The following is a 49,050-nucleotide window of genomic DNA, read 5'->3' as shown; positions in this document are numbered from 1 at the left end:
CTGGGCTTCGATGACCTGAAGCAACTCGCTGTCGAAAACTGCGTAACTCATTGTTTACCAAGGAGTTTTCCGTTTCGACTGCGCCGGAAGTGGGGCGAATTATAGACTTCCAGAATCTGCCGTCAACCCTTAATTACGCTTTTCGTGCAGAAGGTGTTTTTTTGGCTATTAATCGTGGGATTCGCCGGGTTACAGGGGGTAGTCGCAACACTAATAGCAATGCACCTATAGAGGCGTAAACCGCCCACTCCTTTAGATCAGCACGCACGATCCACAACATATGGAGCAATCCAAGCCCGAGAACCACATAGGCAAGACGATGCAATTTCTTCCAGCGAGACCCCAAACGCCGCTGACTATAGCGATTTGAGGTCACCGCCAAGGCCAATAAACAGAGAAACCCCAGCGCCCCGACAATAATGTACGGCCGTTTGCGCAACTCGACACCCAACTGCGACCAATCAAAGCCGAGGATGAACGCCGTATACCCACTCAAATGCAAAACCACATAAGCGAAGCACCACAAACCCAGTTGCCGCCGGACAGCAACCCACCCCGCCCAACCGGTAAGCTTCTGCACAGGTGTCATGCTTAAAGTAATGAGTAGCAAGACAAGCGTCCCCAACCCCAACCGGTCAACCAGCACCTTGCCCGGATCAGGCCCCAGCACATCCTCCCAGGCCTGATACAACCAAAGCAGCGGCCAGACCGCCGCAGCGATAAAGACGCCAATTCGCCAAAACGGAAATCGCATCAGTAGTTCTTCCGCAAATCGAGCCCTGTATATAGAGAGGCGACTTCATCCGAGTAGCCATTGAACATCTGCGTATCCCGCACATTGGGCTTGAACAGCCCGCTCGGCAAACGCCGCTCACGCGCCTGAGTCCAACGTGGGTGGTCGACCGCAGGATTCACGTTCGCATAAAAACCATACTCATCCGAGGCAATGCTCTGCCAGGTGGTTTTCGGTTGCTCACTCACCAGACTGATCCGCACGATGGATTTGATACTCTTGAAGCCGTATTTCCACGGAACCACCAACCGCAGAGGCGCGCCGTTCTGATTCGGCAACTCCCGCCCGTACATACCCACGGCAAGAATCGCCAACGGGTTCATCGCCTCATCCAGGCGCAGCCCTTCTACATACGGCCAGTCAATCAAGGAAAAACCGGAACGCTGCCCGGGCATGCTCTTGGGATCTTCCAGGGTTTCGAAGCGAATGAATTTGGCTTTGGACGTCGGCTCGACTTCCTTGAGCAAGGCCGAGATGGGAAATCCGATCCATGGAATCACCATCGACCAGGCCTCTACACAGCGAAGACGGTAGATGCGCTCCTCCAACTGATAAGGCTTCATGAAGTCTTCCAGTGCGTACCGTCCCGGCTTGCCCACCTCCCCGTCCACCACCACACTCCAAGGTTCTGTTTTCAGCGCGCCGGCGTTGGCGGCTGGATCACCTTTATCGGTGCCGAACTCGTAGAAGTTGTTGTAATGGGTCGCATCCTTGAATGGCGTGATCGCCTCATCCTTGACGTTGACCGCCCCCCATTTGGTAGCAGGCAGTTTTTCGGCAAACCAGGAAGGCGCCTTGCCAGGCTCGACATCCGCATAACGCGCAGCATCGGCAGCACTGCCCCAACGCGGCAAGCTGCTCACGGCCAAGCCGGCGACAGCGGCACCGAGTACGTTGCGGCGAGATAGATAGAAGGATTCAGGCGTGACGTCCGACTCATGGCAGTCAGACGCTTTGGAGACTTTGATCAGCATGGCAACTCCGCAGCATTGGAGAACAGATGCACCAATAGACTGCGGAGTATGAGGGAAGCTAAGCCTTTTTGTGCCGACGAAGACGTAACAGATATTGAACCGGGCCAGAGGCTGCATAAGCGAGGAAAACCAGCAGCAGGATGCGCGGTGGATCACTGAACACTACGGCAAACACCAACACTACAGCGAGGATGGCTACGAAAGGTACACGCCCCTTCAGATCCAGCTCCTTGAAGCTGTTGTACTTGATGTTGCTGACCATCAACATGCCGGCGGCAGCGACCATCAGCGCAACCAGGAAGGACATCTTCGAGCCCTGAATGCCGTAATCACTGAACGCCCAGACAATGCCTGCAACCACACCGGCAGCAGCCGGACTGGCCAGACCGATGAAGTAGCGCTTGTCCGCAGTGCCGACCTGGGTATTGAAACGCGCCAGACGCAACGCTGCACCGGCCACATAAATGAAGGCAACCATCCAGCCGACCTTACCCATGTCGCCCAAGGCCCAACCGAATGCCAACAATGCCGGCGCAACACCAAAGGCGACCATGTCGGACAGCGAGTCGTACTCGGCACCGAAGGCGCTCTGGGTATTGGTCATACGGGCAACGCGACCATCGAGGCCGTCGAGCACCATCGCGACAAAAATCGCGATCGCTGCAAAAGCAAAATACTTGCTCGCACCAATCGAATCACCGGCACTCAGAGCGCTCTGGGCACTCATCGAGTTGATGATGGAATAAAACCCGGCGAACAGATTCGCAGTGGTAAACAGATTCGGCAGAAGATAGATACCACGATGCCGGACTTTACGACCTTCAGCGTCATGCCCTTCCTCGATGTGTTCATCGATGGGCAGCAGGCTTTCGGCGTCAGAAGCCTGGTTTGGCTCTTCGGGACGTTCGCTCATGGACATTACCTTGCAACGGGGTGGAAAGTTTGGACAGGTGTCTGGGACGACGGTTCGGCCGCAAACGATGCAGCTTTATACCAGAACCAGCCACCCAAACGAAAAAACGCGGCCTAGGCCGCGTTTTTCGTACAAGTGCGCGACTTAGTTTTTAGCTTTGTCGACGATCTTGTTGGCACCGATCCACGGCATCATGGAGCGCAGTTGCTCGCCGATGATTTCGATACCGTGAGCGGCGTTGTTACGACGCTTGGCGGTCATCGAAGGATAGCCGGTAGCGCCTTCGCTGATAAACATCTTGGCGTATTCGCCGTCCTGAATACGTTTCAGGGCGTTGCGCATGGCCTGACGGGATTCGGCGTTGATCACTTCCGGACCGGTCACGTACTCGCCGTATTCAGCGTTGTTGGAGATCGAGTAGTTCATGTTGGCGATACCGCCTTCGTACATGAGGTCAACGATCAGTTTCAGTTCATGCAGGCATTCGAAGTAGGCCATTTCCGGCGCGTAGCCAGCTTCAACCAGGGTTTCGAAACCGGCTTTAACCAGCTCAACGGTACCGCCGCACAGAACGGCTTGTTCGCCGAACAGGTCGGTTTCAGTTTCATCCTTGAAGGTGGTTTCGATGATGCCGGTACGACCGCCACCAACGCCAGCGGCGTAGGACAGTGCAACGTTTTTGGCGTTGCCGGAAGCATCCTGGTAGATAGCGATCAGGTCAGGAATACCGCCGCCTTTGACGAACTCGGAACGCACGGTGTGGCCCGGAGCTTTCGGCGCGATCATGATCACGTCGAGGTCAGCGCGCGGAACAACCTGGTTGTAGTGGATCGCGAAGCCGTGGGAGAAGGCCAGGGTGGCGCCTTTCTTGATGTTCGGCTCGATTTCGTTCTTGTACAGAGCAGACTGGAACTCGTCCGGGGTCAGGATCATGACCAGGTCGGCAGCCGCAACAGCGGAAGCAACGTCGGTCACTTTCAGGCCGTGAGCTTCGGCTTTGGCAACAGTCGCCGAACCTTTACGCAGGCCAACAGTAACGTCAACGCCGGAGTCTTTCAGGTTGCACGCTTGAGCGTGGCCCTGGGAACCGTAACCGATGATGGCAACTTTCTTGCCCTGGATGATCGACAGGTCGCAGTCTTTTTCGTAATAAACTTTCATGAAATTCCCCTATATATCCAGGCCGTTCAGGCCATTCGCTAATTTGGTTTAGATGCTGAGTACTTTGTCGCCGCGGGCAATACCGGTTACGCCGCTGCGGACGGTTTCCAGAATCGAGGCGGTGCCAATGGACTGAATGAAGCTGTCGAGCTTGTCGCTGGTACCGGTCAATTGAACGGTATACACGCTAGCGCTGACGTCAACGATCTGCCCACGATAAATATCGGTAGTGCGTTTGATCTCGGCGCGCTGGGCACCGGTGGCCTTGACCTTGACCAGCATCAGTTCGCGCTCGATGTGAGCACTCTCCGACAGGTCGACCAGCTTGACCACTTCGATCAGCTTGTTCAGGTTCTTGGTGATCTGCTCGATCACTTCATCGTGGCCAACCGTGGTCAGCGTCAGACGCGACAGGGTCGGGTCTTCGGTAGGTGCCACGGTCAGGCTTTCGATGTTGTAGTTGCGCTGCGAGAACAGGCCGACTACACGAGACAGAGCGCCCGGTTCGTTTTCCAGAAGCAAGGAAATAATGTGCCGCATGATTATGTACGCTCCGTCTTGCTCAGCCACATATCGCGCATGGAGCCGTCTTTGATCTGCATCGGGTAGACGTGCTCGCTGGTGTCGACCGAAATGTCCAACACCACCAAGCGATCCTTCATGGCGAACGCTTCCTCCATCTTCGACTTCAAATCTTTCGAGTCGGTGATGCGCACGCCTACGTGACCATAGGCCTCAGCCAGCTTGACGAAGTCAGGCAGCGATTCCATATAGGAGTGCGAGTGACGGCTTCCGTAACTCATGTCTTGCCACTGGCGAACCATACCCAAAACGCCGTTGTTCAGGATGACGATTTTCACCGGCAAGCCATATTGCAGACAGGTGGACAGTTCCTGAATGTTCATCTGGATACTGCCTTCGCCCGTCACGCAGACGACGTCGTCATCCGGGAAGCTCAGCTTGATGCCCATGGCCGCCGGAAAACCGAAGCCCATGGTGCCCAGGCCACCGGAGTTGATCCAGCGGTTCGGCTTGTTGAACGTGTAGTACTGCGCCGCAAACATTTGGTGCTGGCCCACGTCGGAGGCCACAAAGGCATCGCCCTTGGTGACTTCGCACAGGGTTTCGATCACGGTCTGCGGCTTGATGACGCTGCCGTCACCCTTGTCGTAAGGGAACAGGCCGCGGTCACCGCGCCACTCATCAACTTGCTTCCACCAGCTGGCAACGGACTCCTTGTTCGGGGTCTCGCCGATTTCCTTGAGGATCGCGACCATCTCGGTCAGGACACTCTCGACCGGACCGACGATAGGCACGTCTGCCTTGATGGTCTTGGAAATCGAAGCCGGGTCGATGTCGATGTGAATGATCTTGGCATTCGGGCAGAACTTGGCCGGGCCGTTGATCACGCGATCGTCGAAACGAGCGCCGACTGCAAGGATCACGTCGGCATGGTGCATCGCCAGGTTAGCGGTGTAGCTGCCATGCATGCCGAGCATGCCGATGAACTGACGGTCGGTGCCAGGGTAGGCACCCAGACCCATCAGGGTATTGGTCACTGGCAGGTTGAGCATCTTCGCCAATTCGGTCAGCGGCGCGGAGCCACCACCGAGAATCACGCCGCCGCCTGCGTACATCACAGGACGCTTGGCCGCCAGGAGCATTTCTGCCGCCTTGCGGATTTGCCCGGAGTGACCGCGAACGGCCGGGCTGTAGGAACGCAGCTTGGCTTTTTTCGGGAAGATGTATTCGAACTTCTCGGCAGGGTTGGTCATGTCTTTCGGGATATCGACAACGACCGGGCCCGGACGACCGGATTGCGCCAGGTAGAACGCTTTCTTCATGACTTCCGGGATTTCCGACGCGTGCTTGATCATGAAGCTGTGCTTCACGATCGGCCGGGAGATACCGATCATGTCGGTTTCCTGGAACGCATCGGTGCCTACCATGTTGCTAGGCACCTGGCCGGAAATGACCACCATCGGAATAGAGTCCATGTAGGCAGTGGCGATACCAGTGATGGCATTGGTTGCGCCAGGACCGGAAGTCACCAGTACCACGCCGGCTTTACCGGTGGCACGGGCATAGCCGTCAGCCATATGGGTAGCCGCTTGTTCGTGACGAACCAGGATGTGGGTCACTTCCGGTTCTTTGAACAGGGCATCGTAGACATGAAGAAGAGCACCACCCGGGTACCCGTAGATATATTTGACGCCTTCGTCACGCAAAAAGCGGACGAGCATCTCACCGCCAGATAAAAGCTCCACGTTGTTCACCTCTAAAACGCCAGAATACCGCCCACATAAAAGAGGACGGGTCTTAATAGGTTTACTTCTCAGCAGAGCATGAGCGACGGTGGTCGCCGACTACGTCAGCACTGACTGAGCAAGTATTGGGATCGTCCCAAGTGTTGCGGGCCTTTCCCACCCAGCGCGAGGTAACGCGTTGCGGGTGTAACAGGTCGGCGCGGATGTGCGCCTCATGATCTGCTGAGCGGGCCTGCTTCTGGCAGTCCCTCTACAGCGGACTTTGGATTCTTCTGTTTCGTCCTCTCCAAGTCAAGTCGTCTATGTGCTTTATTGAACTAAGCACATGAGAAAGCAAGAAAAAACCGCTAAACAGCAACTGTGTTAGCTTCAATTGCGCAACCCAATACAAGGAAATGGCATGCGAACGTTTTTCCTGACCGTCAGCCTGCTGATTGGCATCAGCCCTTTGTGCATGGCCGCTCAGATCTACAAATGGGTCGACGCCCAGGGCGTTACCCACTTCGACGCCCAGCCGCCGCAAGGCCAGGAAGCCACCACTGTGGTCACGCCCTCCTCGCCTGCCGGCAACCAGCCCCCGCCGCCACGCAGCGGTGCCATTGGCGATCAACAGGCCATCGACAATAAAGTGAAAAAGCAGGTCGCCGAACAGCAAGCCCAGCTGAAGGCATTTTGCGAGCAGGCGCGAACGAACCTGGCTCAACTGCAGAACAATCCGCGAATACGGGAGGATGTCGAAGGCGAGATGCGCCGTCTGACCGACCAGCAGCGTCAGGATCGCATCACCGAAGCACAGAAACAGATTGCGGATAACTGCCAGTAGACACCTGTAGGAGCCGAGCTTGCTCCGGGCGGCGCTCCGACGATTGCAGGCGCCGCGGTGTACCAGGTACACCGCGTCATCGTTCATCGCGAGCAAGCTCGGCTCCTACAAAGGATCGGCGTTAGCGGGAGGCGGTGATCAGTAGATCAAACTCTTTGAGCAGCACCTGCAACTGCCGGTCCTTGCCCTGAACATTACGGGCGGCGAAGACCATTTCGGCCATCTCCTGAATTCCCGAAGCGTTTGGCAAGGGCAGATCCTGCTCGAGGATCACCTTCATCCGCGGAAGGAAGATCCATTGCAGCCACTGCTCGAAATCCAGCGTATCAACCGAGAAGGGTTCGACACTGGATAGCGCTTCGGCGGAGGGCGAGACCTCGTCCCACCAACCCTGAATCCGCAGCTCGCGCTCGATCAATAGCAACTGTTCGGCAATCTTCGGAAAACGCGCGTCCATCACAGCGAAACCTTGGCCTTTTGACGGGCCAATGCGGCACCAGCAGAATCACCTTGTTTCTCACGCGCCTGAGCGATCAATTCCCACAGGCTGGCCTGAAGTGCCGGACGACCATTGGCGAAGGTCAGGCCACGACGAGCAAACTGCTCGGCTTGTGGCGCATCGCCTTGAGCCATGCGCACCTGAGCCAGACGATAAAGCACTTGCGGCTCACGCGGCGCAACACGCTGGGCGCGCTCGAGACTGGAAGAAGCACCGTTGAGGTCACCGCTCGCCTGTTGCTGCTGAGCGGTAGTCAGCAAGGCCAGAACCGGACCGTCCAATTGCTCGTCGGCAGACAAGCCGCCGGAGTTCGCCGAAGGAATCCCGCTCGGCGTCGACGGCATGCTGTAGCTGCCCTGATTGATCGGTGCCGACTGAACCGGTGAAGTATCGATCGGCCCCGGGGTGATCGGGCCTGGCGTGATCGGCGCAGTGCTGATCGGTGCCGACGTCACTGCGCCACCACCTGGCACCATCACGACGACGCCGGTATCACCTTGCGGGATTGCCTGGGTCTGGGCTTGTACAGGACGTTTAGTCGTCGTCTGACGGAAACCGCCATTCGCCGAAACCCGTTCACTGTTCGAAACGGCGCTACCGGAATCCACAACCGGAATCGAACCGCGTTGTACGGAGGAGCAACCGCTGAGCAAAGCCACGGCGGTAACCGCTGGAATCAACCACTTGTTCACTTGAAACCCTCTTTGCTTAATTCATCCAGCCCTTGACCCAATCCATCACCGTTTCGCCGGAAACAGGGCTTTCGCCACCGCAAGCGGCACCGGGAGGCGGTTCGCTGCCGCGAATATACGGCATCTGCACGGCACCTGGGCAGTTGGCATCAGAGCCTTGTCCGGTACGCGAATCGACCCAGGCCTGAACAATGTTGTCTGGCTGCGGCATGTCCAGCGGCAACGGATCGGCCTTGCGCATGAAACTGGTCCAGACCTGCAGCGCACCGGTGGCGCCGGTGAACGGAGTCTTGCCGTTGTCATCGCGCCCCAGCCAGACCACTGCCAGCAGGTCCTGACTGAAACCGGCAAACCAGCTGTCCCGCGAATCGTTACTGGTACCGGTCTTGCCGGCCAGGGTCAGGGTTTTCGGCAACACGTTGTAAACCGAACTACCGGTACCTTCACGCATGACCCGCTGCATGGCGCTCTGGATCAGGTAAATGGAGGCCGGATCGAAACGCTGCTGAATCTGGAACGGATAACGCTTGAGCGGTTCGCCTTCAGCGGTCAATACACTACGGATCCCGCGCATCGGCGTATTGAAACCACCGTTGGCCAGGGTCTGGTACATGGTCGCCACTTCGATCGGGGTCAGACCGCCAGCACCCAGCAGCATCGACGGGAACGCCGGGAATTCGCGACTCACACCGAGACGCGCCAGGGTCTTCAGGACATTCGGTACGCCCACGGCCAACCCGAGACGCGCGGTCGACAGGTTGTAGGAATGCGCCAGGCCCTGATACAGGAATACGGTGCCATGGGAACGGCGATCATAGTTCTGCGGTTTCCAGACTTGACCGTCCGCGCCTTTGACCGAGAAGTAATCGTCCGACAGCCAACTGGTCAAGGTGTACTGGCTCGGCTTCTCAAGGGCTGTCAGATAAACCGCCGGTTTGATCAAAGAACCGATCGGTCGCACAGCATCCAGCGCACGGTTGAAGCCGGCAAAACCTGCCTGACGACTGCCAATCATGGCCTGGACTTCACCGGTTTCCGGGTTGGTCACGACCATGGCAGCCTCAACCTCATCGGAACCCTTGCGCCCGGAGAGTCTCTTGAAGGTGTCGTTGACCGACGCCTCGGCTTTCATTTGCAGGATCGGGTCGAAACTGGTGAAGATCCGCAGACCTTCTTCGGTCAAGTCTTCGTCGCGATAGTCTTCGCGCAGCTGACGCTTGACCAGGTCGAGGAAGCCCGGGAACGAGCTGTCGGCCAGCTTGCCGCGAGTCGTCACACCCAGTGGCATTTTCTTCGCAGCAGCGACCTGATCGGCGGTGGCAACACCTTGTTGCTCAAGTACATCGAGCACGAGATTGCGCCGTTCAAGCGCCCGTTCAGGGTTGCGACGAGGGTTGTAATAGGACGGCCCCTTGACCATGCCCACCAGCATCGCGACTTGATGCAGCTTCAGTTCAGACAACGGCTGCCCGAAGAAAAACTGGCTTGCCAAGCCGAAACCGTGCACCGCGCGCTGCCCATCCTGACCTACGAACACTTCATTGAGGTAAGCCTCAAGAATTTCTCGTTTGTCGTAATGCAGCTCAAGCAACATCGCCATCATGGCTTCGGTGAGTTTACGGGTCAGGCTGCGTTCGCTGGTCAGGTAGAAGTTCTTGACCAATTGTTGCGTCAGCGTACTGCCGCCCTGGGTCATCTTACCGCCAGAGGTGTTGACATAGACGGCTCGGGCAATCGACTTGGGCGACACGCCCCAGTGGCTGTAGAAATCCCGGTCTTCCACAGCGACCAGAGTTTCCAGCAAATACGGCGGGACCTGATCAATTTTGATCAAAATGCGATCTTCGAGATTTTTCGGGTAAATCCCGCCAATCAGTAGCGGTTCCAACCGCACCACAGAGAGTTTCGACCCGTTGGTCGCCGAAAGTTCGGCCACGTAGTCGCCAGAGAAACGCACCCGTACTGGTTGCGCTTGCTCCATGCCTTCATAGAACTGGAAGCCACGGGTATTCAAGTCGACGGTATTGCCACTGACCGCCGCTGCTCCGGGTCCATTGCTCACGCTTTCGCGTCGATAACCCAAGGCATCGAGTTCGGTCAAAAAGTCGTCCTTGCTGAGCTTTTGTCCGACGAACAGCTCCAGCGGGCGCGCGTACACCTTGGCCGGAATGGTCCAGCGCTTGCCGGAGAACTTCTCCTGGACGATCGCGTCGAGGTAAACCGCGAACCCGGCCAGCACCACAAGGCCGACCAGACTGAGTTTAAGGGCCCAGCCCAGCCAGGGGCGCAGGCCCTTGGAAGGTGGTTTTTTGGGGGTGCGGGGGGATCGAGTACGAGTCATGGCGGCGGATTATACGCACTTTATTCATACTCAACAGGAGCCCTCCGAGGTTTGCGTCAGGCGGACTTGCGGCCATAATGGCGGCCGTGAATTTTCCCCAGACTCTGAAGGATCGCCTGTGAGCCAGTCCCTGATCGCTGCCCTGCAAAACCCGGCCCTCTACCCGCATCCCGTAGACGGGTTCCAGGTCATCGAAACCCATATTTCCTGGGTAATCCTTACCGGCCCCTTTGCTTATAAAGTGAAGAAGCCAGTGAATTTCGGCTTCCTGGATTTCACCAACCTCGACGCTCGCAAGCATTTTTGCGGGGAAGAGCTGCGTCTTAACCAGCGCCTGACCAATGATTTGTACCTCGAAGTGTTGCCAATCACCGGCAGCGCCGATGCACCACAACTGGGTGGCGAGGGTCCGGTCGTCGATTACGCACTGAAAATGCGTCAATTCCCACAGAGCCAGCTGCTCAGCACGCTGCAAGCCAACGGCGAATTGACTACCGCGCACATCGACGAGATGGCCGCGCAGATCGCCCAATTCCACCTCAGCGCACCGAAAGTGCCTGCCGAACACGAAGCCGGCACGCCGGACAGCGTGATGGCACCCGTACGCCAGAACTTCGAACAGATCCGCCCGTTCCTCAGCGACAAGGCCGATCTGCTGCAACTGGATGCGCTGCAAGCCTGGGCCGAAAGCAGCTTCGAACGCCTCAAGCCACTGTTCGCCCAGCGCAAGGCCGACGGTTTCATCCGCGAATGCCACGGTGACATCCACCTGGGCAACGCCACCGTGATCGACGGCAAGGTCGTGATCTTCGACTGCATCGAGTTCAACGAACCGTTCCGCTTCACCGACGTTTATGCTGACACCGGCTTCCTGGCGATGGACCTGGAAGACCGTGGCCTGAAGAGTCTGGCGCGCCGCTTCATCAGCCAGTACCTGGAACTGACCGGCGATTACCAGGGCCTTGAGTTGCTGAACTTCTATAAAGCCTACCGTGCACTGGTTCGCGCCAAGGTCAGCCTGTTCAGCATGCCGGCCGAGGCCGACCCGGTGCAACGAGCCACCACTCTGCGTCAGTACCGCAATTACGCCAACCTGGCGGAAAGCTACAGCACCATTCCTTCGCGCTTCATGGCCATCACCCACGGCGTTTCTGCCGTCGGCAAGAGCCACGTGGCCATGCGTCTGGTGGAAGCATTGGGCGCCATTCGCCTGCGTTCCGATGTAGAGCGCAAACGTCTGTTCGGCGAGCAAACCGTGCCAAACGACCCTCAGGCCGGCATCTATAGCGCCGACGCCAGCGCCGCCACTTACACCCGACTGCATGAAGTTGCCGCGGTGATCCTGCGTGCTGGCTTCCCGGTGGTGATCGATGCAACTTACCTCAAGCGCGACCAGCGTGACGGCGCAGCAAAAATCGCCGAAGCCACCGGCGCGCCATTCCTGATCCTCGATTGCAATGCGCCGCAAGCGGTGATCGAGAGCTGGCTGGCCCTGCGTCAGGCAGACAAAAAGGACCCGTCCGACGCCAACCTGGCCGTAATCGAAGCCCAGCAAGCCACTCGTGAGGCCCTGACGCCCGAAGAGATTCTCTGCAGCAAACGCGTTCAGACCAATGAAAGCGGAACCCTCGACACAGTCGTTGCACAGATTCGCCAGCGCCTGCCGGGTCTGTAAGAAACTATTTCAGCCGTGAAGCCTTCGCCAGCTTCACGGCTGCCAAATAGTGGCACTATACTGGCGTCATAAAACCAACAGGTGATGTGACATGAGCCAGCCGAAACTTCTCGACACCCCGCTTTATGCGTTACTACACAAAGACGACATCACAGGTTTCAACAACGAGCGCCCAAAAGACGGACCTATCGACATGGTCGGTGGCGATTTCCGGGGGCTGGACCTACGTGAACTGAACGCCGACGGCGTCGACTTTACCGATGCCTACTTCCGCTCCGCCGACTTGCGCGGCATCGACTTTCGCAACGCCTCCCTGGAAGGTGCAAGCCTTGCTCACGCACAGATCTCCGGCGCCTACTTCCCGCCAGAGCTGAGTGCTGACGAGATCCTGATGTCGATGAATTTCGGTACGCGCCTGCGTTATCGCACCCGCTAAATGCGACCTTTAGCTGAACCGTTCGGCGCCCCCGCTTTGCGCTGAACGCTGGGCATGGTTTGCCCGGAAACCTGATTCCACCGCCCTCTCTTCCTACCGCACTCGCAGACTTTCACACAGCTTCGGGACTTCGCCTCTTAGAAGCTTTTGCGTCGAAACCGACCAAACAATCACGCTTTTCCTACTGATGGCTACACTCCTGAGAAGCTCGCCCACGCACCGTTCGGCCGTCGCAAGGAGGCTTGATGAATGATGAACTGCAGCACCTGAAGAATCTTGGCAAGACGTCGGCGCAATGGCTGCATGCCGTGGGCATCCACAGCGCCTCGGACTTGCGTCGCCTGGGGGCGGTGGATGCTTATCGGGCCGTGCGCACGCGCGGGTTTCGGGCGTCCAAGGTGTTGTTGTATGCCATTGAAGGAGCCCTGATGGATGTGCACTGGAACGACATTCCCGCCGAGCGCAAGGACGCCTTGAACAAACAGCTGGAAGCTATCTCGTCACGTCACAAGAACTGAACGGACGCAGCAGCCATGTACCTACTTGGGGAACAACCGGCTTACGCCGACGCGCTGATCAACCGACTGCAACATATTCCCGTCCGGCTGCTGGAAGGTTTGATGCCCTGCGGACCGAGCCTGGAATTTTCAGCCGTCGATGATCTGGCCGTCCTGTTACCCGGCGATCAACTGTTTGTGCTGGACAATGGCCTGCTGCATGGATGCATCGACGATCGGGCATTGTTCTATCTGCACGAGGGAGATCTGATCGGCTTGCGCCAGGGCACGGAGCTGCCGCGTTGCCGCTTTCGCAGCGACAGCCCGCTGGCATTGACGCCGTATCTGCGCTCCGAGGTTTTTCAGCATATCTATGCCGACCCGGAGCGTTCAGAGCTGTTCCTTCAATACATGGCCGGTCAGTCCGCCCTGCTGTCCGACGCCGTCGCGCGTCTGAAACAACCCGAGTTTCGAAACACCAATGGCTTTCAGCGCGTGGCCAGTGGCGAAGTGTTGATCCGTCAGGGCGATGAACCGGATCAGGTATTCGTCATCATTGATGGCCACGCCGAAGCCTTTGTCGACGGGCATAAAGTCGGCGATATACCCAAGGACGAGATTTTTGGCGCCATGGCGGTGTTCACTGGCGAGAAGCGTAACGCCAGCGTGATCACCAGCGAGCCCAGCACTGTCATGCTGATCCCCAAGGACCAGTTTCTCAGCCTGACCCAAAGCAATCCGAAGATCGCCCATAGCCTGATTGCGAGCATGGCCCGACATATCGACCTGCTGAATAAGCAGATCATTCTGATGAGCTCGCTCAACCGCACAGGCTGAAACCCAATGATTACGGGCGCTTCCAGTGAACGGACAGCGCATTTCAAATAATTGAGAAATCAGCGGTTGACTTGGTAATGAGAATCGCTATGATTATCACAACTGGTCGCGAGACTGGTCGATATTTGAAAAGCCCTTGGTTCGGACTCTCAGATATCTCCTCATCAGGCTAATCACGGTTATTTGACCCGGCTCTTGCCGGGTCTTTTTTTGCCTGGAGAAAAGTCGTTCGATCACTTGCCAAATTGCTTACGCATTTGCGCGCAGTAATCCTGGGGCGGCGTGGCAGGTGTGTACCAGACGTAATCAGCTATGGCCGGTGTGACCTCGCTACCCTGCTCCGCCAGCATCAACACCATAGGCGCCTGGGGTTCTCCCAGATCAAGCACATGAATCGGCACGCCGACATCCTTTCGCGCATGGTAAGCGCCGGCAATTAGCAGTGAAGGCGCAGGCGCAGCCAGCAAGCGTTCGGCCATCCGTCGGTCGCGTTGCTGCTGAACCGCCAGCATCGCCGGCATCTGCGATTTCGGCAGCAGGCCACAGTGGGAGTCGCTGACTTGCTTCAGCAACTCGTCTTTGACTGAAGCAGCGTTGGAGCGCAAACCGCTTAATGTCGGGGGATTGGCGTAAACGGCACGGACTTCAAGCGTGTCCAGATTGGCTGCCAGCAGCGGGTATGGCTGGGTCAGGGCAAAACGAACGATCGGCCCGTACAGATTCCAGTCCCAACCAGACTGCCAGGCCAATGCACTGGGCAAATCCGCCGGTGGTGTCGAGGCGTGACGAACGTCATCGACACGCGGCTGTTGATCCGGCGTGAGCATTTCCAGCAGCAGACTGCCTTGAGCTCGCCGTTCACCCAGCGACTGCAATAACCACAACTGCAGTTCATGGTGATCGCGATTGTCATGTTGCTCGCCCACGATCAGCCGTGAAGTCGTCCCCAACTGCGCAACCAGTTCCTCTGCCGTGAGGGTCTGACCGCTGCGCAAGTCCCGAATCTCGCCGACAACCGGTGGCGGAGTCGAAACATGCTGACAGGCACTCAGCATCAGCAAGGCCAGCATCAAAATCCCACGCATGTTTTCACTCCATAAAAACTCAGCGGGCGATGATCAGCGGATGCCCACGCTCCGGGTGCTGCTGCACCAGCACTTCCAGCCCGAACACTGCCTTCAGTGGTTCCGGGCGCAACACCTGCTCCGGTGTATCGAGCGCCACAGGACGCCCGCCTTCGAGCAGTAACAGGCGATCACAATAGCGCGCTGCCAGGTTCAGATCATGCAGGATCACCAGCACCGCCGCGCCGCGATTGGCAAACTCACGTACGGCTTGCAACGTGGTGTGTTGATGAAGCGGGTCGAGCATCGACGTTGGCTCATCGAGCAGCAACGTTTGCCCTGCTTCGCCCGGCCAGAGCTGCGCCAGAACCCGAGCCAGATGCACCCGCTGACGTTCGCCACCGGACAAGGCCAGATAGCTGCGGCCACTCAAATGCCCGGCATCGGCAGCGTGCAATGCGGCGGCAACTATCTCGTCATCGCGAACCCGGCCGCTTTGATGCGGCAAGCGGCCCATGCCGACCACTTCTTCGACACGAAAGGCGAAGTCCAGGGTCGAGACCTGTGGCAATACCGCCAAGCGCTGCGCTCTCAGCGTCCCGGCCCATTGATTCATTTCACGGTCGTCAAGCCAGACACTGCCGTGATCGGCATGCAACTCACCGCACAAGGCGCCGAGCAAGGTACTTTTACCGGCCCCGTTAGGTCCCAGCACACCGAGGACTTCGCCCGGCTTGAGCTCAAGCGTGATGTCCGTGAGGACAATCTTTCGGCCTCGACGGATTTGCAGATTTTGCGTTCGCAACATCAGGCACGCCCTCTGAGCAATAAATACAGAAAGAACGGCGCACCGATGAAAGCCGTGACGATCCCGATCGGCAATTCGGCCGGCGCCAGGGCCAGTCGCGCCACCAGATCGGCAAACAACAAAAGACTGGCACCCGCCAATACTGACGCTGGCAACAGCACACGATGATCGGGGCCCGCCAGCAATCGCACCAGATGCGGCACCACCAGACCCACAAACCCGATCATCCCCGCCGCGGCCACCGCAGCACCGACACCCAACGCCGTGCAAAACACCAATTCGCGCTTGAGCCCTTCGACGTCGATACCCAGGTGACCGGCCTCCGACTCACCCAGCAACAACGCATTCAAGGCTTTGGCCCGGCGCGGCAGCCACAACGCCACGCCGGCACTGATCAGCAGCAACGGCCAGAGCCGCGAATAGCTGGCGCCATTGAGGCTGCCCAGGTTCCAGAACGTCAGGGTGCGCAGCGTCGCGTCATCCGCCAGATAGGTGAACAGCCCCACGGCGGAACCGGCCAGCGCAGTCAACGCAATACCGGCCAGCAGCATGGTCGCGACATTGGTCTGCCCGTTGCGCCGGCCCAGTCGATACACCAACGCGGTCACGCCCAACCCGCCGAGAAACGCGCACAGCGATAACAGATAAGGCCCGAAGGATTCGGGCAGTCCGCCGAATACCGAACCACCGACAATCGCGATCGCCGCGCCCAATGCCGCACCGCTGGAGACGCCGACCAGCCCCGGATCAGCCAGAGGATTTCGAAACAACCCCTGCATCGCCACGCCGGACAATGCCAACACCCCTCCCACGGCCAAACCCAACAAAGTTCGCGGTAAGCGAATCTGCCCGAGGATCAGCTCGGCCTGCTCCAGCCCGTCGGGCGCGATCGGTACACCCACCAGCCGCAGGGCTGCACGCAAGGTGTCGAACAACGGCAAGCTTACCGGCCCAAGCGCCAACGACAGCCAGATGGCCAGCAAACACAGCAGGATCAGACCAATGAACAAAGCGCGGGGTTTAACCAGGATGCTCATTGGCCGGCCGAACCGGGGTAGAAAGCGTCAGACAGGTTTTTCAAGGCATCGGGTAGCCGCGGCCCCAAGCCCCCTACCAACAAAGTAGGATCAAGCTCCATGACTCGCCCGTCCTTGGCTGCGCGGGTCGAGAACAGGATCGGGTTCTCCTTGAACAACGCCGCACGGGCCGCATCGCCGGTCAGGGCACGATCGGCAAACACCAGCACCTCGGGATCCAGGCTGACCAGGGATTCGACAGAAAAGGGTTTATAGCCGGTATGCGTGGCCAGATTGTGCCCGCCGGCCTGTTGCAGCAACCAATCGGCGGCGGTGTCCTTGCCGGCGATGAGCGGTTTGCCGCCTGCGTGGCCAAGCAACAACAGCACGCCCGGCGATTTTTCTTTCAACTGTGCCCGAGTGACCCGGATCTTTTGTTGATCGAGTTGCTGTTGATAAGTCTGAAACACCTGTGAGGCCTGATCGTCAGCGCCGAGCAACTTGCCCAGATGCTGCAAATTGCCCTGCAACGTCGGCAGATCCGGCTGGGCCGAGAACAGTTCGACCTGCACGCCCGCACTGCGAACCTGCGAAAGTACCGGTGGCGGTCCCATTTCCTCGGTGCCGACCAGTATCTGCGGGCGTAAGCTCAAGATGCCCTCCGCCGACAATTGCCGCTGATACCCGATGCTTGGCAATGCCTTGAGCGATTCCGGGTGCTGACTGGTGGTGTCGACACCGACCAGTTTCGATTCACCGTCCAGCGCGCTGATCCATTCCGATAAAGCTCCACCGGCACTGACCCAACGTTGTGGCAACTCGGCCGCTGCGGCGTGATGGCTGACGAGGAGTCCGACACAAAGCGCAGCAACGCGGGTACTCAGGCGCATAAACAGCTTCCTTTAAGGGTTTTCCCGGGCATCGAGATGACAGGCCAAGTATCCTCGGCATCTGGCACCTGAACCCGACAGGCAAGGCAGCCATTTGATAATTGTTTGCATTTGAACGTCAAGCTCGGACATATCCAGTCACGAGCCGCAGGACTTGAGGATAGACATGAAGTTTCTTTGTGCAGGCGTTGAGCTGGCCGATGCCAGCAGTCGCGGCTTCGACATCGACGGCCAGAAGCTCTTTGCCGTGCGCCGTGACGGTCAGGTTTACGTCTACATCAATCGCTGCCCGCACCGTGGCGTGGGACTGGAATGGAAGCCCGACCAGTTTCTTGACCCCAGCAACAGCCTGATCCAGTGCGCGACCCACGGCGCACTGTTTCTGATCGAGGACGGCGAGTGCGTCGCCGGCCCTTGTGCCGGGCAGTCATTGACCACCGTCGTTTGCCGCGAAGACGAGCGAGGGATCTGGGTCAGTCTTTAGCCGTTGAGCAACACGTCCAGACGCCGATCGACCAGCATTTCTTCGTGGGTCAAGTGCACGCCATAGGCCAGCACCTCAACCCCGCACGACACCGCCTCACGCAACGCGGCTGCGTAGGCCGAATCGATTTCTTCTGCAGGACGCACCGCGTCGATGCCGGTGAGATTGACGCAATACAACTGCACCGCACGAATTCCGTCCCGGGCCAAATGCGCCAATTCGCGCAAATGCTTGGCCCCCCGCTGGGTCACTGCATCGGGAAATGCCGCTACCAATGAGCCATCGAAGCCCAGGGTGACACTTTTGACTTCCACATAAGCCGACCCGCTCGGGTAATCGAGGCGAAAATCGATGCGGCTGTTTTCCTGACCGTAGGCCACTTCACGTTTCAGTTCGGTAAAGCCGTTCAGTTCGGTGATGACGCCGGCTCGCAGTGCCTCTTCGATCAAGCCGTTGGCCCGCCCGGTGTTCACACAAAACAAGCGTCCCTGCGGGGTTTCGCCGATTTCCCAAGTACCGGGCAACTTGCGCTTGGGGTCGTTGGAACGGCTGAACCAGACCTGCCCGCCTTCGACCTGGCAATTGAGCATCGAACCGGTGTTTGGGCAGTGAATGGTCAGCAACTCGCCGCTAACGGTTTCGATATCGGCGAGAAAACGCTTGTAACGACGAATCAAACGGCCTTCTTCGAGGGGAGGATGAAAACGCATCAGCCTTGCCAGCTCTTCAAGCCGCGTGCAATCCGCTCGACCGCTTCCTGTAGGCGCGGAAGACTTTGTGTGTAGGCAAACCGCACATGGTGGCCAGCCTGATAACGACCGAAGTCCAGACCCGGAGTAATCGCCACGTGTTCGGTTTCGAGGAAATGTCGGCAGAACGCGAAGGCATCGCCGCCGAACTTGCTGATATCGGCATACAAGTAGAACGCGCCTTCAGGCTCAACGGCGATACCAAAGCCCAACTCTCGCAGGGCTGGCAGCAGGAAATCCCGACGACGGCCAAACTCGGCGCGCCGTTCTTCCAGAATGCTGATCGTGGCCGGTTCGAAGCAGGCCAGAGCGGCGTGCTGAGCCATACTCGGGGCGCTGATGTAGAGGTTCTGCGCGAGTTTTTCCAGCTCACCGACCGCTGCTTCAGGCGCCACCAGCCAGCCAAGCCGCCATCCCGTCATGCCGAAATACTTGGAAAAACTATTCAGCACAAAGGCACTGTCATCGACTTCCAGCACGCTGGCCGCATCGGTGCCGTAAGTCAGACCGTGATAAATCTCGTCCACCACCAGATGACCGTGGCGCTCCTTGATCGCGGCAGACAGGCCCGCCAGCTCATCGCGGGTCAGGATCGTCCCGGTCGGGTTGGCTGGTGACGCCACCAATGCACCGACGCTGTCGTGATCCCAATGGCGGGCAATCAGGTCCGGCGTCAGTTGATAGCGCACGTCCGGACCTACAGGAACAAGCTGCGCCGCGCCTTCCACCAGCCGCAAAAAGTGCCGATTGCACGGGTATCCCGGGTCCGCCAGCAGCCAGTGCTTGCCCGGATCCACCAACAAGGCGCTGGCCAGCAGCAACGCACCCGAACCGCCAGGCGTGATGAGGATTCGCTGCGGGTCGATGTTCAAACCGTAACGTTGCTGATAGAAGCCGGAAATGGCCTCACGCAACTCGGGAATGCCACGCGCCGCGGTGTAACGGGTCTTCCCCGCCGTCAGGGCGGCCTGGCCGGCCTGAATGATCGGCTCGGCGGTGGTGAAGTCGGGTTCGCCGATTTCCAGGTGGATCACGTCGTGACCAGCGGCTTGCAGTTCATTGGCCCGCGCCAGCAGCGCCATGACATGGAAAGGTTCGATCGCGCGACTGCGGGCACTGTAGGACTGAGCCATTAGCCTTCCTTCAACGGGGAAAAAAACTGATTCTACCCAAGCGCAGGAACGAGCGAGAACCTAAAGCGGTCAGACCGTTATAACGCTGGTCTCAAACGACTCAAGCGAGTGTCTCAGGTTTGACTAAAATCAATAATTGATCAGGTCTCCAGCACCGCCAGACAAGGCTTTGCAATCATTTGCAAGCACTGCGGGCCACTACCTCGACATCCGGGAGTAGCGCGGTCCGATTTGATCTGGTAAGTTCGCCCGCTTGCAGCCGCAGGGCCGGCAGGTGTCGGTGATGGAGCAATCCTGCGCAATGGATTACAAGAGTAGAGGCGGTCCATTTCATGCCCACCCAAGCAAAGCAGCAAAATCAGTCGATCAGCGGTTTCGAACCCTACAAAGAAGTAAAGGGCGAGGAATACATGGGCAAACCCATGCGCGCTCACTTCACCAAGATCCTGAATAAGTGGAAACAGGACTTGATGCAGGAAGTCGACCGTACGGTTGATCACATGAAAGACGAAGCGGCCAACTTCCCGGACCCGGCAGACCGTGCGAGCCAGGAAGAAGAATTCAGCCTCGAGCTGCGTGCCCGCGACCGCGAGCGCAAGTTGATCAAGAAGATCGACAAGACGCTGCAGCTGATCGAAGACGAAGAATATGGCTGGTGCGAGTCCTGCGGCGTCGAAATCGGCGTCAAGCGACTGGAAGCCCGCCCTACCGCCGACATGTGCGTTGACTGCAAGACCCTGGCGGAAATCAAGGAAAAGCAAGTCGGCAAGTAATCTCGACTTGAACGAAAAACGGAGCGTGCGAACGCTCCGTTTTTGTTTCTGACATTCGCTGATACCTGCTGTGACTTTAAGATCGCCATCGCGAGCAAGCTCGGCTCCTACAAAGGCTGGCGCGATTTCCTGTAGGAGCCGAGCTTGCTCGCGATGGCGGCTTCAAGCCATGCTCAATACGACCAGACAACGTAACCGCCCTCATGACCGCCATCACCTCCCCCACCTACATCGGGCGCTTCGCCCCCACGCCCAGTGGACATCTGCATTTCGGTTCGCTGGTCGCAGCGCTGGCCTCGTACCTCGACGCGCGCTCCGTGGGTGGCCGCTGGCTGATGCGCATGGAAGATCTCGATCCGCCACGGGAAGAGCCCGGCGCTCAAGCGGCGATTCTCAAGGCCCTGGAAAGCTACGGTTTCGAGTGGGATGGCGAAATGGTCCGACAGAGTGACCGGCACGATGCCTACGCCGAAGTCCTCAATCGCCTGTTCAATCACGGTCTGGCCTACGCGTGCACCTGTTCACGCAAAACACTTGCGCCTTATCACGGGATTTATCCAGGGCTGTGCCGCAACGCGGGCCACGACACCAAACATGCTGCGATTCGCCTGCGGGTTCCCGAGCTGGAATACCACTTCATCGACCGGGTGCAAGGCGAATACCGCCAACACCTGGGCCGTGAGGTCGGCGATTTCGTGATCCGTCGCCGCGACGGGCTCTACGCCTATCAATTGGCGGTGGTGCTGGACGATGCCTGGCAAGGCATTACCGATATCGTCCGCGGCGCCGACCTGCTCGACTCCACGCCGCGCCAGCTCTACCTGCAAGAACTGCTCGGCCTGCCGCAACCGCGCTATCTGCATATCCCGCTGATCACCCAGCCCGATGGCAACAAGCTCGGCAAGTCCTATCGTTCGCCGCCGCTGACCGAAGACCAGGCGACTCCCTTGTTGCTGCGTGCGTTGCGCGCACTGGGGCAGAACCCAGGTGCCGAGCTGGATTATGCCACCCCACGGGAAGTGTTGAACTGGGGCATCGCCCACTGGGATGCAGTGTTGATCCCGCGCACACTCAACCTGCCCGAAGCGCAACTACAGTGATCACACTTGCAGTGGCGCGCCCATCCGTTACCATCGCCGCACGTTTTCGGGCACGCGCATAAAAAAGAGAGGCCGGGATGTACATCTATCGCTTGGTCCTGCTCCTGGTAGTGGGGATTTATCTGTTCTCCCCGGCCATCATGGATTGGTGGATCGACGCCACTGGCGCCTGGTATCGCCCTTATCTGCTCTGGCTGATTCTGATCGTCGTGACCTTCATCCTGCAGAGCCAAAAAGATGCCGATGAGCTTTAGCCTGACCCAGATGATCCTGATCAGCGCCGCGTACCTGGCGGTGCTGTTCGGCGTAGCCTGGGTCAGCGAACGGGGCATGATCCCCCGGGCGATCATTCGCCACCCGCTGACGTACACCCTGTCGCTGGGCGTGTATGCCAGTGCGTGGGCGTTTTACGGCACGGTGGGCCTGGCCTATCAATACGGCTACGGATTTTTGTCCAGCTATCTAGGCGTCTCCGGCGCGTTTCTGCTGGCGCCGGTGCTTTTGTATCCGATCCTGAAAATCACCCGCACGTATCAGCTGTCGTCACTGGCCGATCTGTTCGCCTTCCGCTTCCGCAGCACCTGGGCCGGCGCGCTGACGACGATCTTCATGCTGATCGGCGTGCTGCCGTTGCTGGCGTTGCAGATTCAGGCGGTGGCCGACTCCATCGGCATTCTCACCCGCGAGCCGGTGCAACATCGCGTAGCCCTGAGCTTCTGCGCACTGATTACGCTGTTCACGATTTTCTTTGGCTCGCGCCACATCGCCACCCGCGAGAAACACGAAGGCTTGGTGTTCGCGATTGCTTTCGAGTCGGTGATCAAACTGATCGCCATCGGCGGCGTTGGTCTCTATGCGCTGTACGGCGTGTTCGACGGCCCGCAACAGCTGGAACTGTGGCTGCTGCAAAACCAGACCGCCCTCGCCGCGTTGCACACGCCATTGCAGGAAGGCCCATGGCGTACGCTGCTGCTGGTGTTCTTCGCTTCGGCGATTGTGATGCCGCACATGTACCACATGACATTTACCGAAAACCTCAACCCGCGCTCGCTGGTCAGTGCGAGCTGGGGCCTGCCGCTGTTCCTGCTGTTGATGAGCCTGGCGGTACCGCTAATTCTCTGGGCCGGACTGAAACTCGGCGCGACCACCAACCCGGAATACTTCACGCTGGGTATCGGCATCGCCGCCAACAGCAAAGCGTTGGCGCTATTGGCCTATATCGGCGGTTTGTCGGCGGCCAGCGGTTTGATCATTGTCACCACCCTGGCCCTGTCCGGGATGGCGTTGAACCATTTGGTGCTGCCGCTCTATCAGCCACCGGCCGAAGGCAATATCTACCGCTGGCTGAAATGGACCCGCCGAGGGCTGATCGTCGCGATCATCATGGCCGGTTACGGTTTCTACCTGCTGCTGGGCGCGGAACAGGATCTGGCGAATCTGGGCATCGTCGCCTTCGTCGCCACCCTGCAGTTCCTGCCGGGCGTGCTGTCGGTACTGTACTGGCCGACCGCCAACCGCCGCGGTTTCATCGCCGGTTTGCTCGCGGGGATTCTGGTGTGGCTGGTGACCATGCTGCTGCCGCTGGTCGGCAATCTGCAGGGCTTCTACATACCGCTGCTGAACATGATCTACGTGCTGGACGACACCAGTTGGCACATGGCAGCGATCGCCTCGCTGGCGGCCAACGTGCTGATGTTCACCCTGATCTCGCTGTTCACCAACGCCAGCAGCGAAGAGGCCAGCGCCGCCGAAGCCTGCGCCGTGGACAACGTGCGCCGGCCGCAACGCCGCGAACTGCACGCCGCCTCGCCCCAGGAATTCGCCACACAGCTTGCAAAACCTTTGGGCGCCAAGGCAGCACAGAAAGAAGTCGAACAGGCCCTGCGTGACCTCTACCTGCCTTTCGATGAGCGCCGGCCTTATGCCTTGCGCCGCTTGCGCGACCGTATCGAAGCCAACCTCTCCGGCCTGATGGGGCCGAGCGTGGCTCAGGACATGGTCGAGACATTCCTGCCTTATAAGGCAGGCGGCGAAAACTACGTCACCGAAGACATCCACTTCATCGAAAGTCGCCTCGAGGATTACCACTCGCGCCTGACCGGGCTTGCCGCCGAACTCGATGCCCTGCGCCGCTATCACCGCCAGACCCTGCAGGAATTGCCGATGGGCGTCTGCTCGCTGGCCAAGGATCAGGAAATTCTCATGTGGAACAAGGCCATGGAGGAGCTGACCGGAATTGCTGCGCAGCGTGTGGTCGGTTCGCGCCTGAGCACCATCGCCGATCCATGGAAAGAGCTGCTGCAAGGCTTCATCAATCTGCCGGACGAGCATTTGCACAAACAGCACCTGGCCCTCGACGGCCAGACCCGCTGGCTGAACCTGCACAAAGCGGCGATCGATGAACCCCTCGCACCGGGTAACAGCGGCTTGGTGTTGCTGGTGGAAGACCTGACCGAAACCCAGATGCTCGAAGACAAACTGGTGCACTCCGAGCGTCTGGCCAGCATCGGCCGACTCGCCGCCGGCGTGGCCCATGAAATCGGCAACCCGATCACCGGCATCGCCTGCCTGGCGCAGAACCTGCGCGAAGAGCGCGAAGAAGATAGCGAACTGAAAGAAATCAGCGGGCAGATCCTGGAGCAGACCAAACGCGTGTCGCGCATCGTTCAGTCGCTGATGAGCTTCGCCCACGCCGGCAGCCATCAGCACAGCGACGAGCCCGTCTGTCTGGCCGAAGTGGCCCAGGATGCCATCGGTTTGCTGGCCCTGAACCGACGCAATTTCGAAGTGCAGTTCTACAACCTGTGCGATCCCGATCACTGGGTCGAAGGCGACCCGCAGCGGCTTGCACAAGTACTGATCAACCTGCTCTCAAACGCCCGCGACGCCTCGCCTCCCGGCAGCGCGGTGCGGGTCAAAAGCGAAGCCGGCGAACACACGGTCGATTTGATCGTGGAGGACGAAGGCAGCGGTATTCCGAAGAACATCATGGATAGATTGTTCGAACCTTTCTTCACCACCAAGGATCCTGGCGAAGGCACCGGTCTGGGCCTTGCACTGGTCTATTCCATCGTTGAAGAGCATTATGGACAAATCACCATCGACAGCCCGGCTGATGTTCAAAGCCAACGCGGCACCCGTATCCGGGTGACCTTGCCGCGTCATGTCGAAGCGACGTCCGCTGTGAACTGAGACCGTCGAGAGTATCGAATCAATGCCGCACATTTTGATCGTCGAAGACGAAACAATTATCCGCTCCGCCTTGCGCCGCCTGCTGGAACGTAACCAGTACCAGGTCAGCGAAGCCGGTTCAGTGCAGGAAGCACAAGAACGCTTCACCATTCCCACGTTCGATCTGATCGTCAGCGACCTGCGTCTGCCTGGCGCGCCTGGCACCGAGTTGATCAAGCTCGGCCAGGGCACTCCGGTGCTGATCATGACCAGCTACGCCAGCCTGCGTTCAGCGGTCGACTCGATGAAGATGGGCGCGGTGGATTACATCGCCAAGCCTTTCGATCATGACGAAATGCTCCAGGCCGTCGCGCGAATCCTGCGTGACCGTCAATCGGTGCAAGCCAGCGGTGAGCCGGTTGCCGGTAAAGCCGGCAATGGCGCCGCGAAACCGGGTGCCAGCAACAACAACGGCGAAATCGGCATCATCGGCTCCTGCCCGCCGATGCAGGATCTGTACAGCAAGATCCGCAAAGTCGCGCCAACCGACTCCAATGTCTTGATCCAGGGCGAATCCGGCACCGGTAAAGAACTGGTGGCGCGCGCCCTGCACAACCTGTCCAAACGCGCCAAGGCGCCGATGATTTCGGTGAACTGCGCGGCCATTCCAGAAAGCCTGATCGAGTCCGAACTGTTCGGCCACGAAAAAGGCGCGTTCACTGGCGCCAGCGCCGGGCGTGCCGGCCTGGTAGAAGCCGCCGACGGCGGCACCTTGTTCCTCGACGAAATCGGCGAACTGCCACTGGAAGCCCAGGCCCGCCTGCTGCGCGTGCTGCAGGAAGGTGAAATACGTCGTGTGGGTTCGGTGCAGTCACAGAAAGTCGATGTGCGCCTGATTGCTGCGACTCACCGGGACCTCAAGAGCCTGGCGAAGATCGGCCAGTTCCGTGAAGACTTGTATTACCGCCTTCACGTGATCGCCCTGAAACTGCCGGCCCTGCGCGAGCGCGGCGCCGACGTCAACGAAATTGCCAACGCGTTCCTGGCGCGGCAGAGCGCGCGAGTCAACCGCACCGACCTGAAATTCGCCCCGGATGCCGAGCAGGCGATTCGTCATTACTCCTGGCCGGGTAACGTTCGTGAGCTGGAAAACGCCGTAGAACGCGCCGTCATCCTGTGCGAGAGCCCGGAGATTTCCGCCGAGCTGCTGGGGATCGACATCGAACTGAGCGATCTGGACGATGACGATTTCATCGGCCTGCCTCCACAACAGGGCAGCGCCGCCGGTAACAATAGCCATGAGCCGACCGAAGACCTGTCACTGGAAGACTACTTCCAGCACTTCGTTCTCGAGCATCAGGACCACATGACCGAAACCGAGTTGGCGCGCAAACTCGGTGTCAGTCGCAAATGCCTGTGGGAACGCCGTCAGCGCCTGGGCATTCCGCGGCGCAAGACCGGGGTGGCCAGCGAGAGCTGAACCGTGCCTGTCTGATGTGCGGGTAACACGTGACCTTATGAAAAAACTGTTACCTCAGTTTTTTCACGTAACAGAAGCCGGGGCTTACGGTAACGAAGCCCCGGTTTTTTTTGGCCTCTAAAAACCTCATCAGCCGGCCTAACCCCTTGTTTTGCTGGGCATCGCAAAAGTTGGCACGCACCCTGCTATATGTTTGGTACAAGAACAATAACAAGCAATGCACAAGACAATAAAAATAAGACGTATCGACTCACGCACAATAAAAACAAGACGGCGAGAGGCGCAGCTAACTGATTCTTTTGGAGAGGCGTTGTATTTGGGGCTTGCCCCACGACCAGGCCGAGAACAACAAAAAACTGTCACAAGACAGAGCCTGCACTGGTTGGATCGCAAGATCACTGCAACACAGCGACCAAAGCAATCCGTTTGCTCTTGGCTCCCGATTGGGAGGGTCATGAAGGAAAAACTTCATGGCGAGGGCACTTAACAAAAACAAAAAGCCCGAATCAAAAATAAAAATAGAGCATGCAACTACTTTCTTGGGGAGCTTCGGCTCCCCTTGTAGTTTCTGAAATTCGGCTTTCACGCTGCCCCTGTACCAGCTGCCGAGCAGCGCGAGGCTGCGTTCGACTACGCAGTAGTCGCAATATGGGCAACCGGCTTTCTCCTGACACACCGCAATCTCTGGTTTTGCGACGGCTTCGCCCGAACGCGGCCCGCACCGAACGCAGCCTCGCGCTGCTCGGCAGCTGCTACATGCCCACGCGTACCAGCCCCTCCTTCAAGCGCTTGCGCAGCTTCCTACACCATCCCCCGACTAAATGCTAGAATCCCCGCCCATCATGCGGTCATTCTTCGTTTTGGCCGAACATTCCTTCAAACAGTGCATCCCATGCTGAAGAAGCTGTTCCAGTCATTCCGTTCTCCCAAGCGTCATACGCAACACATTCGCAGTACGCCTGAAGTGCTCAACAGCGGCCAACATTCGCTGCAAAAGGCCCAGTTCAGTCGCTACGCGGTGAACATCGTCGAACGCCTGCAGAACGCCGGTTACCAGGCTTATCTGGTCGGCGGCTGTGTGCGTGACATGCTACTCGGCATCACGCCAAAAGATTTCGACGTCGCCACCAGTGCCACACCTGAACAGGTGCGGGCCGAATTCCGCAACGCGCGGATCATCGGTCGTCGCTTCAAGCTGGTGCACATCCACTTTGGCCGCGAAATCATTGAAGTCGCGACCTTCCGCGCCAATCACCCGCAAAACGATGAAGAGGAAGACAGCAACCAGTCCTCGCGCAACGAGAGCGGGCGCATCCTGCGCGATAACGTCTATGGCACGCTGGAAGAAGACGCACAACGCCGCGACTTCACCATCAACGCCTTGTATTACGATCCGGTCAGCGAGCGCATCCTCGATTACGCCAACGGCGTACACGACATCCGCAATCACCTGATCCGCCTGATCGGCGACCCGAAGCAACGCTACCAGGAAGATCCGGTACGGATGCTGCGAGCCGTGCGTTTCGCCGCCAAGCTGAATTTCGGCATCGAAAAACACAGCGCCGCGCCAATCCGCGAACTGGCACCGATGCTGCGCGAGATTCCATCGGCCCGCCTGTTCGAAGAAGTTCTCAAGCTGTTCCTCTCCGGCCATGCCGCGGACACCTTCGAGATGCTGGTCGACCTGCAGTTGTTCGATCCGCTGTTCCCGGCCAGTGCCGAGGCCCTGGAATACAACCCGACGTACACCCACACGCTGATCAGCGAAGCGTTGATCAACACTGATCTGCGGATCAAACAGAACAAACCGGTGACCCCGGCGTTCCTGTTTGCGGCGCTGCTTTGGCCTGCCCTGCCAGCCCGTGTATTGCGCCTGCAAGAACGTGGAATGCCGCCGATTCCGGCGATGCAGGAAGCGGCTCACGAGTTGATTGCCGAACAGTGCCAGCGCATCGCGATTCCGAAACGCTTCACCATGCCGATCCGCGAGATCTGGGACATGCAGGAGCGTCTGCCACGCCGCAGCGGCAAGCGCGCCGACCTGTTGCTGGACAACCCACGGTTCCGTGCCGGTTACGACTTCCTGCTGCTGCGCGAAAGCGCTGGCGAGCAGACCGACGGCCTGGGCGAATGGTGGACGGATTATCAGGACGCCAACGACAGCGAACGTCGCGACATGATCCGCGACCTCAGCGGCAAGGACGACGGCACCGGCGCTCCACGCAAACGTCGCCGCAGCGGTGGCGCCAAGCGCAAACGCACCGCAGGCGCACCGAGCGCCACGGGCGAGTAATCCATGGAACGCATCTACATCGGCATGGGCAGCAATCTGGCTGCCCCCGCCGAACAATTGCGCAGCGCCGTCGACGCGCTGGCACAGTTGCCGCAAACCGAATTGATCGGGGTTTCCGCGTTTTATCAGAGCGACTCGCTGCTGCCCGGCCAACCGCGTTATACCAACGCGGTTGCCGCCCTCGACAGCACACTCCCGCCGCTGGAGCTGCTTGATGCGCTGCAAGCCATCGAGAACGGGCAGGGCCGCGAGCGCCTTGAACGCTGGGGGCCGCGTACGCTGGATCTCGACATCGTACTGTTCGGTGATCGGCTGATCGATGAACCTCGCCTCAAAGTGCCTCACTACCATCTGCAGGAACGAGCCTTCGTTCTGTATCCACTGGCCGAACTGGCGCCTGCGGATTTGCGTCTGGCCGATGGCCGCAGCCTGAGTGATTTGCTCGCTGCCTGTCCGTTCGTCGGGTTGGAACGCCTCCCTCCGAATTAATGCAAATCCCCTGTGGGAGTGAGCCTGCTCGCGATAGCGACTTAACATTCACCGAAGATGTTGACTGTCAGGACGCCATCGCGAGCAGGCTCACTCCCACATTGGTTTTGTGTTGAACACAAAATCTGCTGCTGAATCGCATCAGTTACCCCGGTAACACCCCACGCGTAACAATGCGGTAACACACGCAATTGACTTCCCGAGTTCTCCTCACGACTATAGGCGTCCCGCTGCCGCCAACACGGCGTTGAAGGGCGCAATCCAGGCCTTAAAAGCACGACAACAGACCGTGCGCCTGTATTTAACGAAGAATCACGCGCGTTACTCGCAGTAGTTTCCACAGCGCCTGAATGAGGAACTTTTCATGCCAGCCATCACCCTGACCACTCTGCAAGGTCTCAAGCAAAAAGGTGAAAAGATCACCATGCTGACCTGCTATGACGCGACCTTCGCCCACGCCTGCAATGAGGCTGGCGTCGAAGTGCTGCTGGTGGGCGACTCACTCGGCATGGTTTTGCAAGGTCACGACAGCACCCTGCCGGTCACCACCGCTGAAATGGCTTACCACGTGACGTCCGTCAAACGCGGTAACACCGATGCGTTGATCCTCGCCGACCTGCCCTTCATGGCCTACGCCACCACCGAACAAGCCATGACCAACAGTGCCCTGTTGATGCAGGCGGGTGCGCACATGGTCAAGGTTGAAGGAGCGTTGTGGCTGGCGGACTCGATCCGTCTGCTGGCCGAGCGCGGTATCCCGGTGTGCGCGCACATGGGGCTGACACCGCAATCGGTGAATATCCTCGGCGGTTACAAAGTCCAGGGTCGCAACGAAAACCAGGCGCGGCAGATGCGTGCCGATGCGATCGCCCTGGAACAGGCGGGCGCGTCGATGCTGCTGCTCGAATGCGTACCGAGTGAGCTCGCCGAAGAGATCACCCAAGCAGTGAAAATCCCGGTGATCGGCATCGGCGCCGGCAGTGGCACCGACGGCCAGGTACTGGTTCTGCACGACATGCTCGGCCTGTCGATCACTGGCCGTGTGCCGAAGTTCGTGAAGAACTTCATGGCCGGGCAACAAAACATTCAAGCGGCGCTCGGTGCCTACGTCACTGAAGTCAAAGCGGCGACTTTCCCTGGTATCGAACACGGATTCTCTGCATGAACACCGTAAAAACCGTACGCGAATTGCGGGCCGCCGTGGCCCGTGCCCGCAGTGAAGGCAAGCGCATCGGCTTCGTGCCGACCATGGGCAACCTGCACAGCGGTCATGTGGCACTGGTGACCAAAGCCTCCCAACGGGTGGATTTCGTGGTCGCGAGCATTTTCGTCAACCCGCTGCAGTTCGGCGCCGGCGAAGACCTCGACAAGTACCCGCGCACCCTCGCAGCCGATCAGGAGAAACTGCTCCAGGCCGGTTGCCACTTGCTGTTCGCGCCAACCGTTGAAGAAATGTATCCCGACGGCATGGTCGGCCAGACCCGCGTCAGCGTTCCGCAACTCTCCGAAGGCCTCTGCGGCGCCAGCCGTCCCGGGCACTTCGAAGGTGTGGCGACGGTGGTCACCAAGCTGTTCAACATGGTCCAGCCGGACCTGGCGATCTTCGGCCAGAAAGACTTCCAGCAACTGGCGGTGATCCGCGCCCTGGTGCATGACCTGAACATGCCGATCCAGATCATCGGCGAACCGACGGTACGTGCAGCCGATGGCCTGGCGCTGTCGTCGCGCAATGGTTTCCTCAGCGAAGAACAACGGGCCGTTGCACCTGTTGTGTATCGCGGTTTGAGCCAGATTGCCGATGCGATCAAACAGGGCGAACGGGATTTCCCGGCGTTGATCGGTGCGCAGATCAAGCAGCTTGAAGCGGCGGGTTTGCGTCCTGACTATCTGGAGATTCGTCACGCCCAGACCTTGCGCCCGGCAACGGCGCAAGATAGGGATCTGGTGATTCTGGTGGCAGCGTTCCTGGGCACTACGCGGTTGATCGATAACCTGCATCTGAACCTCGACGCTACTGCCTGAACACCGCAAAACAAATGTGGGAGCGGGCTTGCTCGCGAATGCGGTGGATCAGTCGGCATCAATGCTGAATGACACACCGCTTTCGCGAGCAAGCCCGCTCCCACATTAGATCTACGTCGCTTCCAGACCGTATTGCTGGCCCTCAAGCCTTTGGGCACAATGCCCGCCGTTCGATTCCGCCCCGGGGAAACACTCATGCACGCCATCATGCTCAAGGCCAAGCTGCATCGCGCCGAAGTCACCCACGCTGTACTCGATTACGAAGGTTCTTGCGCCATCGACGGCGAATGGCTGGACCTGTCCGGCATCCGTGAGTACGAACAGATCCAGATCTACAACGTCGACAATGGTGAACGCTTCACCACCTACGCAATTCGTGGCGAAGAAGGTTCGCGCATGATCTCGGTCAACGGTGCCGCGGCGCACAAGGCCAAGGTCGGTGACCGCGTGATCATCTGCGCATACGCCCACTACAGCGAAGCCGAGCTGCTCAACTTCAAGCCACGCATGCTCTACATGGCGCCGGGTAATGAACTGAGCCATACCAGCAATGCCATTCCGGTTCAGGTCGCCTGATCCCGTCTTAGCCCCTCCCCCTTCCGTTTGTCGGACTGTTCCCTGCACGATGTATAAAAAAGTACCGGGAACGGGTCAGACAAAGTCAAGACAGATCGCAGCGCGAGGTTTACTGTATTCGCCCTGTGTCATGAAATCGTGTCGACGCAGTTGACCGGACGCCCACCCACAGCGCTCCGGTATTTTTAGTGTTCAAAAGGCCGTTCAAGTAAAAAGGAAACCCGCAGCGATGGCGTATTACCGCACCCCTCAAGACGTTACCGCTCTGCCCGCCTGGCAAGCGTTGAATGACCACCGCCAAGCCATGCAAGATTTCAGCATGCGCGAAGCCTTTAATGCCGATCCGCAGCGTTTTACCCAATTCACCCTCAGCAGCTGCGGCCTGTTTCTCGACTACTCGAAGAACCTGATCAACGCCCAGACCCGCGATCTGCTGGTGGGCCTGGCCAACGAAGTCGACCTCCAGGGCGCGATCAAAGCGCTGTTCGAAGGCGAAATCGTCAACTCCTCCGAAGGTCGCCCGGCCTTGCACACCGCCCTGCGCCGTCCGGTCGGCGACAAGCTGTCGGTCAACGGCGTCAACGTGATGCCGGAAGTGCACAAGGTCCTGAACCAGATCACCGACCTCGTGGGCCGTATCCACGACGGTTTGTGGCGCGGTTACTCCGAGAAGCCGATCACTGACGTGGTGAACATCGGCATCGGTGGCTCGTTCCTCGGCCCGGAGCTGGTCTCCGAAGCGCTGCTGTCCTACGCCCAGAAGGGCGTGCGCTGCCATTACCTGGCGAACATCGACGGCAGTGAGTTCCACGAACTGACCATGAAACTGCGCGCCGAAACCACGCTGTTCATCGTTTCGTCGAAATCCTTCAACACCCTCGAAACCCTGAAGAATGCCCAGGCCGCACGCGCCTGGTACCTGGCTCAGGGTGGTTCGGAAGCAGAGCTGTATCGTCACTTCATCGCCGTCTCCAGCAACAATGCAGCGGCTGTGGCATTCGGGATCCGCGAAGAAAACATCTTCCCGATGTGGGACTGGGTTGGCGGCCGTTACTCGCTGTGGTCGGCCATCGGTTTGCCGATTGCCCTGGCCATCGGCATGTCGAACTTCAAGGAACTGCTGTCCGGTGCCTACACCATGGACCAGCATTTCCAGAGCGCGCCTTTCGAACAGAACATGCCGGTGCTGCTGGCGTTGCTCGGCGTGTGGTACGGAAACTTCTGGGGCGCGCAAAGCCACGCGATCCTGCCGTACGACCACTACCTGCGTAACATCACCAAGCATTTGCAACAGCTGGACATGGAATCCAACGGCAAGAGCGTGCGCCAGGACGGCACCCCGGTGTCCACCGACACCGGCCCGGTGATCTGGGGTGGCGTGGGCTGCAACGGTCAGCATGCGTATCACCAGCTGCTGCACCAGGGCACCCAACTGATCCCGGCCGACTTCATCGTGCCGATCGTCAGCTTCAACCCGGTGTCCGACCACCACCAGTGGCTGTACGCCAACTGCCTGTCGCAAAGCCAGGCGCTGATGCTGGGCAAGACCCTTGCCGAAGCCGAAGCCGAGTTGCGCGACAAAGGCATCAGCGAAGTAGAGGTACAGAAACTCGCGCCTCACAAGGTGATCCCGGGCAACCGTCCGAGCAATACGTTGGTGGTCGAACGCATCAGCCCGCGTCGTCTCGGCGCATTGGTGGCGATGTACGAACACAAAGTCTTCGTGCAAAGCGTGATCTGGGGCATCAACGCCTTCGACCAGTGGGGCGTGGAGCTGGGTAAAGAACTCGGCAAAGGCGTCTACAACCGCCTGGTCGGCAGCGAAGAAACCCCGGCTGACGATGCTTCGACTCAAGGCCTGATCAACTACTTCCGCGGTCGTCACCGCGGCTAACGCCTCGCTCCCGTAGGAGCCGAGCTTGCTCGCGATGAACGATAACGCGGTGTACCTGATACACCGCGGTGTCTGCATCGCGAGCAAGCTTCGCTCCTACAGGGTTGCGTTTGTTTTCGGGTCTTGAACCCTCTCCTCACTCGGCGCATCTTTATCTCTTGTCGCAAAACAAGAATAAGGAACCGTCATGTTCGATATCAGCACGTTCCCCCAAGCCGATGCCGTCCGCCGGGCTGCACAATTAAGTCAAGACGACTACAAGCGCCTGTACCGCCAATCCATCGAACATCCCAGCACCTTCTGGGCCGAACAGGCCACACGCTTTCTCGACTGGAGTAAGCCGTGGGATACCGTCCAGCGCTATAACCTGAAAACCGGTGAGGCGAGCTGGTTCGCCGGCGGAAAGTTGAATGTCAGTTACAACTGCATAGACCGTCACCTGGAAAAGCGCGGCGATCAAATCGCGATCATCTGGGAAGGCGACGACCCCGCCGAATCCGTGCAGATCAGCTACAAAAAACTTCATCACAACGTCTGTCGCCTGGCCAACGTGCTCAAAAGCCGTGGCGTGAAGAAAGGTGACCGCGTGTGCATCTACATGCCAATGATCCCCGAAACCGCCTACGCCATGCTCGCCTGCACGCGCATTGGTGCGGTGCATTCGGTGGTGTTCGGTGGTTTCTCTCCGGACTCTGTGCGTGACCGGATTCTCGATGCCGACTGCCGCACCGTGATCACCGCCGATGAAGGCGTGCGTGGCGGTAAAGTCGTGCCGCTCAAGCAGAAGGTCGACAAGGCGCTGCACAGTTGCCCGAACGTCAGCACCGTCATCGTGGTCGAGCGCACTCAGGGCGAAGTGGACTGGGTCGAGGGCCGGGACATCTGGTATCACCAGGCGCTGCGCGACGTCAGCGACGATTGCCCGCCCGAACCGATGGACGCCGAAGACCCGCTGTTTATCCTCTACACCTCCGGCAGCACCGGCAAACCCAAAGGCGTGCTGCACACCACCGGCGGCTATCTGCTGCAAGCGGCGATGACCTTCAAGTACGTGCTCGACTACCGCGACGACGAAGTCTTCTGGTGCACCGCCGATGTCGGCTGGGTCACCGGCCACAGCTACATCGTCTACGGTCCGCTGGCCAATGGCGCGACCACGCTGATCTTCGAAGGCGTACCGAGCTACCCGAGCAGCTCGCGCTTCTGGCAGGTGATCGACAAGCACCATGTGAACATTTTCTATACCGCCCCAACCGCCCTGCGTTCCCTGATGCGTGAAGGCCCCGAACCGTTGAAGGAAACTTCCCGCGCGAGCCTCAGATTACTCGGCAGTGTCGGTGAGCCCATCAACCCGGAAGCGTGGGAGTGGTACTTCAATGCTGTCGGCGAACAGCGTTGTCCGATCGTCGATACCTGGTGGCAGACCGAAACCGGCGGCATCATGCTCAGCCCTTTGGTCAGTGCTCAACGGATCAAACCCGGTTGCGCCACGCAACCGATGTTCGGCGTGCAACCGGTGCTGCTCGATGAAGTGGGCAAGGAAATCAAAGGCGTCGGCAGCGGCGTGCTGGCGATGAAGTCCAGCTGGCCGGCGCAGATCCGCAGCGTCTACGGCGACCCGCAACGAATGGTCGACACCTACTTCAAGCCCTACCCCGGTTACTACTTCACCGGCGACGGCGCCCGGCGCGATGAGGATGGTGATTACTGGATCACCGGGCGCATCGACGACGTGATCAACGTCTCCGGGCACCGCATCGGCACCGCGGAAGTGGAAAGCGCATTGGTGCTGCACGACAGCATCGCCGAAGCGGCGGTGGTTGGTTACCCCCACGACGTCAAGGGTCAGGGCATCTACGCCTTCGTCACCCCCATGAACGGCACCGAGCCCAGCGACGAACTGAAGAAAGCATTGCTGGCTCACGTCAGCGAGGAAATCGGCAGCTTCGCCAAACCGGACCTGATCCAGTGGGCGCCGGCCTTGCCGAAAACCCGTTCGGGCAAGATCATGCGGCGCATTTTGCGCAAGATCGCCTGCAACGAACTGGACAGCTTGGGCGACACCTCGACCCTGGCTGACCCGAGCGTGGTCCAGGAGTTGGTCGATAAACGCCTGAACCAATAATCGCTTGTTTCAAAAGCCTGCGCGGCCGTTAATGGCCGCGCCTCCTTTTCCGCCACTGAGCCGCCATGGAATTCATTCGAACCCGCATCGAAACCCAGATCATGAGCCTGACCGGTCTGTCTCTGGGCAAGCTCGACCTGGAAAACCCCAAGGGTGATCCCGGCCTGTTCGGCCCCGATTCGGTGAGCTGGCAAGTGCATGGCGACTTCAGCAGCATGCTGATCGGCGGCATCAGCGCCCTGATGCTGCAAGCTCTGCATCCACTGGCCCTGGCCGGGGTCTGGGACCATTCGAATTTCCGCGAGGACATGATCGGCCGACTGCGCCGCACCGGGCAGTTCATTTCCGGCACCACCTTCGGTTCGCGAAAGGACGCCGACTGGCTGATCGAGAAGGTCCGCACCATCCACCTGCAAGTGACCGGCACGGCACCGGATGGCCGGCCTTACGCCGCCAGCGATCCCGATCTGTTGACCTGGGTGCACGTGGCCGAAGTCAGCAACTTCCTCGCGGCCCATTTGCGTTACCGCAATCCGAACCTTTCCCTTGCTGATCAGGACCGTTATTACGCGGAAATCGCGCTGGTCGCCGAACGGCTCGGCGCCCGTGACGTGCCGCGTTCGCGACAGGAAATTGCCGATTACCTTGAACGCATTCGCCCACAGCTACTGTGCGATGAGCGCAGTCGAGAGGTGTTACGGCTGTTGTTGAACGCCCCGTCCCCCAGCCGTCTGGCCAGACCTTTCGGCGGTTTGATGATGAAGGCCGGGATCGACCTGCTGCCGGACTGGGCCAGTGACATGCTTGGCGTCAGCCAGAGCCCGCTGCAACGCAAGCTGATCCGCGCCAGCGTCAATCGCAGCGTGCCGATGATGCGCTGGGCGGTGCGTAACGGCTCGGTGCACCGCGCCAAACGACGGATGGGTTTGCTGACCTGATCCTGCCTGCATGATCGTTCCCACGCTCCGCGTGGGAATGCAGCCCGGGACGCTCCGCGTCCCAGAAGCGGACGCAGAGCGTCCATAGAGGCATTCCCACGCAGAGCGTGGGAACGATCAGTGACTCGGGATCAGGTGCAATGCTGTTAAACTCCCGCGCCAAATTCCCTCCTGCAAGGCGCCCAGCATGTCTTCCTTGAATCAGGCGCTGCGCGCCGCCCTCGATCGTCGTCAGGACCTGCTGGCCGAACTGCATCAGCAAGGCACCGATTGCTATCGCCTGTTCCACGGCAGCCAGGAAGGCGCCGGCGGCCTGACGATCGACCGTTACGGCCCACAATTGCTGGTGCAAAGCTTTCACCAATCGCTGGAACGTGATGCGCTGCTGCAACTGCACGACACCATCAATCAGCACCTGGGCCTCGAAACGCTGCTGGTCTACAACGATCGCTCCCGTGGCAACTCGCGTATCGACCGTGAAGACACCGTCTACCGCGCCGACGAGGCCGCCCTGCAAGACTTGATCGGTCACGAATGGGGCTTGAATTACCGGGTTCGCGGCCGCCACGCCGGCCAGGATCCGCTGCTGTTCCTCGACCTGCGCAACACGCGCGGCTGGGTCAAGCAGCACAGCAAAAACAAAAGCGTGCTGAACCTGTTCGCCTACACCTGTGGCGTAGGCCTGAGTGCAGCGGCCGGTGGCGCGAGCGAAGTCTGCAACCTCGACTTCGCTGAGGGCAACCTGGCCGTCGGCCGTGAGAACGGCTTGCTCAATCCGCAGTTGCCGACCATGGAATTCATCCAGTCCGACTACTTCCCGGCCATCCGCCAGTTGGCCGGCCTGCCGATCAGCCAGCGCCGCGGGCAGAAACTGCCGAGCTATCAGCGTCTGGAACAGCGTCAGTACGACCTGGTGCTGCTGGACCCGCCAGCCTGGGCCAAGAGTGCTTTCGGCACCGTCGACCTGCTGCGCGACTATCAGAGCCTGCTGAAGCCAGCATTGCTGACCACCGCCGACAACGGCGTGCTGATCTGCTGCAACAACCTGGCAAAAGTCAGCATGGACGACTGGCGCGAGCAGGTTTTGCGTTGTGCAGAGAAAGCCGGCCGGCCGGTGCGCGAGTGGACGGTGATGAAACCGGGCGGCGATTTTCCGTCAATGGATGAGCAGCCGCCGCTGAAAACCCTGATTCTGCAACTCTGAGATTCGTCCGGAAAATCAGATAATTCCTATAAAGCTTGATCACTTCGGAACCGGAAACGCGTGCCATACTCCAACGCTCTCCGATTCAGACAGATGAAGCCGCACATGCCCAAAGGATTGATTCGCGCTATTGGCGCTCTGTTGACCACTCTAGCCCTCTACAGCCTGCTGGGGTTTCTGATTTTGCCGGGCATCGCGTTGCGGGTGGCCAATCAACAATTGGCCAATTACGCAACGACGCCCGCGACGATTTCGCGGATCGAACTCAACCCGTTCAGCCTTGAAGTAACCCTGTGGGGCCTGATCATCGGCGAGCCGGGCAAGGAACAGGTCGGCTTCGAGCGACTGTATGCAAACTTGCAGATCGACAGCCTCTGGACCAAGGCGCTGCACCTGTCCGATATCGAAATAGACAAACCCAAGACCGAAATCCTCTTCGGCAAGGACGGCAAGCTCAATCTGCTTGGCCTGTTCAAAATCCCCGCCAGTGAACCGACCCCGGCCGACCCGAACGCCAAACCGTTCCCGTTGCGCATCGAGCGGATCAAATTGGCCGGCGGTGTCGTGCACTTCCAGGATCAACGCCCCAGCGAACCCATCGAATTCCTCTACGACAAACTCGACTTCGAACTGAAAAACCTCAGCACCCTGCCTGAAGACAGTGCCGACATGACCTTGGTGGCCATCGGCCCGGCAGGTGGACAGATCGACTGGACCGGCAATTTCAGCCTGATCCCGCTCGCCTCCGAAGGTAAGCTGAAAATCACCGATGGCAAGATGAAATCCTTTTGGCCCTACGTGCGTGACTCGGTGCCACTGGTACTCGAAGACGGCGTCATGAGCCTCAGCACCGACTACAAACTGAACCTGGCCAAGGAGACCGAGCTGCTGTTGAGCAACGTCGCCGTCAGCATCGCGCCGTTTGCGATCAAAGCACCAGACGGTCGACCGCTGGCGAAACTCGAGCGGCTGGACATCAGTGAAACCACCGTCGACCTGGCCAAGCAGCAAGTGGTCGTCGGCAAGATCCGCAGCCAGAAACTGGAAACCTGGGCCGCCCTCGAAGCCGACGGGCAACTCGATTGGCAGAAACTGTTCGCCAGCCAACCGTCCAAACCGGCCGCCAAAGCCAACGCCGAGCCGGCCAGTACCCCGGCAGCCGCCGATTCACCGAAACCCGACCCGGCGCCACCAAGCAAGCCATGGCAGGTGCTGCTCAAAGACGTGCAACTGCGCAATTACCAGGTGCATCTGGCTGACCGCAAGGCGCAACCCGCCGTGGCGTTGGATGTCGGCCCGTTGAACCTGGACCTGCAGAATTTCGACAGCCTCAATGGCTCGCCTTTTAACCTCAAGCTCGATACGGGCGTGGGCAAGCAAGGCAAGATCACGGCAGACGGTATCGTCAATCTCGCCCCGGTCAGCGCCAGGTTAAACGTACAAACCAAGGACATCGACCTGCGCGTCGCCCAGTCCTATATCAACCCGTTTATTCGCCTGGAACTGCGCAGCGGTATGCTCGGCAGTGATTTGGCGGTCGATCTGAAAAGCACCGAGCCGCTGGCATTCAGCGTCACCGGCCGTGCTCAGGTCGATCAACTGCATACCCTCGACACCCTCAAAACCCGCGACTTCCTCAAGTGGCAGCAGTTGGTGCTCGAAGGCCTGAATTATCAGCACGGCGACAGCCTGTCGATCGACAAGGTCAACCTGTTCCAGCCTTATGCGCGCTTCATGATCAACGATGACCGCACCACCAACATCGATGATCTGCTGATTCCGCAACCGGCCGACTCAGGCGCCAAAACAGCTGCAGCCAAACCTGCCAGCAAGGAAAAACCGCTGGGCATCCACATTGGTGGCATTGCCATCAATGACGGTTCGGCCAACTTCGCCGACTTCAGCCTGACCCCGAATTTCGCCACGGCCATTCAACAGCTCAATGGGCAAATTGGTACCATCGACAGCCGTCAGGCGAAACCGGCCAGCGTCGATATCAAAGGCAAGGTCGACCGCTATGCACCGGTCACCATCAAGGGCTCGGTCAACCCGTTCGACCCGATGGCCAGCCTCGACATCGCCACCAGTTTCAAACGAGTTGAACTGACCACGCTCACGCCCTACTCCGGCAAGTTCGCCGGTTACCGCATTCGCAAGGGCCGGCTCAATCTCGACCTGCATTACAAGATCACCAACGGCCAACTCCTGGCCGAAAACAAAGTGGTGGTCGAGCAACTGCAACTGGGTGAAAAGGTCGACAGCCCAGACGCCGTGAGCCTGCCGCTGAAGCTGGCGATCGCGTTGCTCAAGGACGTCGACGGCAAGATTTCCATCGAGCTGCCGGTGAGCGGCGACCTGAACAACCCGCAGTTCAGCGTCATGCCTATCATCTGGCAGACCCTGCGCAACCTGATCGTGAAGGCCGCCGCGGCGCCGTTCAAAATGATTGGCGGGCTGGTCAGTGGCGGTGGTTCGGAAGATTTGGGCACTGTGTCGTTCGCCCCGGGCTCAAGCGACCTGAGCAAGGATGCCGAGGGTTCGCTGGTGAAACTGTCCCAGGCCCTCAAGGAACGTCCGGCCCTGCGCCTGGAAATCGAAGGCACGGCTGCCGCAAGCAGCGATGGCCCGCTGATCGCCGAGCAACGTCTGGAGCGGGAATTCCAGTACAACTACTACAAAATGCTCCAGCGTCGCGGCGACAAAGTGCCGGCTCAGGCTTCATTGCTGGAAGTACCGGATAACGAGAAAGGTCCGCTACTGGAAGGGATCTACCGCACGCGCCTGAAGACCCAGCCGCCCGCCGAATGGAAGGATCTGGGCAAGGAAGAACGCACGGCAAAAATGCGCGACGGCGTGATCAAGTTCTGGAGTTCCAGCGACGTGCTGTTGCGTCAGTTGGGTCAGGAACGCGCCAGCAGCATCAAGGACTATCTGGTCGACAAGGGTCAGTTGGCCGATGACCGCGTGTACTTCATCGACGCCAACCTCGGCGAAGCGGAAAGTGACGGTCGAGTGGTTACGCCGCTGCACCTGGACGCCGAGTGATGCGCGCGAAATGGCTGATGAGCCTGGCTCTGGCGATGGCCGCCAGTCAGGCCTCGGCGGCGGATACCCTGCGCTGCGGCAGCCAACTGGTCAGTGTCGGGGACAGGTCCAGCGAAGTGCTGCAGAAATGCGGCGAACCGGTCAGCCGTGATCTGTTGGGCTACAAGCGCAGCGCTAACCGACGGGAAGAGTTTCAAGTCGAGGAATGGACCTACGGACCCAACGGCGGGATGTATCAGTACCTGCGTTTTGAAGGTAATCGTTTGAAGCAGATCACCAGCAAGCGCGGTAACTGAGAATAAACCATCACCTGCCGGCATGCTCTTTGTAGCAGCTGGCGAAGCCTGCGTTCGGACGAAGCGGCCGTGAATTCTCAGGTTTTACGACTGCTCCGCAGCCGAACGCAGGCTTCGCCAGCTGCTACAGAGATTCTTCAATCCACAATAGAACAGGCCCCTGACACGAATGCCCGGGGCCTGTAATGGCCACATCCTTATGGCCTTTCGCATGAACTCTCCTGAGGCGACAGACGTATTGCTCGGCCCGCCTGTCGCGCCTTCTCCCAGTCCAGGCGAGAAGTCTTGCCTTACTCGGCTTTCAGGCCGTCAGCGGAGACCGCTTTGACGCCTTTGATTTTCTTGGTGATCGCTACAGCGGTGTCTTTCTGAGCGTCAGTTACCGCAACGGTGGACGACAGAGACACTACGCCTTTGTTGGTTTCGACTTTAATGTCGGTACCGGGAATGCCTTTTTCAGTCACCAGGTCTGCTTTGACTTTGGTAGTGATCCAGGTATCGGAAGTAGCTTCTTTAACTTCGGTCACTTCACCGGCGGCCAGAACCATGGGTGCCTGGGTAGCCTGGGTCTGTGCAAATGCGACGTTGGCCATGGTCAGGGTCAACGCGGTAGCAGTAGCGGCAGCGATAGCGAACTTCTTCATACGAGTAACTCCTGTTTTTCATAAAGTCTGCTGCGTGTCTTGTCAGCAGGGTTACTGGAGATATTGCGAACGCTGTGCCAACTTCGAGATAGCCAATAAATACATACAAATCAATAACTTACAAATACACCTGATTTTCGTAATCATGCAAATTGCATGACTTGGAAATTATCGACATGCAAGTTGCGGGTTTTACCGCAGGCCTAAGGCCATGAATTGTTGGAAGTTTTCTCAGTTACTCCATTTCCCCCCGAACGGCGAACAAAAAAATACCCCGCATCGTGAGAGGCGGGGTATTTGGTAGGCCTGGCAATGTATCAGGCGCCATCGCAGGCTTTAGGAGCGTATTCCTGTTCGGCCGTGGTGGTGCATACCCAGCCAGTCAACGAGCGCGTGAGGGTGATTACTTTATTCAACACCGGCCCCGGAGCATTGAGAACCGTGCAGGTGATAGTGCCCGTGCCAGCACTCGCGACACCCGCAGCTGTCGTTGTGCAATTGGAGGTTGTCAGTGTTCCACCGATCCCCGCCAAATCCGGACTGATCCCTTGATTCATAAGATCTTCAAACGGAACCTTCAAAGCGGAAATCTCCGCCAGACCGGCTGTCAACTTGGCCCGTGCCTGATACTTCGAGTAAGCCGGCAAGGCAAACGTCGCCAGAATCCCGATGATCGCCACCACGATCAGCAGCTCGATCAGGGTAAAACCTTTTTGAGTCTTCATAGACAAGCTCCATGCATGAGTCGAAATCTCATGACCTGAACTAGCCGCAGCACAGCCCATGCCAAGCGCCATGCCCCCTATTGGCGGGACGCGAGGCGAGTGCAGCGTCCTTTCCTACCCCCAGAATCCGCACTATCTGACACTTTTTGTCACCTGAACGCCGCTGGTTTGGCTCCTCCGCTTGACTAGGCTATAAGTCATGAACTGTCTGCGTCCGGTATCCCAATGAATGACATCGCCCTTAGCGGTCTGGCCAAGCAATTGGTCCTGGCCGAGCTGCTCACTGACCAAAGCGCGCAACAGGCGTATCAGCAAGCCCAACGCAACAAAATCTCCCTGGTCAGTTATCTGGTGCAGAGCAAACTGGTGAAGAGTCGCCAGGTCGCCGAGATCGCTTCGGAACACTTCGGCATGGCCTTGCTCGACCTCAACTGTCTGGACAAGGAAACCCAACCCAAGGGTCTGGTCAGCGAGAAGCTGATTCGCCAGCACCACGCCCTGCCCCTCTGGCGGCGCGGCAACAAATTATTTGTGGGCGTTTCCGACCCGACCAATCATCAGGCCATCAATGACATCCAGTTCAGTACTGGGCTGAATACCGAAGCCATCCTGGTGGAGGAAGACAAGCTCAGCGACGCCATCGAAAAATTCTTCGATACCCAAGGCACCGGCCTGGAAGACATGGCCGACGTTGACCTCGATGGCGTGGACATCGAGTCGATCGATGACAAGCAAGACGCCATCGCCGGCCAGGATGCCGATGACGCGCCCGTGGTGCGCTTCGTTCACAAGATGTTGCTGGACGCGATCAAAAGCGGCTCTTCCGACCTGCATTTCGAGCCCTACGAAAAAACCTACCGAGTGCGGATGCGCACCGACGGTATTTTGCGTGAAGTCGCCAAGCCACCGATTCACCTGGCCAATCGCATCGCCGCGCGTTTGAAAGTCATGGCCAGCCTCGACATCTCCGAACGGCGCCGGCCCCAGGACGGACGGATCAAGATGCGCCTGTCCAAGAGCAAATCCATCGACTTTCGGGTCAATACCCTGCCGACCCTGTGGGGCGAGAAAGTGGTGATCCGGATCCTCGACCCGTCCAGCGCTCAAATGGGCATCGACGCCCTCGGCTATGAGCCCGGTCAGAAAGACCTGTACATGGCCGCCCTCAAGCAGCCACAGGGGATGATTCTGGTGACCGGGCCCACCGGCTCGGGCAAGACCGTGTCGCTCTACACCGGGCTGAACATTCTCAACACCGTGGACATCAACATCTCCACCGCCGAAGACCCGGTGGAGATCAACATGGAAGGCATCAACCAGGTCAACGTCAATCCCAAACAGGGATTGGACTTCGCCCAGGCGCTGCGCTCATTTCTGCGTCAAGACCCGGACGTGATCATGGTCGGTGAGATCCGCGACCTCGAAACCGCCGAAATCGCCATCAAAGCCGCCCAGACCGGACACCTGGTGCTGTCGACCCTGCACACCAACAGCGCCGCCGAAACCCTGACTCGCCTGCACAACATGGGCATTCCGGGTTTCAACATTGCCACCTCGATCAGCTTGATCATTGCCCAGCGCCTGGCACGCAAATTGTGCAGCCATTGCAAGAAACCCATCGAGATTCCCCGGGAGGCGCTGCTCAGGGAAGGCTTCCCCGAGGAACGCATCGGCTCATTCACGATCTATGAGCCTGTCGGTTGCGATCAGTGCAACGGCGGTTACAAAGGGCGAGTCGGGATATATGAAGTGGTGAAGAACACACAGGACCTGCAACGGCTGATCATGGCCGAAGGCAATTCACTGGAAATCGACAGTCAGATGCGTAAAGACGGCTTCAACGACCTGCGGACGTCGGGCTTGCTCAAGGCCATGCAAGGCATCACCAGCCTTGAAGAAATCAACCGGGTCACCAAGGACTGAATATGGCGGTCAAAGCAGCAAAAATCAGCGTCTATGCCTGGGAAGGCACAGACCGCAAAGGCACCAAAATGACGGGCGAATTGAGCGGTCAGAATCCCGCGTTGATCAAGGCCCAATTGCGCAAGCAGGGCATCACCCCCGGCAAGGTACGCAAGAAGTCCACCTCGATTTTCAACCTCGGCAAGCGCATCAAAGCCCAGGACATCGCCCTGTTCACCCGGCAGATGGCGACCATGATGAAGGCCGGCGTACCGCTGTTGCAGTCTTTCGACATCATCGGTGAAGGCTTCGATAACCCGGCCATGCGCACACTGGTTGACGAGGTGAAACAGGAAGTCGCTGCGGGTAACAGCTTCGCCGCTTCCCTGCGCAAAAAGCCTCAGTATTTCGATGAGCTCTACTGCAACCTGGTCGATGCCGGCGAGCAGGCCGGTGCCCTCGATACCCTGCTGGAGAGAGTGGCGACCTATAAGGAAAAAAGCGAAAGCCTCAAGGCCAAGATCAAGAAAGCCATGACCTACCCACTGGTAGTGGTGTTCGTCGCGATCATTGTGACCGGGATTCTGCTGGTCAAAGTGGTGCCGCAGTTCGAATCGGTGTTCAAAGGGTTTGGTGCCGAATTGCCAGCCTTCACTGTGATGGTCATCGGCCTGTCGGAATTCATGCAGGACTGGTGGTGGGCGATGCTCGGCGTGCTGATCGCGGCCATCTTCGGTGTGCGCCACGCGTTTAAAACGTCGCAAGGCTTTCGGGACCGAATGGACACCTGGCTGCTGAAACTGCCGCTGATTGGCACGCTGATGTACAAGTCCGCCGTGGCCCGTTACGCCCGCACGCTGTCGACTACCTTTGCGGCAGGTGTGCCGCTGGTGGAAGCCCTGAATTCGGTGGCCGGCGCTACCGGCAACATCGTGTTCAAGCGAGCGGTGCTGCGCATCAAGCAGGACGTATCCACTGGCATGCAACTGAACTTCTCCATGCGTGCCTCCGGCATTTTTCCGAATATGGCGATCCAGATGACCGCGATTGGCGAAGAGTCCGGCGCGCTGGATGACATGCTCGACAAAGTCGCGAGCTTCTATGAGGACGAAGTGGACAACATGGTCGATAACCTCACCAGCCTGATGGAGCCGTTCATTATGGTGGTGCTGGGTGTTATCGTCGGTGGCCTGGTGGTTGCGATGTACCTGCCCATCTTCCAACTCGGCACAGCGATCTGACATGCCCTTGAACGACATTCTGACCCTCCAGCCGTTGACCTTCGTGATCGCAGCCCTGTTGGTCGGCCTGCTGATCGGCAGCTTTCTCAACGTGGTGGTCTGGCGCCTGCCAAAAATGCTTGACCGCGAATGGCGTGAGGAGGCCCGTGAAGTGCTGGGCTTGCCAGGCGAAACACCGCTGCCGACCTTCAACCTGATGCTGCCCCATTCCCAGTGCCCACATTGCGGCCATCGAATCCGCGCCTGGGAAAATATTCCGGTGCTCAGTTATCTGTTCTTACGGGGTCGATGCTCGAACTGCACGGCAGCCATCAGCAAACGCTACCCGCTGACCGAACTGGCCTGCGGCCTGCTCTCGGCGTTCATCGTCTGGCATTTCGGTTTCGGCTGGCAGGCCTGCATGGCATTGCTCCTGAGCTGGGGGTTGCTGAGCATGAGCCTGATCGATGCCGAGCATCAACTGCTACCGGATGTGCTGGTGCTGCCGCTGATATGGCTGGGGCTGATCGTCAACAGTTTCGGGCTCTTCGTGTCCCTGCATGAAGCGTTCTGGGGCGCGGTGGCCGGCTATATGACGTTGTGGTCAGCGTTCTGGCTGTTCAAGCTGATCACCGGCAAGGACGGCATGGGCCACGGTGATTTCAAGCTGTTAGCGATGTTCGGCGCCTGGGGTGGCTGGCAGATCCTGCCTCTGACCATCCTGTTATCGTCGATGGTGGGCGCCGTTGTCGGCGTGATTTTGCTGCGTTTGCGCAATGCGAAAACCTCCACGCCGATCCCCTTCGGACCCTTTCTGGCAATTGCCGGCTGGATTGCCTTGCTCTGGGGTGGTCAAATAACCGACTTCTATTGGCAGTTTGTCGGTTTGAAATGAATACCCCTGTGGAAAAACCCTGGATTCTCGGCCTGACCGGCGGCATCGGCAGCGGTAAAAGCGCGGCTGCCCAGCACTTCATCGACCTGGGCGTGCACGTGGTGGATGCCGATCATGCGGCACGTTGGGTGGTGGAGCCGGGGCGCCCGGCGTTGGCCAAAATCGCCGAACACTTCGGTCCCGGCGTATTGCAAGCCGACGGACAACTGGATCGCGCGGCGTTGCGCAAACTGATCTTCGAAGTGCCTGAGGAACGCCGCTGGCTCGAAGCGTTGCTGCATCCGCTGATCGCCAAGGAAATCGCCGATCACCTGTCCAAGGCACAATCACCTTACGCGATTCTGGTTTCGCCGCTGCTGATCGAGTCCGGGCAGTACGCCACGACCCAACGGGTTCTGGTGATCGATGCCCCGGAAAAACTACAGATCGAGCGCACCCTGCAGCGTGACCAGACCAGCGAGCAACAGGTCCAGGCGATCCTCAAGGCCCAGTCCAGCCGACAGGACCGCGTGAGCCACGCCGACGATGTGGTGGTCAACGACCGCGACCTCGCCTGGCTGCACAGCGAGGTCGAACGCCTGCATCACTTTTACCTTACTTTGCGTGGAGGCCAGTCATGAGCCAAATCCCAACCGTCGATTGCCCAACCTGCGGCGCCCCTGTTGAATGGAGCCCAGAAAGCAAATTCCGGCCATTCTGTTCGGACCGTTGCAAGCTGATTGACCTGGGCGCCTGGGCCTCGGAAGAACACAAGATTCCGGTAAGCCCGGATGCCGAAGACGACCTGTTCAGCGAAGACTTCGAGCCACGTCACTGATCTTCAAGGCCGCATAAAACCGTAGTCCTGGCTGTCATCGAGGTTTTCCGCAAGAAAACGCAACTCATCGGCCAGGTCTTCGGCACTGCGCACCGCCTTGCTCTGTTGCACCACTGCACTGAGCAAGGCGCGCAGGCTCAATCCCGGATCAAACCCCACTTCCTGCGCCCCATCCAGACTTTGACGCAACTCCTGCCTTGCCCATTCGTAGACACTCATTTCGATGCTCCTGAAGGTTTTCCAGAGCATGGATTCGTGAGCGATTTTTGCCTTTGATGTGGATCAAGATTTGGGATCGTCGTCTTTCCAGGGTGCCGAAAGGTAGCGCGTGCGATTGAACGTCTCCAGCCACTCGGGACAGAAAACCACCAGCGCGCTGACCACCATGCCGTTGATGAACGCTTCCGGAAAAATCAGCAGCCACAGATATCCGACAAAATCTTCCAGCCAATAGGGCATGGCAAAACGTTCGTTGAACCACAGCAACCACAGCGCCAGCAGCAGACACAGCAACGCCGACAGCGCCGCTGCAAAAAATCCGGACACGAAGATATACACAAAGGGATTACGCGGTTGCGCTCGCTCCACCAGGATCGCACAGCACTCGGTGACCAGCACCGGCAGCAGAATCAGCAGCGCGCCGTTGACCCCCATCGCCGCCAGATCCTGCCGCCCGAGCAGCACTAGTCCCGCTTGCGCGACCAACCCGCCGACAATCGCCAGCGGCCAGTCGAGCAACAGGGTCACAGCAGTCATGCCGATAAAGTGGTAGGACACGCCGGTGTCGAAGTCTTGTCGCACCAGCCAGAGCATGAACAGTGCGAACACCGTGCCGAACAACAGATGCTGGCGGCGACTGTCGCTGAACAGTTCGACCCACGGTGCTCGCGCAACGGCCCAGATCAGCACCGGCACATAGATCAACCACCCCGCTGTGAGGGTTTCAGGTGACAGTAACTCGGCGCCGATCATGGCTGGGCACACTCCCTTGTCTTGCCGAAAGAGAATAGGCCCTCAGTCTACACCGCCCCTCGAACGCCCTTCGATTTCCGGCCGGCACACACATTTGTGGTGAGAGGGTTTGCTCTGGGGGAGCGTTCTACGATTGGGGGGGTACATATCCGTTTCTGCGGTAACGGCGACTGACGGTTTCGCTTTTACAGCGAGTCCCTTTTCCAAACGCCGAAAAGGAACCAAAAGGCTTTGCCCCGCCATTCGGTGCCTCGCCTAGGCTCGGCATGCCCTCACTCCGGCATTGCTCCGGGGGCCCGCCGCCATCGGCCATCCATGGCCGGGGGCGGCTACCGCGGCATCCTTGCCGCGGTGCCCCCTGCGCAACGCCTGCGTTCGGCCTCTGGGAAAGGGGCAATAGATCAAAATCAAAAGCAA

At 58.9% G+C, this 49,050-nt stretch carries 46 protein-coding genes; 27 read left to right on the top strand and 19 right to left on the bottom strand.

What is annotated here, in order from left to right; genetic code table 11:
- Positions 1-133: 133 nt before the first annotated feature.
- The 6 genes from msrQ to CKW16_RS30125 all read right to left on the bottom strand — a co-directional run bounded on the left by msrQ (position 134) and on the right by CKW16_RS30125 (position 6,108).
- Complete coding sequence (msrQ, locus tag CKW16_RS30150; protein ID WP_095133141.1) at positions 134-754, bottom strand: protein-methionine-sulfoxide reductase heme-binding subunit MsrQ; 621 nt, start codon at positions 752-754, stop codon at positions 134-136.
- Positions 754-1,767 (bottom strand): protein-methionine-sulfoxide reductase catalytic subunit MsrP, encoded by a 1,014-nt coding sequence (gene msrP, locus CKW16_RS30145; protein WP_095133139.1) that lies wholly within the window; start codon positions 1,765-1,767, stop codon positions 754-756. The genes msrQ and msrP overlap by 1 nt, the downstream gene beginning before the upstream one ends.
- A gap of 58 nt (positions 1,768-1,825) precedes the next feature.
- A complete protein-coding gene (gene pssA, locus CKW16_RS30140; RefSeq protein ID WP_095133137.1) occupies positions 1,826-2,680 on the bottom strand; it encodes a CDP-diacylglycerol--serine O-phosphatidyltransferase in 855 nt (284 codons plus the stop codon).
- Between the two features lie 144 nt (positions 2,681-2,824).
- Positions 2,825-3,841, bottom strand: coding sequence for a ketol-acid reductoisomerase (gene ilvC / locus CKW16_RS30135; RefSeq protein WP_007948647.1), 1,017 nt, complete (start codon positions 3,839-3,841; stop codon positions 2,825-2,827).
- Between the two features lie 48 nt (positions 3,842-3,889).
- Complete coding sequence (ilvN, locus tag CKW16_RS30130) at positions 3,890-4,381, bottom strand: acetolactate synthase small subunit (RefSeq protein ID WP_003176102.1); 492 nt, start codon at positions 4,379-4,381, stop codon at positions 3,890-3,892.
- 2 nt (positions 4,382-4,383) lie between these two features.
- Positions 4,384-6,108 (bottom strand): acetolactate synthase 3 large subunit, encoded by a 1,725-nt coding sequence (locus CKW16_RS30125; RefSeq protein ID WP_046049403.1) that lies wholly within the window; start codon positions 6,106-6,108, stop codon positions 4,384-4,386.
- 400 nt (positions 6,109-6,508) lie between these two features.
- Between CKW16_RS30125 and CKW16_RS30120 the strand changes: the two genes are divergently transcribed.
- Positions 6,509-6,931, top strand: coding sequence for a DUF4124 domain-containing protein (locus CKW16_RS30120; RefSeq protein WP_095133135.1), 423 nt, complete (start codon positions 6,509-6,511; stop codon positions 6,929-6,931).
- A gap of 121 nt (positions 6,932-7,052) precedes the next feature.
- On the opposite strand, the gene CKW16_RS30115 is transcribed toward CKW16_RS30120, so the two are convergent.
- Genes CKW16_RS30115 through mrcB form a run of 3 tightly spaced genes read right to left on the bottom strand, consistent with a single transcriptional unit; the run spans position 7,053 to position 10,463 of the window.
- Positions 7,053-7,388, bottom strand: a complete 336-nt coding sequence (locus tag CKW16_RS30115) for a YqcC family protein (protein ID WP_095133133.1) — start codon at positions 7,386-7,388, stop codon at positions 7,053-7,055.
- Positions 7,388-8,122 carry a M48 family metallopeptidase gene (locus tag CKW16_RS30110; protein ID WP_095133131.1) on the bottom strand — a complete coding sequence of 245 codons (735 nt, stop codon included), beginning with the start codon at positions 8,120-8,122 and terminating at the stop codon, positions 7,388-7,390. Before CKW16_RS30110 ends, CKW16_RS30115 begins: the two co-directional genes overlap by 1 nt.
- Before the next feature lie 16 nt (positions 8,123-8,138).
- The gene (gene mrcB, locus CKW16_RS30105) at positions 8,139-10,463 is read right to left on the bottom strand and encodes a penicillin-binding protein 1B (protein ID WP_095133129.1); all 2,325 of its coding nucleotides are present in this window, start codon (positions 10,461-10,463) and stop codon (positions 8,139-8,141) included.
- A gap of 118 nt (positions 10,464-10,581) precedes the next feature.
- On the opposite strand from mrcB, the gene CKW16_RS30100 reads away from it, so the two are divergent.
- From CKW16_RS30100 to CKW16_RS30085, 4 genes are all read left to right on the top strand, one after another.
- Positions 10,582-12,138, top strand: a complete 1,557-nt coding sequence (locus CKW16_RS30100; RefSeq protein WP_095133127.1) for a bifunctional aminoglycoside phosphotransferase/ATP-binding protein — start codon at positions 10,582-10,584, stop codon at positions 12,136-12,138.
- A 91-nt stretch (positions 12,139-12,229) separates the two neighbouring features.
- Positions 12,230-12,574 carry a pentapeptide repeat-containing protein gene (locus CKW16_RS30095; RefSeq protein ID WP_008015079.1) on the top strand — a complete coding sequence of 115 codons (345 nt, stop codon included), beginning with the start codon at positions 12,230-12,232 and terminating at the stop codon, positions 12,572-12,574.
- 245 nt (positions 12,575-12,819) lie between these two features.
- Positions 12,820-13,092, top strand: a complete 273-nt coding sequence (locus CKW16_RS30090) for a TfoX/Sxy family protein (RefSeq protein ID WP_003228231.1) — start codon at positions 12,820-12,822, stop codon at positions 13,090-13,092.
- A 15-nt stretch (positions 13,093-13,107) separates the two neighbouring features.
- Positions 13,108-13,908, top strand: a complete 801-nt coding sequence (locus CKW16_RS30085) for a Crp/Fnr family transcriptional regulator (protein WP_095133125.1) — start codon at positions 13,108-13,110, stop codon at positions 13,906-13,908.
- Between the two features lie 233 nt (positions 13,909-14,141).
- On the opposite strand, the gene CKW16_RS30080 is transcribed toward CKW16_RS30085, so the two are convergent.
- The 4 genes from CKW16_RS30080 to CKW16_RS30065 are packed head-to-tail and all read right to left on the bottom strand — an operon-like array spanning position 14,142 to position 17,686.
- Positions 14,142-14,993 (bottom strand): ChaN family lipoprotein, encoded by an 852-nt coding sequence (locus CKW16_RS30080; protein WP_095133123.1) that lies wholly within the window; start codon positions 14,991-14,993, stop codon positions 14,142-14,144.
- Positions 14,994-15,012: 19 nt separating this feature from the next.
- The gene (locus CKW16_RS30075) at positions 15,013-15,780 is read right to left on the bottom strand and encodes a heme ABC transporter ATP-binding protein (protein ID WP_095133121.1); all 768 of its coding nucleotides are present in this window, start codon (positions 15,778-15,780) and stop codon (positions 15,013-15,015) included.
- Complete coding sequence (locus CKW16_RS30070; protein ID WP_176471622.1) at positions 15,780-16,763, bottom strand: iron ABC transporter permease; 984 nt, start codon at positions 16,761-16,763, stop codon at positions 15,780-15,782. Before CKW16_RS30070 ends, CKW16_RS30075 begins: the two co-directional genes overlap by 1 nt.
- A gap of 50 nt (positions 16,764-16,813) precedes the next feature.
- Positions 16,814-17,686, bottom strand: a complete 873-nt coding sequence (locus CKW16_RS30065) for a hemin ABC transporter substrate-binding protein (protein WP_095133113.1) — start codon at positions 17,684-17,686, stop codon at positions 16,814-16,816.
- Positions 17,687-17,852: 166 nt separating this feature from the next.
- On the opposite strand from CKW16_RS30065, the gene CKW16_RS30060 reads away from it, so the two are divergent.
- Positions 17,853-18,170, top strand: a complete 318-nt coding sequence (locus CKW16_RS30060; RefSeq protein WP_095133111.1) for a Rieske 2Fe-2S domain-containing protein — start codon at positions 17,853-17,855, stop codon at positions 18,168-18,170.
- Here the strand turns inward: CKW16_RS30060 and sfsA are convergent.
- Together sfsA and CKW16_RS30050 are read right to left on the bottom strand one after the other, a co-directional pair.
- Positions 18,167-18,880 carry a DNA/RNA nuclease SfsA gene (gene sfsA, locus CKW16_RS30055; RefSeq protein ID WP_095133109.1) on the bottom strand — a complete coding sequence of 238 codons (714 nt, stop codon included), beginning with the start codon at positions 18,878-18,880 and terminating at the stop codon, positions 18,167-18,169. The two genes, CKW16_RS30060 and sfsA, sit on opposite strands and share 4 nt — an antisense overlap.
- Positions 18,880-20,052, bottom strand: coding sequence for a pyridoxal phosphate-dependent aminotransferase (locus CKW16_RS30050; RefSeq protein ID WP_095133108.1), 1,173 nt, complete (start codon positions 20,050-20,052; stop codon positions 18,880-18,882). Before CKW16_RS30050 ends, sfsA begins: the two co-directional genes overlap by 1 nt.
- A gap of 332 nt (positions 20,053-20,384) precedes the next feature.
- On the opposite strand from CKW16_RS30050, the gene dksA reads away from it, so the two are divergent.
- The 16 genes from dksA (at position 20,385) to CKW16_RS29970 (ending at position 41,458) form a co-directional block, all read left to right on the top strand.
- The gene (gene dksA / locus CKW16_RS30045; RefSeq protein WP_007902025.1) at positions 20,385-20,825 is read left to right on the top strand and encodes an RNA polymerase-binding protein DksA; all 441 of its coding nucleotides are present in this window, start codon (positions 20,385-20,387) and stop codon (positions 20,823-20,825) included.
- Positions 20,826-21,028: 203 nt separating this feature from the next.
- Positions 21,029-21,925 (top strand): tRNA glutamyl-Q(34) synthetase GluQRS, encoded by an 897-nt coding sequence (gene gluQRS / locus CKW16_RS30040; RefSeq protein WP_095133107.1) that lies wholly within the window; start codon positions 21,029-21,031, stop codon positions 21,923-21,925.
- Positions 21,926-22,002: 77 nt separating this feature from the next.
- Positions 22,003-22,179, top strand: coding sequence for a hypothetical protein (locus CKW16_RS30035; RefSeq protein WP_003176118.1), 177 nt, complete (start codon positions 22,003-22,005; stop codon positions 22,177-22,179).
- On the top strand, positions 22,163-25,117 hold the full coding sequence (locus tag CKW16_RS30030; RefSeq protein ID WP_176471621.1) for a sensor histidine kinase: 2,955 nt from the start codon (positions 22,163-22,165) through the stop codon (positions 25,115-25,117). Before CKW16_RS30035 ends, CKW16_RS30030 begins: the two co-directional genes overlap by 17 nt.
- Before the next feature lie 22 nt (positions 25,118-25,139).
- Positions 25,140-26,576 (top strand): sigma-54 dependent transcriptional regulator, encoded by a 1,437-nt coding sequence (locus CKW16_RS30025; protein WP_095133104.1) that lies wholly within the window; start codon positions 25,140-25,142, stop codon positions 26,574-26,576.
- A gap of 892 nt (positions 26,577-27,468) precedes the next feature.
- Complete coding sequence (locus CKW16_RS30020; protein ID WP_008153304.1) at positions 27,469-28,869, top strand: polynucleotide adenylyltransferase PcnB; 1,401 nt, start codon at positions 27,469-27,471, stop codon at positions 28,867-28,869.
- A gap of 3 nt (positions 28,870-28,872) precedes the next feature.
- A complete protein-coding gene (folK, locus tag CKW16_RS30015; RefSeq protein WP_095133102.1) occupies positions 28,873-29,358 on the top strand; it encodes a 2-amino-4-hydroxy-6-hydroxymethyldihydropteridine diphosphokinase in 486 nt (161 codons plus the stop codon).
- A gap of 364 nt (positions 29,359-29,722) precedes the next feature.
- Complete coding sequence (panB, locus tag CKW16_RS30010; RefSeq protein ID WP_095133096.1) at positions 29,723-30,523, top strand: 3-methyl-2-oxobutanoate hydroxymethyltransferase; 801 nt, start codon at positions 29,723-29,725, stop codon at positions 30,521-30,523.
- Positions 30,520-31,380 carry a pantoate--beta-alanine ligase gene (gene panC / locus CKW16_RS30005; protein WP_095133094.1) on the top strand — a complete coding sequence of 287 codons (861 nt, stop codon included), beginning with the start codon at positions 30,520-30,522 and terminating at the stop codon, positions 31,378-31,380. The genes panB and panC overlap by 4 nt, the downstream gene beginning before the upstream one ends.
- Positions 31,381-31,575: 195 nt before the next feature.
- Positions 31,576-31,956 (top strand): aspartate 1-decarboxylase, encoded by a 381-nt coding sequence (gene panD, locus CKW16_RS30000; protein WP_003228271.1) that lies wholly within the window; start codon positions 31,576-31,578, stop codon positions 31,954-31,956.
- Between the two features lie 229 nt (positions 31,957-32,185).
- Complete coding sequence (pgi, locus tag CKW16_RS29995; RefSeq protein WP_095133093.1) at positions 32,186-33,850, top strand: glucose-6-phosphate isomerase; 1,665 nt, start codon at positions 32,186-32,188, stop codon at positions 33,848-33,850.
- 187 nt (positions 33,851-34,037) lie between these two features.
- The gene (gene acs / locus CKW16_RS29990) at positions 34,038-35,975 is read left to right on the top strand and encodes an acetate--CoA ligase (protein WP_095133091.1); all 1,938 of its coding nucleotides are present in this window, start codon (positions 34,038-34,040) and stop codon (positions 35,973-35,975) included.
- Positions 35,976-36,040: 65 nt separating this feature from the next.
- The gene (locus CKW16_RS29985) at positions 36,041-36,913 is read left to right on the top strand and encodes an oxygenase MpaB family protein (RefSeq protein ID WP_095133089.1); all 873 of its coding nucleotides are present in this window, start codon (positions 36,041-36,043) and stop codon (positions 36,911-36,913) included.
- A gap of 187 nt (positions 36,914-37,100) precedes the next feature.
- Entirely contained in the window at positions 37,101-38,117 is a 1,017-nt protein-coding gene (locus CKW16_RS29980; RefSeq protein WP_095133087.1) for a class I SAM-dependent rRNA methyltransferase, read from the top strand.
- A gap of 93 nt (positions 38,118-38,210) precedes the next feature.
- Positions 38,211-41,162: a DUF748 domain-containing protein gene (locus CKW16_RS29975; RefSeq protein WP_095133085.1), complete on the top strand. Its 2,952-nt coding sequence runs from the start codon at positions 38,211-38,213 to the stop codon at positions 41,160-41,162.
- A complete protein-coding gene (locus CKW16_RS29970; protein ID WP_095133083.1) occupies positions 41,162-41,458 on the top strand; it encodes a DUF2845 domain-containing protein in 297 nt (98 codons plus the stop codon). Before CKW16_RS29975 ends, CKW16_RS29970 begins: the two co-directional genes overlap by 1 nt.
- Positions 41,459-41,748: 290 nt before the next feature.
- Here the strand turns inward: CKW16_RS29970 and CKW16_RS29965 are convergent, their stop codons facing one another.
- A complete protein-coding gene (locus tag CKW16_RS29965; RefSeq protein ID WP_095133081.1) occupies positions 41,749-42,102 on the bottom strand; it encodes a BON domain-containing protein in 354 nt (117 codons plus the stop codon).
- A gap of 317 nt (positions 42,103-42,419) precedes the next feature.
- Positions 42,420-42,827, bottom strand: a complete 408-nt coding sequence (locus CKW16_RS29960) for a pilin (RefSeq protein WP_095133080.1) — start codon at positions 42,825-42,827, stop codon at positions 42,420-42,422.
- 225 nt (positions 42,828-43,052) lie between these two features.
- On the opposite strand from CKW16_RS29960, the gene pilB reads away from it, so the two are divergent.
- Genes pilB through yacG form a run of 5 tightly spaced genes read left to right on the top strand, consistent with a single transcriptional unit; the run spans position 43,053 to position 47,661 of the window.
- Positions 43,053-44,750: a type IV-A pilus assembly ATPase PilB gene (pilB, locus tag CKW16_RS29955; protein WP_095133078.1), complete on the top strand. Its 1,698-nt coding sequence runs from the start codon at positions 43,053-43,055 to the stop codon at positions 44,748-44,750.
- 2 nt (positions 44,751-44,752) lie between these two features.
- On the top strand, positions 44,753-45,970 hold the full coding sequence (locus CKW16_RS29950; RefSeq protein ID WP_095133076.1) for a type II secretion system F family protein: 1,218 nt from the start codon (positions 44,753-44,755) through the stop codon (positions 45,968-45,970).
- Position 45,971: 1 nt separating this feature from the next.
- Positions 45,972-46,844 (top strand): A24 family peptidase, encoded by an 873-nt coding sequence (locus tag CKW16_RS29945; RefSeq protein WP_095133074.1) that lies wholly within the window; start codon positions 45,972-45,974, stop codon positions 46,842-46,844.
- A complete protein-coding gene (coaE, locus tag CKW16_RS29940) occupies positions 46,841-47,464 on the top strand; it encodes a dephospho-CoA kinase (RefSeq protein WP_095133072.1) in 624 nt (207 codons plus the stop codon). Before CKW16_RS29945 ends, coaE begins: the two co-directional genes overlap by 4 nt.
- Positions 47,461-47,661 (top strand): DNA gyrase inhibitor YacG, encoded by a 201-nt coding sequence (gene yacG / locus CKW16_RS29935; RefSeq protein ID WP_046049370.1) that lies wholly within the window; start codon positions 47,461-47,463, stop codon positions 47,659-47,661. The genes coaE and yacG overlap by 4 nt, the downstream gene beginning before the upstream one ends.
- A 3-nt stretch (positions 47,662-47,664) precedes the next feature.
- On the opposite strand, the gene CKW16_RS29930 is transcribed toward yacG, so the two are convergent.
- Both CKW16_RS29930 and CKW16_RS29925 read right to left on the bottom strand, forming a co-directional pair.
- Positions 47,665-47,880: a hypothetical protein gene (locus tag CKW16_RS29930; RefSeq protein WP_033054332.1), complete on the bottom strand. Its 216-nt coding sequence runs from the start codon at positions 47,878-47,880 to the stop codon at positions 47,665-47,667.
- Between the two features lie 63 nt (positions 47,881-47,943).
- A complete protein-coding gene (locus tag CKW16_RS29925; protein ID WP_095133070.1) occupies positions 47,944-48,633 on the bottom strand; it encodes an energy-coupling factor ABC transporter permease in 690 nt (229 codons plus the stop codon).
- Positions 48,634-49,050 lie beyond the last annotated feature (417 nt).

The organism is Pseudomonas sp. Irchel s3h14 (genome assembly GCF_900187425.1).
Classification (GTDB): domain Bacteria; phylum Pseudomonadota; class Gammaproteobacteria; order Pseudomonadales; family Pseudomonadaceae; genus Aquipseudomonas.
This window is presented reverse-complemented; position numbering and strand designations above follow the sequence as displayed.

What these genes read in the sequence shown, in the direction of transcription:
- msrQ (WP_095133141.1), bottom strand. Translation starts at nt 754, where the DNA reads ATGCGATTTCCGTTTTGGCGAATTGGCGTCTTTATCGCTGCGGCGGTC.
- msrP (WP_095133139.1), bottom strand. Translation starts at nt 1,767, where the DNA reads ATGCTGATCAAAGTCTCCAAAGCGTCTGACTGCCATGAGTCGGACGTC.
- pssA (WP_095133137.1), bottom strand. Translation starts at nt 2,680, where the DNA reads ATGAGCGAACGTCCCGAAGAGCCAAACCAGGCTTCTGACGCCGAAAGC.
- ilvC (WP_007948647.1), bottom strand. Translation starts at nt 3,841, where the DNA reads ATGAAAGTTTATTACGAAAAAGACTGCGACCTGTCGATCATCCAGGGC.
- ilvN (WP_003176102.1), bottom strand. Translation starts at nt 4,381, where the DNA reads ATGCGGCACATTATTTCCTTGCTTCTGGAAAACGAACCGGGCGCTCTG.
- CKW16_RS30120 (WP_095133135.1), top strand. Translation starts at nt 6,509, where the DNA reads ATGCGAACGTTTTTCCTGACCGTCAGCCTGCTGATTGGCATCAGCCCT.
- CKW16_RS30115 (WP_095133133.1), bottom strand. Translation starts at nt 7,388, where the DNA reads ATGGACGCGCGTTTTCCGAAGATTGCCGAACAGTTGCTATTGATCGAG.
- mrcB (WP_095133129.1), bottom strand. Translation starts at nt 10,463, where the DNA reads ATGACTCGTACTCGATCCCCCCGCACCCCCAAAAAACCACCTTCCAAG.
- CKW16_RS30095 (WP_008015079.1), top strand. Translation starts at nt 12,230, where the DNA reads ATGAGCCAGCCGAAACTTCTCGACACCCCGCTTTATGCGTTACTACAC.
- CKW16_RS30090 (WP_003228231.1), top strand. Translation starts at nt 12,820, where the DNA reads ATGAATGATGAACTGCAGCACCTGAAGAATCTTGGCAAGACGTCGGCG.
- CKW16_RS30085 (WP_095133125.1), top strand. Translation starts at nt 13,108, where the DNA reads ATGTACCTACTTGGGGAACAACCGGCTTACGCCGACGCGCTGATCAAC.
- CKW16_RS30080 (WP_095133123.1), bottom strand. Translation starts at nt 14,993, where the DNA reads ATGCGTGGGATTTTGATGCTGGCCTTGCTGATGCTGAGTGCCTGTCAG.
- CKW16_RS30075 (WP_095133121.1), bottom strand. Translation starts at nt 15,780, where the DNA reads ATGTTGCGAACGCAAAATCTGCAAATCCGTCGAGGCCGAAAGATTGTC.
- CKW16_RS30065 (WP_095133113.1), bottom strand. Translation starts at nt 17,686, where the DNA reads ATGCGCCTGAGTACCCGCGTTGCTGCGCTTTGTGTCGGACTCCTCGTC.
- CKW16_RS30060 (WP_095133111.1), top strand. Translation starts at nt 17,853, where the DNA reads ATGAAGTTTCTTTGTGCAGGCGTTGAGCTGGCCGATGCCAGCAGTCGC.
- sfsA (WP_095133109.1), bottom strand. Translation starts at nt 18,880, where the DNA reads ATGCGTTTTCATCCTCCCCTCGAAGAAGGCCGTTTGATTCGTCGTTAC.
- CKW16_RS30050 (WP_095133108.1), bottom strand. Translation starts at nt 20,052, where the DNA reads ATGGCTCAGTCCTACAGTGCCCGCAGTCGCGCGATCGAACCTTTCCAT.
- dksA (WP_007902025.1), top strand. Translation starts at nt 20,385, where the DNA reads ATGCCCACCCAAGCAAAGCAGCAAAATCAGTCGATCAGCGGTTTCGAA.
- gluQRS (WP_095133107.1), top strand. Translation starts at nt 21,029, where the DNA reads ATGACCGCCATCACCTCCCCCACCTACATCGGGCGCTTCGCCCCCACG.
- CKW16_RS30035 (WP_003176118.1), top strand. Translation starts at nt 22,003, where the DNA reads ATGTACATCTATCGCTTGGTCCTGCTCCTGGTAGTGGGGATTTATCTG.
- CKW16_RS30030 (WP_176471621.1), top strand. Translation starts at nt 22,163, where the DNA reads ATGCCGATGAGCTTTAGCCTGACCCAGATGATCCTGATCAGCGCCGCG.
- CKW16_RS30025 (WP_095133104.1), top strand. Translation starts at nt 25,140, where the DNA reads ATGCCGCACATTTTGATCGTCGAAGACGAAACAATTATCCGCTCCGCC.
- CKW16_RS30020 (WP_008153304.1), top strand. Translation starts at nt 27,469, where the DNA reads ATGCTGAAGAAGCTGTTCCAGTCATTCCGTTCTCCCAAGCGTCATACG.
- folK (WP_095133102.1), top strand. Translation starts at nt 28,873, where the DNA reads ATGGAACGCATCTACATCGGCATGGGCAGCAATCTGGCTGCCCCCGCC.
- panB (WP_095133096.1), top strand. Translation starts at nt 29,723, where the DNA reads ATGCCAGCCATCACCCTGACCACTCTGCAAGGTCTCAAGCAAAAAGGT.
- panC (WP_095133094.1), top strand. Translation starts at nt 30,520, where the DNA reads ATGAACACCGTAAAAACCGTACGCGAATTGCGGGCCGCCGTGGCCCGT.
- panD (WP_003228271.1), top strand. Translation starts at nt 31,576, where the DNA reads ATGCACGCCATCATGCTCAAGGCCAAGCTGCATCGCGCCGAAGTCACC.
- pgi (WP_095133093.1), top strand. Translation starts at nt 32,186, where the DNA reads ATGGCGTATTACCGCACCCCTCAAGACGTTACCGCTCTGCCCGCCTGG.
- acs (WP_095133091.1), top strand. Translation starts at nt 34,038, where the DNA reads ATGTTCGATATCAGCACGTTCCCCCAAGCCGATGCCGTCCGCCGGGCT.
- CKW16_RS29985 (WP_095133089.1), top strand. Translation starts at nt 36,041, where the DNA reads ATGGAATTCATTCGAACCCGCATCGAAACCCAGATCATGAGCCTGACC.
- CKW16_RS29980 (WP_095133087.1), top strand. Translation starts at nt 37,101, where the DNA reads ATGTCTTCCTTGAATCAGGCGCTGCGCGCCGCCCTCGATCGTCGTCAG.
- CKW16_RS29975 (WP_095133085.1), top strand. Translation starts at nt 38,211, where the DNA reads ATGAAGCCGCACATGCCCAAAGGATTGATTCGCGCTATTGGCGCTCTG.
- CKW16_RS29970 (WP_095133083.1), top strand. Translation starts at nt 41,162, where the DNA reads ATGCGCGCGAAATGGCTGATGAGCCTGGCTCTGGCGATGGCCGCCAGT.
- CKW16_RS29965 (WP_095133081.1), bottom strand. Translation starts at nt 42,102, where the DNA reads ATGAAGAAGTTCGCTATCGCTGCCGCTACTGCTACCGCGTTGACCCTG.
- CKW16_RS29960 (WP_095133080.1), bottom strand. Translation starts at nt 42,827, where the DNA reads ATGAAGACTCAAAAAGGTTTTACCCTGATCGAGCTGCTGATCGTGGTG.
- pilB (WP_095133078.1), top strand. Translation starts at nt 43,053, where the DNA reads ATGAATGACATCGCCCTTAGCGGTCTGGCCAAGCAATTGGTCCTGGCC.
- CKW16_RS29950 (WP_095133076.1), top strand. Translation starts at nt 44,753, where the DNA reads ATGGCGGTCAAAGCAGCAAAAATCAGCGTCTATGCCTGGGAAGGCACA.
- CKW16_RS29945 (WP_095133074.1), top strand. Translation starts at nt 45,972, where the DNA reads ATGCCCTTGAACGACATTCTGACCCTCCAGCCGTTGACCTTCGTGATC.
- coaE (WP_095133072.1), top strand. Translation starts at nt 46,841, where the DNA reads ATGAATACCCCTGTGGAAAAACCCTGGATTCTCGGCCTGACCGGCGGC.
- yacG (WP_046049370.1), top strand. Translation starts at nt 47,461, where the DNA reads ATGAGCCAAATCCCAACCGTCGATTGCCCAACCTGCGGCGCCCCTGTT.
- CKW16_RS29930 (WP_033054332.1), bottom strand. Translation starts at nt 47,880, where the DNA reads ATGAGTGTCTACGAATGGGCAAGGCAGGAGTTGCGTCAAAGTCTGGAT.
- CKW16_RS29925 (WP_095133070.1), bottom strand. Translation starts at nt 48,633, where the DNA reads ATGATCGGCGCCGAGTTACTGTCACCTGAAACCCTCACAGCGGGGTGG.